Genomic DNA, 57470 nt, shown 5'->3' on the forward strand with positions numbered 1-57470 from the left:
GGAAGCGCAACGGCTGGCGCACCGCCGACAAGAAGCCGGTGAAGAATGTCGAGCTATGGCAGCGCCTCGACGCAGCGCTGAAGCAGCACGAGGTCCGCTGGCACTGGGTCAAGGGCCACGCCGGCCACCCCGAGAACGAGCGCGCCGACCAGCTGGCGCGCGATGGCATCGTGAAGGCGCGGTTGCAGCAGCGGGTGAGGGAGTAGGGGCGCCATCGTCGCCTCATTCACCACTGTCATCGCCCGGCTTGACCGGGCGATCCAGTACTCCGATACGTTTCTGTTTCAACCGAGAAGCCTCGGCGTACTGGATGCCCCGCCTTCGCGGGGCATGACAGCGTCATGTGTGGCTAAGACCGGTGGCGCCTCACAGCTGCCCGAGCAGCGTATCGCCGCCGGAGACCTCGACCTTGCCGGGCATCGCCTCGAGGTTCAGCTTCTTGACCACGCCGTCCTCGATCAGCATCGAATAGCGCTTGGAGCGGATGCCGAGGCCGTTGGCGGAGGCGTCCAGCTCCATGCCGATCGCCTTGGTGAAGTCGGCATTGCCGTCGGCGAGGAAGACGGCCTCGTCGCGCTGGTCGGTGTCGCGCTTCCAGGCGTTCATGACGAAGGCGTCGTTGACGGAGACGATGGCGATGGTGTCGACACCCTTGTCCTTCATGGCATAGGCGTTGAGGAAGATGCTCGGCAGATGCATCTTGTGGCAGGTGCCGGTATAGGCGCCGGGGACCGCGAACAGCGCCACCTTCTTGCCCTTGAAGATGTCGTCGGTGGTCTTCACCTGCGGGCCTTCCGCCGTCATCACGCGGAATTTCGCCTCGGGCAGCTTGTCGCCAATCTGGATCGCCATCGTCACTCTCCCTGAAAATCGGTCCCGCTTTTTAGACCGGGCGGCGGGCCTGCACAATATTGCCAGTGGCGGAAGCGGCGAGGATGGCGGCCGTTCACCGTGATGTCATCAGCCGGCAAAACCGCCGCCGTCGAGGAAGGCCTGCTCCTCCTCGGTGGTGTCGCGGCCGAGGAGACGGTTGCGGTGGGGAAAGCGGCCGAACCGCGCGATGATATCGGCGTGGTCGCGCGCGTATTTCAGGCTTTCGGTATTGTCGGTGTTTCGAAACAGCGCGACGCAATGCAACTGGTCGGCCAGGTGCTCGGAATGCATGAAGGGCAAATAGAGGAATTCCAGCAGGAGGGGATCGACCCTGCGATCGACGCCGCGCGCGATGGCGCGGCGGGCGACGTCGCGCGCCTGTGCGTCGCTGGCAAAGGCCTGCGGCGTGCCGCGAAACATGTCGCGGGGAAACTGGTCGAGCACGATGACGAGTGCCAGCACGCCGTCGTCGCTTGTCTCCCATGAGGCAAGCTCGCCGGCGGCTGCCTTCTGCCACAGCGAGAGAAAGCGGCGTCGTATCTCCGCATCGAAATCATCGCTGCGCTCGTACCAGCGTTGGCGCCCGGCCTCTCGCCAGAAGGCGAGAACGCCTGATGGCGTGATGTCGCGGGCGTCAGCCATGAATGGAGGCGCGCCTTACGCCGCCTCCGCCTTCTTCTCGTCGCGCAGCTGCCGACGCAGGATCTTGCCGACATTGGTCTTCGGCAGGTCATTGCGGAATTCGACGTGCTTGGGCACCTTGTAGCCGGTGAGCTGGTCGTGACAGAACTTGATCACGGCATCCGCCGTGAGGTTCGGATCCTTCTTCACCACGAAGGCCTTCACCGCTTCGCCCGACTTGGAATCGGGGATGCCGATCACGGCGCATTCGAGCACGCCTGGATGGCTCGCGATGACTTCCTCGACCTCGTTCGGATAGACGTTGAAGCCGGAGACCAGGATCATGTCCTTCTTGCGGTCGACGATCTTGATATAGCCCCTCTCGTCCATCACGCCGATGTCGCCGGTGCGGAAATAGCCGTCCGCGGTCATCACCTTGGCGGTCTCTTCCGGCCTGTTCCAGTAGCCGGACATCACCTGCGGGCCCTTGGCGCAGATCTCGCCCGCCTGGCCGAGCGGGACCTCGTTGCCCTCGTCGTCCCGGATCGAGATGTAAGTCGACGGCACGGGGATGCCGATCGAGCCGGCGAACTCGGTCGCCGTGGGCGGATTGCAGGTCAGGACAGGCGACGTCTCCGACAGGCCGTAGCCCTCGGCGATGCTGCAGCCTGTGATGTTCTTCCATTGCTCGGCAACGGGGCGCTGCACCGCCATGCCGCCGCCGTTCGAGATCTTCAGCTTGGAGAAGTCGAGCTTCTTGAAGTCGGGATGGTTCATCAAGGCGTTGTAGAGCGTGTTCACGGCCGGGAAGGTGTTGACCTGGTATTTCGCCAGCTCCTTGATAAAGCCGGGTATGTCGCGCGGGTTCGGGATCAGCAGGTTGCAGCCGCCGGCGCGCACAGCCAGCAGATAACAGGCCGTCAGCGCGAAGATGTGATAGAGCGGCAGCGCGCAGACGATCATGAGCTGCTCGACATGCGGCGGCGAAGCGAGCGCCGGCTGCAGCCAGGCATCGTTCTGCAAGACGTTGGCGACGATGTTGCGATGAAGCAACGTGGCGCCCTTGGAGACGCCGGTGGTGCCGCCGGTATATTGCAGGAAGGCGACGTCACCGGGCGACAGCTTCGGCTTGTTGAACGTCATGCCGCGGCCGGCGGACAGCGCGTCGTTGAAGGAGACCGAGCCCGGCAACGACCAGGCCGGTACCATCTTTTTGACCCGGCGGACGACGAGGTTGACGATCACGCCCTTGAAGCCGAGCAGGTCTCCCATGCTGGCGACGATGACGTGCTTCACCTGCGTCTTCGCGATCACCTGCTCGACGGTGTGGGCGAAGTTCTCCAGCACGATGATCGCTTCGGCGCCCGAATCCTTCAGCTGGTGCTCGAGCTCGCGCGGCGTATAGAGCGGGTTGACGTTGACCACCGCGAAACCGGCGCGCAGCACGGCGGCCGTCGCGACCGGGTATTGCAGCACGTTCGGCATCATGATGGCGATACGCGCGCCGCGCTGCAGCCCGCGGCCCTGCAAGTAAGCGGCAAGCGCGACCGACATCTGGTCGAGGTCGCGATAGCTGATCGACTTGTCCATGCAGATGAATGCCTTGCGGTCGGCGAACTTGGTGAAGCTCTCCTCCAGCAGGTCGACCAGCGATGCGTATTGCGTCGGCTCGATATCGGCAGGCACGCCGGGCGGATATTGCTTGAGCCAGATGCGCTCCATGGAAGACTCCCCTCATTGACCAGGGCCCGTTGTTCTCGGGCTTGCCTCGTTGTCGCCAGTATCCAGCTTGCCGGAACGGGTGGCAAGCCGTCGTGGCTTAGGGCAAAGGTCGGGCCGTCGCTACTGGAATCGTCGCAAAGCGGTGCTGCCGCAGGTGCGAAGCGGGGCTGCGGTTTAGTGCCGAGCGGCGTTAACTGTTGTTGGCCGGCTTGGCCGCGGCGGGAGGCTTCGTCGCGGCGGGGGTCGTCGCTGCCTTGGGCTTTGCGGGCTTCGCCGCCTGATCGCCGCCGGCCAAAGGCTTCTCGGCGGGCTTCGCCACCGCATCCGGCTTGGTCGCGGCATGCTTGGCGCCAGCCGGCTTGGTTGCGGCCGGTTGGGGCGTGGCCGGCTTGGCCGCCTTGCCGTCAGTCGGCTTGGCATCCGGCTTGGCCGCCGCGGTCTTGGTGTCCTTGGGCTTATCGGCCGGCTTGTCGGCGGCGTCTGGCTTCTTGGCGACGCGCGGCTTCTTGGCGCGCGGCTTGGACGCGGCCTGCTGGTCGGCATCGGCTGCCACAGCGGCAATCAGGGCGGTGCCGGTGCGGGTCGGGCCGGTATAGACCAGCACGGGCTCGGTCGGCGCCGCAGCCGAGGCCATCAGCTCGGAAGCTTTCATCAGCGGCGGCTGCAGGCCTGCCGTGAAGAAGGTGAACTGGGCCGCGCCGCCGGTGGCGGAGCCCGATCCGGTCGCGCCGCCACTGGCCGCAATCAGCGCATCGTCGTCGTCGCTGGCCGGCCGCTTGCGGTTGGGTCCGCACATCTCGTCGCGCAGGTTCGGCGGCGTGGCATCGACCGGCACGAGATTGTCGACCGTGCCGAGCGAGGGGCGCAGCCAGGTGAGGTTGTCCGGAGCGAAGCCACGCTCCAGCAGCTGCGCCGCCTTCACCGCGCGTGCCGTGCCGGAGTTTGCACCGAGCACCACCGCGATCAGCCGGCGGCCGTTGCGCGTGGCCGAGGCGACGAGGTTGTAGCCGGAGGCGCAAATGAAGCCGGTCTTGAACCCGTCGGCGCCGGGATAGCGGCCGATCAGCTTGTTGAAATTGCCGGTGACGCGCTTGCCGAAGCGGATCGCCGGGATATGCATGTAGTACTCGTATTCCGGCAGGTCGCGCAGGAAAGACCGCGCCAAGATGCCGAGGTCGCGCGCAGAGGTGATCTGGCCTTCGGCGGGCAGGCCGTTTGGATTGACATAGCTCGTCTGCGCCATGCCGAGCTTCCTCGCGGTGTCGTTCATCACCGCGGAGAAGCCGTCGACCGAGCCGCTGACGCCTTCGGCGAGCACCACGGCCATGTCGTTCGCCGACTTGACCATCATCATCTTCAGCGCGTTGTCGACGGTGACTTGGGTTCCCGGGCGGAACCCCATCTTCGATGGCGATTGCGAGGCCGCGGTCGGCGACACCGTGAGCAGCGTGTCGAGCGTCAGCCTGCCGTCCTTGACCGCCTTCAGCGTCACATAGGCGGTCATGATCTTGGTGACGGAGGCCGGGTACCAGGGAAGGGTCGCGTTTTCGGCCTGCAGCACCTTGCCGCTGTCGGCCTCGATCAGCAGGAGCGCTTCGGCGCTCGCCGTGCGCGGCGCGAGCATCGCGGCACAGGCGAGCGTCGCAGCGAACAGGTTGAACAGGGATTTGCGAAGCAGCGGGCGAAGGGCGTGCACTATCCGATTCCGGTCCTTGGAGATCCGCCTGATACGGCCGGTTCTCGTGATCTGATTGTCGGTTCTGAAATCCAGCGCCGCCGCTTGCGGCGTCGCAAACCTATACCGGCTGGTGCGTCGAGAATAGGGGGATCGGCGCGGTATTCCGCAACGAAGTAGGCCGAATTTCGACGGTCCTCTCGGGACTTGCTAGGGGGATTTGACAGCTGTCGCGGCAGCCTCGGCGGCCGTCACGCTGGCCCGTGCGTTCTCCTGCACCATGAACTGGGCCTTGGCCATCTCGGCAAAATGGCCGCCTTTGGCCACGAGTTCATCGAAAGTTCCGGTTTCGATCACCCGTCCATTCTCGAACACCAGGATCCGCGTGGCGTTGCGGATGGTGGAGAGGCGATGGGCGATCACGAAGGTGGTGCGGCCCCTCATCACTTCGTCGAGAGCGGCGTTCACCTTGACCTCGGTGACCGCGTCGAGCGCGGAGGTCGCCTCGTCCAGGATCAGGATCGGCGGGTCCTTCAGCAGGGCGCGGGCGATCGAGAGCCGCTGCCGTTCGCCGCCGGAGAGCATGCGGCCGCGCTCGCCGGCATTGGTCTCGAAACCGCCGCTGCGCTCGATGAATTCCAGCGCCTGCGCGCGCTCCGCCGCCTTACGTATCTCGGCCTCGGTCGCATCCGGCTTGCCGACGCGCAAGTTCTCCGCGATCGAGCGGTTGAACAGCAACGCTTCCTGGAACACGACACCGATGTTCCGCCGCAGCGAGGTCAGCGTGACGCCGCGCACGTCCATGCCGTCGATCTTGATGACGCCGGATTGCGGATCGAAGGCCCGGTGCAGGAGCGCAATCGCGGTGGACTTGCCGGCTCCGGTCGGGCCGACCAGCGCAATGGTCTGGCCCGGCAGCGCGGTGAAGGTGAGGTCCTCGATCGCCGGCCGCTTGCCGTCATAGGAGAACGTGACGTCGTTGAACTCGACGAGGCCCGACAGCCTGCCGGCATCGATTGCGTCGGGCCGGTCGTGCACCGCAGGCACGGCGTCGAGCACATTGAAGAACTCGCGCAGCCGCGGAGCTTCCATGAACACGTTGTTGATGAAGCTGACCACCTGCTCGAGCTTCTGGATCAGCAGCGTCGCGAAGCTCACGAACATCACGATCTCGCCGACCGAGGTCAGGCCCTGGTCGTGCAACGCGATGCCGAGGGTGAAGATCGCGAGCACCGTGATGGTGGTGGAGGCGCGCGTGATCACAGTGACCAGCGCCCACCACGACAACACCGGCATCTGCGCGGCCAGCAGCTCGTCGGCGACCGAGCGCAGCCCTTTGACCTCGGATTCGACGCGCACGAAGCTCTGCACCAGCGCGACGTTGCCGAGCGCATCAGACGCGCGCGCGGAGAGCTCGCTGTAGTGCTCCTCGACCGCCATCTGCATGCCGAAGGTCCTGCGCACCACGAAGGTGGTCAGCGCCGTGAAGACGATGCAGAGCACGAACAGGAGGATCGCCAGCCGCCAGTTCAGGTAGAGCGACAATGGCAGCAGCACCAGGACCGAAAGGATCGCGGCAAAATGCTCGCGGAAAAAGCCGAGCCACAGCCGCCACAGCGCGTCCGTGCCGTTGAGCATGACCTTCATCAGCCGGCCGGAATGGGTGCCGGAGTGGAAGGTCAAGGGCAGCTGCAGGATGTGCTCGAAATAGTCGGTCAGCACCGCCTGGCGCTGACGATGCGAGAGCCGGTCGGCCTGCAAGGCCACCAGCGCGCTGCAGACGATGGTGAACAGTCCGAACGCGACCCAGGCGACCAGGAACGGCCAGGCCGAGCTCGAGCCGGCCACGGTCTTGCCCGAGAGCACGTCGACGATCCGGCCGAACAGCACGGGCTCGGCGAACTGGGATCCCGCCAGCAGGAGGTTGGCGACCGCGAGCAGCCAGCCCAGCCGCGCCTCCTTGCCGAGCAACTCGAGAACGCGGGTGTAGAGTCGGAGAATGGACATGCGGGCGGGGGACTCGGTGACGACGGAGCTCACATTCTAAGCAGGGACCGCCGCGAGATACAGCGCAAGCTTTCAGTTTTGCTCAGTTGATCAGCCGCTCTGCCAGCGGCGGCAGGAACTGGCCGTCGAAGACGTCGCGAGCCGTCGGCCGTTTGCGGAATTTGAAGTCCCGCGCGATCTGATCGATCGAACGTTCCAGGCGCGCCGGCTCGACGCCGCCGAGGCCGTTGCGCTTGACCTCGTCGGTCAGGATATTGTCGGCAAGGACCGCGTGCAGGCGCTTCAGCTCCAAATTGCGGTCGCCGTCCTCGATGCGGCTCGCGGCCTCCTCCGCCGCACGCGCCGGCTCCCTGGCCGTCGCGGTGATGCCCGCGATCAAGGCGCGGACGAAGCCTTTCACGGCATCCGGCTTCGCTGCGGCGAAGGCGGTGTTGGCGACCACGGCAAAGCCGTAGGCCTCACAGCCGTAGTCCGCATAGCGCAGCACGACGAGATCGGCTTCGGGTACGCCGCGATCACGCAGGTTCACCGCCGAGAGATAGCTGAAGCCGGCGACGGCATCGACCTGTCCTGCGGACAGGATCGGCTCGCGCACCGCGGCACTGATCTTGTGGAATTTGACGTGCGATGCCTTGATGCCGTTCTGCTGCGCCAGCGCCGGCCACAGCCGCATCGACAGATCGCCGTCGGCAACGCCGACGGTCTTGCCGTCGAGGTCGGGCAGGAGACGGATGCCGCGGCTTTTGCGCGCGACGATCGCGTAAGGCGCGCGGTCGAACAGCACGAACACGGCCTTGACCGGCGCCGCGTCGTCCTTGTCACGAAAGCGTATCAGCTCGTTGATGTCGACGAGCGCGAGCTCGCTGTCGCCTTTGGCGAGCCGTGCGAGCGCCTCTGGCGATCCGCTCGCGCTGTTGAAGGACACGTTGAGATGCTCGGCGCCGAACCTGCCGTCCTTCGCCGCAAGGAAGAATGGCGCCATGCTCGCATCGATGGGACGGTCGAAGGTGAAATGGATGGCGGTCGAGGGAGTGCCGCTCTCGGCCGCAATTGCTTCGCGCACGGTCCATGCGGCGAACGAGATTGCAAGGGCCAGCAGGCACTGAACGGCGATCGTCTTGAATCCGGACATCGGTCGCGCCGGCCCCGCATTGTTATGGTTTCGTGACGCTTGGCAAGCGCCGGCCCGCGACGAACGTGCGCGCGCGAACATGAACGGCGGATGAGCGGGCTTGCGGCATCGTTACGCAACCCCGTTCAGCTTGTGTTGGGATTGGGGAACCTACTTAGGTGGTGAGTGTTTGACAGACATCAGCCTGTCGTCAGGCACAATCCGAGGTCCCAAGGAGGGTCCAGATCATGTTTGACAGCCTTTCGAAGTTCGTCGGCCGCAAGGCCGTTCTGGCCACGGTCGCCGTGATGGCCCTGACTGCCGCTGCACCCAGCGCCTCTTACGCGGGCGGTCGTCATTGGCATGGCGGTGGCGGCGGCGCCGCTGCTGCCGCGATGTTCGGCCTCGCCGCGACCGGCCTCGCGATCGCAGCCAGCCGCAATGCCTACGCCTATGATCCGGGTCCGGTTTACTATTACGAGGGCGGCCCGGCCTATTACGGCGGCCCCGGCTATGGTTCTTATTATTACGACTCGGGCCGCCGCTACACCTATGGCGGCTACAAGAACCCCTGCGCCCACGGCTATTCCGGCTACAGCTGCTATTGACGGATCGGCCATTCTGATCGACGAACAGGCCGTCGCGCTTGCCGCGGCGGCCTGTTTTTTGCTTACAATGCCGCGTGTTAACACGCCGGCCATTTGTTTCGAGTAGTTTTGCGTACCATGAGTGATTCGCTTGAGCGGCTATATCTGGCTGTGCTCGCGGCCAGAGACCTTGATCCGGCAACATCGCGCACGGCCCGGCTGTTTCAGCGTGGGCCCTCAAAAATGGCAAAGAAGCTCGCCGAAGAGGCCATCGAAGTCGTCATCGATGCGGTCAATGGCGATAGCGAGGCCGTGATCCGGGAAAGCGCCGACCTGCTCTACAATCTCACCGTGCTGTGGGCTTCGGCCGGAGTGCGCCCCGAGGACGTCTGGCGGGAAATGACGCGGCGGGAGGACATGCTCGGAATTGCCGAGAAACTGCCGAAGTCGCCGCCGAAATTGCCCAAAGTCGCGTCACCGCGCATAGCCTCGCGGCGGCCTATTGTCGCGCTCGACGGCCGTGCCGCGCGCAAGCGCCACTAGAAACGTCACAAATCGCTCAAAAACTGGCGATGGACAAATCCGTCCCATGGTGCTTCATCGCGGCGCCATGCTGAAACGAATGTACGACTGGTGCATCGACGCCGCCCACAAGCCCTATGCGCTCTGGATCATGGGCATCGTGTCCTTCGCCGAAAGCTCCTTCTTTCCGGTCCCGCCGGATGTGATGCTGATTCCGATGTCCCTGGCGCGGCCGCAGCGCGCTTGGTTCTATGCCGCGATCTGTACCGTGACCTCGGTGCTCGGCGGCGTCGTCGGCTACGCCATCGGCGCGCTGCTCTTCGACTCGGTCGGCCAGTGGCTGATCCAGGTCTACGGCCTCGCCGACAAGGTTGACGCCTTCCGCGCCTCCTATGCGGAATGGGGTGCGGTCATCATCCTGCTCAAAGGACTGACGCCGATCCCCTACAAGCTCGTCACCATCACCTCGGGCTTTGCCGGCTACAACATCCTCCTGTTCGTCCTGTGCTCGATCGTCGCGCGCGGCGGACGCTTCTTCGTCGTCGCGATCCTGCTCAACCGCTACGGTGACTGGATCCGGGTCAGGATCGAGCGGCATCTCGGATTGTGGGTCGCGCTCGGCGCGATCGTGCTGGTGCTCGGCTTCGTTATCGCCATCAAGCTGATCTAGAGCCGCGGCGCTTTGCCGCCGCGCCGGCTTCGGCTACGGTTGTCGTCATGATGGTTCGATCCGGCAATCCGGCGGCACGGCATGGGACGCTGATGTCGACAGCGCTGCTGCTGCTGCTGCTCGCTGCAGGGACGGCCCGGCCGCAATCCGCCCCGCCGGCGCTCGGCCTTCAGCAGCAGGGAGCGCAGGCCGGCCCGTCGCCATCGACGCCCGCTCCCTCGGCGCCGCCGGCGCGCGAGGAGAATCCCGGGCTGATCAACGAAATGGGCAAGCTGTTCGACAAGCTGCCTTCGATCCTGCCGCCGATCAAAAGCCCCAGTGAAACCATGGACGACCTGTCGCGGCTGGCCAAGCCTTCGACCATGGTGTCGGGGCGCGTGATCTGCCCGGTCTCTGCGAACGGCGCGCCCGACTGCAAGCAGGCGGCCGACCAGCTCTGCCAGGGCAAGGGCTACAAGGAAGGCAAGAGCCTGAACGCCGACTCCGCGGAAAAATGCTCGGCCAAGGTCCTGATCCCGGGCCGGCAACGTAAACCGGACGACTGCCGCACCGACACTTTCGTGACCAGCGCGCTGTGCCAGAACTGAAGGCCGGCGCGCGAGAACCAAGGAGCGCCCATGAGCCGCACGGAGCAGGACTTCCTCGGACAGCGTGAGATCGCCGACGACATCTATTACGGCGTCCAGACCATCCGGGGTAAGGAGAACTTCCACATCACCGGCATTCCGATGAACCAGGAGCCTTACTTCGTGAAGGCGCTCGGTTACGTCAAGAAGGCCGCCGCGATGGCCAATCGCGACCTCGGCGCGATCGACGCCAAGGTCGCGGACGCCATCATCCTCGGCTGCGACCGCGTCATCGCGGGCGACATGATGGATCAGTTCGTCACCGATTTCATCCAGGGCGGTGCCGGCACGTCGACCAACATGAACGCCAACGAGGTGATCGCGAACCTCGCGCTGGAATCGCTCGGCTTTGCCAAGGGTGACTACCAGCACGTCAGTCCGAACGATCACGTCAATTACGGCCAGTCCACCAACGACACCTATCCGACCGCCTTTCGGCTGGCCCTGATCCTGCGGCTCGAGAGCTACATGACGGCGTTGCGTCAGCTCCAGGAAGCCTTCTTCGCCAAGGGACGCGAGTTCGAGCGGGTGCTGAAGATGGGCCGCACGCATCTGCAGGACGCGGTGCCGATGTCGCTCGGCGCGGAATTCCGGGGCTGGGGCACCACGATCGGCGAGGAGGTCGACCGCATCTCGGAAGCGCGCGCGCTGCTGCGCGAGATCAATCTCGGCGCCACCGCGATCGGCACCTCCGTCACGGCGGCGGTCGGTTATCCCAAGCTCGCCGTCCGGCACCTCAGCGCGCTCACAGGCGTCGATTTCATCCTCGCCGGCGATCTCGTCGAGGCGACCTCGGACACCGGCGCCTATGTGCAGCTCTCCGGCGTTCTCAAGCGCACGGCCAGCAAGCTGACGAAAATCTGCAACGACATCCGTCTGCTCGCTTCCGGTCCGCGCGCGGGCTTGAACGAGATCAACCTGCCGCAGCTTCAGCCGGGCTCCTCGATCATGCCCGGCAAAGTCAATCCGGTCATTCCCGAAGTCGTCAACCAGACCAGCTTCCTCGTCATCGGCCTCGATACCACGGTGACGCTGGCGGCAAGCGCCGGCCAGCTCCAGCTCAACGTGATGGAGCCGGTGATCTCGTTCGCGCTGTTCTTCTCGATCCGCACCATGGAGCGCGCGGTCAACAGCCTGCGCGAGAATTGCGTCGTCGGCATCACCGCCAACGAGGAGCACACCCGCAACATGGTGCTGAACTCGCTCGGCATCGTCACGGTGCTGAAGCCGCTGCTCGGCTACAAGCAATGCGCCGAGATCGCGCGCGAAGGCTACAAGACCGGCAAGTCGCTGCACCAGATCGTCGTGACCGAACGCAAGCTGCTGACGCAGGAGAAGTGGGACGAGATGTTCTCGTTCGAGCGGCTGATCAACCCGGATTTGATCGGGTAGGCGGTCGCTGTCATTCCGGGCGCGCGAAGCGCGAGCCCGGAATCCATTTCGCCACGCGTGCTGACGCCCGATGGATTCTCTGATGCGCAATCGCGCATCATAGCTCGACGCTCCGTCTCGCCCCGGAATGACGGGTGAAGGAATTCCGCTGCTTGGAATTGCGGCAATGGCCTCCGCTGCGGCGCCAAAACGCAATACTTGACAGTGGAAAGATTGCCTTGTTGGTATGGCTCCCAACTTCAATTTGACCGGCTGAGAGGATCGTACCGCAATGTCCATGCCTGCCTTGTTCAAGGGCCGCCTGTCGATCCCCGTGATCGGCTCGCCGCTCTTCATCATCTCGGTGCCCGATCTCGTGATCGCGCAGTGCAAGGCGGGTGTGGTCGGCTCGTTTCCGGCGCTGAATGCGCGGCCGCCGGAGCTGCTGGACGAATGGCTGGCGCGGATCACCGAAGAGCTCGCGGCCTATGACCGCGCCCATCCCGACAGGCCGTCGGCGCCGTTCGCGGTCAACCAGATCGTGCACAAGTCGAACAACCGGCTCGACCACGACATGCAGCTCTGCGCCAAGTATAAGGTGCCGATGATCATCTCCTCGCTCGGCGCCCGCGAGGAGCTGAACCAGGCCGTGCACGGCTGGGGCGGCATCGTCTTCCACGACGTGATCAACCAGAAATTCGCGCACAAGGCGATCGAGAAGGGCGCCGACGGCCTGATCCTGGTCGCGGCCGGCGCCGGCGGCCATGCCGGCACCATCTCGCCGCTGGCCTTCGTGGCCGAGACACGAAAATGGTTCGACGGTCCGATCGCGCTGTCGGGTGCGATCGGCAACGGCAAGGCGATCCGCGCCGCGCGCATCCTGGGGGCCGACTTCGCCTATATCGGTTCGGCCTTCATCGCGACCAAGGAGGCCAATGCGGTCGAGAAGTACAAGGAGATGATCGCGGGCTCGAGCGCCGACGACATCGTCTATTCCAATCTCTTCACCGGCGTGCACGGCAATTATCTGAAGCCCTCGATCCTGGCGGCGGGCATGGACCCCGAAAATCTGCCGACGTCCGATCCCTCCAAGATGAACTTCGGCACCGACGCCTCCGGCGAGCGCGCCAAGCCGAAGGCCTGGAAGGAGATCTGGGGAAGCGGCCAGGGCATCGGCAGCATCGACAAGGTCGTGCCGGCGGCCGAGCTGATCGCGCGCTTCAAGAAGGAATACGACGAAGCGATCGATCCGCCGTTGTGATCGCACCCAGATCGAGTGCTGCATGCCCCCCATTTACCGCGTCGACGGCAACGACGTCGTCACCAGCCCCGATGCAGCCGGCCCCTGGGACCGGCGCATGCAGCACGGCTCGGCACCGGCATCGCTGGTGACATGGGCGGCTGAGCGCATCCCTGCGGCGGTGCCGATGGATGTCGCGCGCGTGACCATCGATCTGATGCGCCCGGTACCGGTGGCGCCGCTCACGATCGCCACCGAAATCTTGCGCGAGGGCCGCAAGATCCAGCTCTGCGGGATCAAGCTGCTCGCCGACGGCGTGCAGGTGGTCGGCGCCACCGTGCTCAAGATCAGGCGCCAGGCGCTAACGCTGCCCGACGAGGTCGAGGAACTTCCGGTCACGTTGCCGTCGCCGGAGGATTCATTGGTCGAGGACGGTCACGCCGCCACCAGCCCGTTCGTGCGATCGGTCTCGATGCGCGCCGCGCGCGGCCGCTTCGGCCAGGCCGGCGCCGGCGCGATCTGGTTTCGTGTCGACCATCCGCTGATCGAAGGCGAGGCCGTCTCGCAGGCGATGCGCGCCGTGGTCGCCGCCGACTTCTCCAACGGCACCGCCTCGACGCTCGATTTCCGCGCCTGGACCTACATCAACGCCGACCTCACCGTGAGCTTTGCGCGCCAGCCGGTCGGCGAGTGGATTTTGCTCGACGGCGATTCCTGGATCGGCCCCGACGGCGCGGGCCTTGCGATGTCACGCCTCGCCGACCGCCAGGGCTATTTCGGCCGCGCGGTGCAGAGCCTCGTGATCGAGAAGCGGTGAGAGGCGCTATGTGCGATCAGCCGGGCGATGACACCGATCGTGTGAGAGCTATCTCGCGCATCGCGGGATTGAACGGCAGACTTCCGCCGCCGCGGAAGGGATGCAAGGTCGTGTTCGACCAGGGCATCCTGCCAGTTCACACACCGTAGAAGATCTTGATCCCCCACAGCACCACGATGATGGCCGTGATCAACGTGATCGCGGCGACTGCACTTTCCAGGGAAGCGACTCTCATTTCACTCTCCGCTTCCCAGCCCCGTCAGCGGTCTAGTTGATTCCCTGATTCGCCGGCAATTGCGCGGGCATCGCCGTCGCAGACTCCGTTGCGGGCTGTGGTGCCGAAGCAACAACGACACCGTAGAATTCCGGAGTATTTACCCCACCATCCGGTCTCGCCCGCTCCAAAAGCCCGCGCGCAGCACCTTCTTGTCGACCTTGCCGACGCCGGTCATCGGCAATTGCTTGACGAACTGGATCTGCTTGGGCGCATGCGCCGAGCCCTTTCGCGTCTTGACCAGGTTGATCAGCTCGTCCGGATTGGGGTTCGTCCCTTCGCGCGGGACGACGATGGCGGTGACGGCTTCGCCCCATTTCTCGTCGGGAATGCCGACGACCGCGACCATCGCCACGTCCGCGTGCTGCGACAGGACGTCCTCGACCTCGCGGGGGAAGATGTTGAAGCCGCCTGTGACGATCATGTCCTTCTTGCGGTCGAGGATGAACATGTAGCCGCGCTCGTCCTGACGTGCGATGTCGCCGGTGTGGACCCAGCCGTTCTTCAGCGTCTCGGCGGTGATATCGGGCCGCTTCCAGTACGCCGCCATCACATGCGGCGCGCGCACGCAGATCTCGCCGGCCTCGCCCGTCTTCACCTCCTGGTCGTTGTCGTCGAGGATCTTGACCTCGCAGGCCGCGATCGGGAAGCCGCAGGACAGGAACAGCTCCGGCCGCTGGGGATCGTGGTCGGCCTTGCGCAGCACCGAGACGGGATAGCATTCGGTCTGCCCGTAGAGCTGCGAGAACACAGGGCCGATGCGTTCGATGCCCTCCAGCAGTCGGCTCGGCGACATCGCGGAGGCGCCATAGAGCACGAGCTCGAGCGAGGAGAGGTCGGTCTTGCCGAGCGCGGGCTGATCGAGCAGCACATAGATCATGGTCGGAACGAACAGCGTGAAGTTGATGCGCTCGCGTGCGATCGTTGACAGCACGGCTTCGGGATCGAAGCCTTTCAGCATGTGCACGGTGCCGCCGCGCATCAGGGTCGGCAGCACCTTCGTGCCCGCGACATGGCTGATCGGCGCGACCGTGAGGTAGCGCGCAGCCTCGGGGATCTCGAAGTCGGCCAGGATCGCGCCGGCGGCGCCGGCATTTTCGCGGTGATAGCGCAGCGCGCCCTTGGATTTTCCGGTGGTGCCGCCGGTGTAGTTCAGTGTGGCGAGATCGTCGGAGCTGGCGAGGCACTGTGCGCTGGCGTGCCCCGCACTCTCGACCGCCGCCAGCAGATCGACGCCGTAGCCGGCCGGTCCCATGTTGAAGACCGCCTTGAGCCGGCCGGCCTTCGCGGCGAGCTCGCCGCCGCGGTCGCGGAAGGCGGCCGCATCCACCACCAGCATCTCGGCTTCGGAATCCTCGAGCTGAAACAGCTGGTCCTCCAGCGAGCCCAGAGGGTGGAGCCAGGTGATGCAGAGGCGGGCCAATTGGGCGGCGACGCCGGCGCACCAGCTGTCGGCGCGGTTCGCGGTGAGGAAGGCTACGCGGGCGCCGGGCTCCAAGCCGAGCCGCATGAACACGCCCTGGATCCGTCCGATCAGGTCGATGGCACCCCGATAGCTCAGCGATCCCTCGGGCCAGGCGAAAGCAATGCGGTCGGGATAGCGCGACAGCGCCCGTAGCGTCTGCGCACAAGCCGGGGATGATGCGTGGAGCGGATCAGGCATATGTTTCCTCGTTGCTTTGTCACCGGCTTATGGCGTGCCAATGTTGCTGACGACGCTAGCACAGAGACTGCGGGAGGAAACCACAAAGCCCGCGCGAGGGAGGCATGCATGCCATCAGATCGACTGCAACGCTTCCGCGATCGTCTTGCTCTGCCGCTGATCGCGGCGCCGATGTTTCTGGTATCGGGCGTCGAGCTCATGATCGCAGCCTGCCGCAACGGGGTGATCGGCAGCTTTCCCACCGCGAATTGCCGTGGCGCGGAACAGCTCGATGAATGGCTGACCGAAATCAAGCTGCGGCTGCGGCAGCATGAAGATCAAACCGGGCGAAAGGCAGCGCCACTTTGCCCGAACTTGATCGTCCACCGCTCCAATGCGCGGCTGGAGCAGGATCTCGCCGTGCTGCTGCGGCACAAGCCGGAGATCGTCATTACGTCGGTCGGCTCGCCGGCGCCAGTCTTGAAGCCGCTGCACGACGCCGGCGCGCTGGTGCTGGCGGACGTGGCCTCGATCCGCCATGCCGAACGCGCCGCGGAAGCGGGGGCGGACGGGCTGGTCCTGCTCACTGCCGGTGCTGGCGGCCAGACCGGCTGGCTCAACCCGTTCGCCTTCGTCCGTGCGGTGCGCGCATTCTACGACGGCATCATCGTGCTCGCGGGCGGAATTAGCGACGGTCGCGCGCTGCGTGCCGCCGAAGTGCTCGGCTGCGATCTCGCCTATATGGGCACGAAGTTCATCGCGACGCGTGAGAGCATGGCGGACGAGCGTCACAAGCAGATGCTGGTCGAGAGCAGCGCCGACGACATCTTGCTCACCACCGCGTTCACGGGCTTGCAGACCAGCATGCTGAGGCCATCGATCGCGGCCGCCGGGCTCGATCCCGACAATCTGCCGGCGCGCGGCGCGATCAATATCACTGAGGATATCGACGTCGCCGCCCGCGACAGCCGCCCCAAGCGCTGGCGCGATATCTGGAGCGGCGGGCATTCGACCTCGGGTGTCACCGATGTGCTCGCGGTCGAGGATCTCGTTGCGCAGACCATCGCCGAATATCGGGAAGCGGGTGGGCGGTAGCGTCGTCGCCTCTCCCACAGGGGATCGGGCAGGGTTAATCCCGCATGCCTCCGGCCCATCCCACTTAACGGCGGATTAACCATCGCCAGCCAAGAATCCCTCTTGTGGCCGCCAATCAGGACGAGAGGGACAGGCGATGGACTTCAATTATCTCAACGGCAAAACGGCTGCGACCCTGGACGAGATCCGCGTCCGCGTCGCCCATGCGCTGGCCCGCCACCCGCTGTGTCGCAACGTCCGGTTTGACATCGTCAGCGTCCCCCAGACCCGCCGCGGCGGCAATTGGACGGTGACGCTGCAATCGGTCGAGCCGCGCGCGGTCTGGGAAGCCTCGGAGATCGTCGCCGACATCCAGGATGCCTATGACCTTGCGGCAGCAGCCTGATTTCGTTGGGGGTTTCCGGGCGATGTCGCCTTAGTCCGCGCGATTGCCGCCGCAATAGCACGGTTCAGCCTTAATTATCGCCCAGTTTCCGGGCAGTGATCACGTGGACTTGAAGTCGGACGCGGAGAGACGTTTGTCCAAAGCCATCACCATCGTCGCGCTGACCTGTTTCCTCGTCCTCGGCGCCGCCACCACCGCCATCCTCGGCCGCGACAGCGTTCCCAGCGTCAGCGCCGCGATGATCGCCGAGACGCCCCCAGCCAAGCCGCTCGCAACCAACCGCGCCGCCAAGGCCGACCGTCTGGTTCCGACGCTCGCGCTGGCCTCGGCCGCGATTGAGCCGGTCCAGGTTGCCGCCGACAAGCTGGCGCAGGCACCGGTCCTGACCGAGCCGCTGCGTCAGGCCTTCGCCGCCGCCACCCCCTCCGATTTTCCGATGCCGAAGCCGAGCGCGCACGAGGCGCCCGCCGCGACCGAGGTTCCGGCCGTCGAAGTTCCGGCCAAGCCGAAAGTCGTCGCCAAGCCGCAGCCGCAAAAATCCTACTCGCTGCTGTCCGACGTGCAGATCGCAGGCATCAGGGATCGCCTGAAACTCTCCTCGTCTCAGGAATATTACTGGCCCTCGGTCGAGACCGCGCTGCGCAACGTCGCGCGCAAGATCCAGGCGAACAGGCTGTCGAATCCGAATGCACCGCCCAGCGCACAGATCGATCCGAATTGCGACGAGGTGCAGCAGCTGAAGTCGGCCGCGATGCCGCTGTTGTTCCAGCTTCGCGACGACCAGAAGGAAGAAGTGCGCAAGCTCGCTCGCCTCATCGGGCTTGAGAAGGTCGCGCAGCAGATCTGACGCACGCGGTTCCTCGTCGAGGAGCCGCGGCTTATCAGGAACATCTGGCAATCCCCACGCGTTGCCCGCTCCGAAAGAGGGAGTGGACAAATGCGCGCCACGACAGCCTATTTTGTCGGTGCCGGAACCATCGTCGCGGCCATCGCCATTGGTCTCGGTGGCGGCATCGTCGCCGGCAACATCATGAATCCGGTTGCGTCAAAACAGGGGCCGGACACCAGCAAGATGGCGCAGCGCGCGGCAAGTCCCACGCCGGTCAGCACCAACGCTCCCTCCGAGCGCGTGAACTATCTCACCGGCTCGCAAGCCTTCGGTGCGATGATCGCCGCGCCCGCACAGGCCGAAGCAAAGTCTGAACCCGCAAAACCCGACACGCCAACCACGCAGGCGAATGTCGCACCGGCGCCGCAACCCTCGCAAGCCGCTGCAGTCGAGCCGCCGAAGCCCGCCGCTGCGCCACAGGCCGCAAGGCCTGCCGAGCAGCAGGCCTCGACCGAGCCGTCGTCCTTACCGAATAACGCCTATGCCAAGGCAAGGGATTCCGATGTGAAGCGCGCCGCGTCCGAACGGCGCCGAGCCGAGCGTCGCGAGCGCTGGGCCGAGCGCCGCTATTATTACGAGTCCCGCGAGCCGCGCGGCCTGCGCGACCGCACCGATTGGGATGACGTCGCGCGCAACATCCGCGAGGATTCCGATGCGCGCGATTACGCGGGGCGGTCGCGCAGCGGCTTCCCGCAGATCAGGCTGTTCGGGCCTGACGACGATTAGCACCTGACACGGGGATCAAGCGGAGCGGTCGCGCCAGCGACCGTCACGTCATTCCGGCGCGCCGCAATCCCTCGAGATAGTGCGTACGATCCTCTTCCCGCAGCATCGGCAGCTCGCGCGTGATCCAGGCCAGCGAGACCTCGGGCTGGGTGCGGCGCAGGCCTTCCAGGGCGGATGCCGCGAGGGCGGGATCGCCGAGCATGCCGGCGGCGGCCGTCAGCACGCGGTGGGCGCCGACGAAATCCCCGCGCTGGCGCATCGATTCCCGAGCCATCTGCACGGCGCCCGCGTAGTCGCGGCCGACGAACCGGGCATAGGCCGCAACCCCGCAATAGATCGCCGCGAGCGGGTCGCGCGGGCTCAGCCGCAGCGCGCGGCGGGCGGCGGCATCGCCGTCCTGCCAACGTCCGGCATAGCACAGCGTCACGCCGTGGAAGGCATGCGCCATCGCGAAATTCGGATTGAGCCGCAAGGCCAGCTCGAATTCAGCCAGCGCGTCGTCGAAGCGGCGGCGGAACAGGTAGGTGTAAGCAAGGCCGTGATGGGCCCAGGCATCCTCGCGGTCGGCCTCCACCGCCGCGAGCGCCGCACGCTCGGCGACCGGCACGGTGGCAGCCATGTCGGCCCAGCCCATATGCGCGCCGAAGATATAGCTGGTCGCGAGCAGGCCGAGCGCCTTGCCATAGGCGGGATCGACCGCCACCGCTTCTTCCAGCAGCTTCTGCGCGGCGGCATTGTCCTCGCGGGTGATGCGCCAATAATGCGACAGCGCGCGCATCACGAGGTCCCATGCATCCAGGCTGCCCGGCGGCTTCTGCTGGGCCCGGAAGCTTTCGGCAGCATAGAGCTGCGGCTCGATGGCGGCGACGATCGCTTCCGTGATCTCGTCCTGCACGGCGAAGATGTCGGCGAGCTCCCGGTCGTAGCGTTCGGCCCAGAGATGGCTGCCGGTCGAGACGTCGTTGAGCTGGGCCGAGATGCGCACCCGTTCGCCGCTCCGCCGCACGCTGCCCTCGACCACGTAGCGCACCCCGAGCTCCCGCGCGACCTCGTGGATGTGCACGGCGCGGCCCTTGTAGACGAAGGAGGAGTTGCGCGCGATGACGAAGAACCAGCGCAGCTTCGACAGCGCCGTGATGATGTCCTCGCTGATACCGTCGGAGAAATAATCCTGCTGGACCTCGCCGCTCATATTGGTGAAGGGCAGCACAGCGATCGCGGGCCGCTCCGGCAGCGCGAAGGTGGCCTGGGACGGGGCGATCCGGACCGGCTCCGGCGCGACCGCGCCGATTTGTGTCTGGACGTCGCCGACGAAGCGAAAACCCTTGCGGGTGATGGTACGGATCAGCGACTGGCTCGCGCCATCGTCGCCGATCGCCTTGCGCGCCGCGTTGATCCGGCTGGTCAGGGTGGATTCGGAGACGCTGCGCCCGTGCCAGATCTTGTCGATCAGCTCGTCCTTGCTGACGACCCGGTCGCGGTTCTGCATGAGGTGGACGACGAGGTCGAAAACCTGCGGCTCCACGGCAATGGGAACCTGCTCGCGGCTCAGCTCGCGCCGGTCGGTATCGAGAAGGTGGTCCCGGAACAGAAACTGCACGTCGAAAACTCGGGCCTCATTGCGAAATCGGGCAAACAAACAAAATGAAATTTGGGTCGAAAGATCGTGTGTCTGCCGAAGGGGGCGTTTGGTTCATCGCAATCGCGTGATGGCAGCCATGTGGTTTTCCGGGGGAATACATCCGCGACTAGAATGTTGCGGTCGGGGCCGCCGAGATCCCCCACCGCAATCATCCCGTCATGTTGAGGTGCGGGACGCAGGCTGTGAAGCAGCCTCCGAGGCCTCCGCTTCGCTCCGGCACCCAAGATAACGGGCAATGGGCGCGCGCTTGCCGGGCAGGACGAATGTGTGGCGAAACTGCGAATGTCCATTGCCGAGCTGCGCAGCCTGCGTAAGCTGTCGCCCACACAAAACACCAATCATAAAGAATCGCCCATGCCTGCTTTCCCTGCCGCCAGCACTGTGATCGACTCCCTGCTGTTTCGCGACGCCTTCGGTACGCCTGAGATGCGCGAGGTGTTCTCGGACGTCGCGACGGTCGCACGCTATGCCGAGGTCGAGGTGGCGCTGGCGAAGGCGGAGGCGAAGTGCGGTGTGATCCCACACGAGGCGGCCGCAGCGATCGCGGCGCGGACCGACATCGGCGCGCTCGACTTCGATCTGCTCAGGCAGGAGACCGATGTCGTCGGCTACCCGATCCTGCCTTTGGTGCATCAAATGGTGAAGCAATGCGGCGAGGCGGGCCGCTACGTGCATTGGGGCGCCACCACGCAGGACATTATGGACACCGCCGTGGTGCTGCAACTGCGCGCCGCGCTCGAGATCGTCGAACGTGACATCGCCGAGCTGCGCAAGATCCTCGCCGATCTGTCGAAGCGCCATCGCGACACGGCGATGGCGGGCCGCACCCATCTGCAACAGGCGCTGCCGGTGACCTTCGGCTACAAGAGCGCGATCTGGCTCGCGATGTTCGACCGCCACGCCGAGCGGCTGGCGCAGCTGAAGCCGCGCGTGCTGGTCGGTCAGTTCGCCGGCGCGGCCGGTACGCTGGCTTCGCTCGGCGACAGGGGGTTCGAGGTGCAGGAGGCGCTCTGCAACGAGCTGAAGCTCGGCGTTCCCGCCTCGACCTGGCACGTCGCGCGCGACGGCTTCGCCGAAGCCGTGAACTTCCTTGCTCTCGTCACCGGCTCTCTCGGCAAGATCGCGCTCGACATCATGATCATGGCCTCGACCGAGTTCGCCGAGGTCTACGAGCCCTTCGTCAAGGGGCGCGGCGCCTCCTCGACCATGCCGCAGAAGCGCAACCCGATCTCCTCGGAGCTGATGCTTGCGGCCTCCAAGGCGGTGCGCCAGCACGCCGGCCTGATGCTCGACGCCATGGTGCAGGATTTCGAGCGTGCCACCGGCCCCTGGCACGCGGAATGGATGGCGATTCCCGAAAGCTTCGTGCTGGCCGCCGGCGCGCTGCACCAGGCGAAGTTCGCGCTTGCGGGCCTCATCGTGGACGAGGCGAAGATGAACGACAATCTTGCCATCAGCCGCGGCCTGATTGTGGCCGAAGCGGTCATGATGGGCCTCGCCCCGCAGATCGGCCGGCAGGAGGCGCACGACGTCGTCTATGACGCCTGCCGTCAGGCCAACGAGAAGGGAATGACCCTTGCTGACGCGCTATCCGCAGATTCACGGATATCGAGCCACATCGATCGTGCCACAATCGAGGCGCTCACTTCACCGAAAAATTACCTCGGCCTTGCGCCCGCCATGGTCGACCGGGTGCTGGCATCGGCAACGCGTTGAAAACCAAAATGCGTGAAACTGCGTATCTTTCCAAGGGCGCAAGACGCTCGCATACTTGTGCCCCGCGATGCTAGACTTAAATTGTGTGAGCGACTTTCGGCAGAGGGCCCGGCATGACTGATCAACGCAATCCTTCCACTCCCATCGATCCGGCGAAGCTCGACCGACTGGCCGAGGTGGCGGTGAAAGTGGGCCTGGGCTTGCGGCCGGGACAGGATCTGCTTCTGACGGCGCCCGCGATCGCGCTGCCGCTGGTGCGGCGGATCGCCGTGCATGCCTACAAGGCCGGCGCCGGCCTCGTGACGCCGATCCTGTCGGACGAGGAGATGACGCTGGCGCGCTACCGCCACGGCCACGACAACAGTTTCGATCGTGCCGCCGGCTGGCTCTACGAGGGCATGGCCAAGGCGTTCTCCGACAACACTGCACGGCTTGCCATCGTCGGCGACAACCCGATGTTGCTGTCCGGCGAGGATCCTTCCAAGGTGGCGCGCGCCAGCAAGGCCAATTCGATGGCCTATCAGCCTGCGCTGGAGAAGATCGTCAATTTCGACACCAACTGGAATATCATCGCCTATCCGAGCGCGTCCTGGGCGAAGCTGGTGTTCCCGAACGATCCCGAGGACGTTGCGGTCGGCAAGCTCGCAGACGCGATTTTCGCCGCGTCCCGTGTCGATCGCGAGGACGCGATTAGCAATTGGGCGAGCCACAATGCGGTGCTGCGCGAGCGCACCAACTGGCTCAACGGCCAGCGTTTCCGCGCGCTTCAGTACTCGGGTCCCGGCACCGATCTCACCATCGGCCTTGCCGACGGCCACGAATGGGAAGGCGGCGCCTCGCTGTCCAAGAACGGCATCAGCTGCAACGCCAATATCCCGACCGAAGAGGTCTTCACCACGCCGCATTGCCGCCGCGTCTACGGCCACGTCGTGAGCTCGAAGCCGCTGTCCTATCAGGGCACGCTGATCGACAACATCGCGGTGCGGTTCGAGGACGGCAAGATCGTCGACGCCAAGGCCTCGCGCGGCGCCGAGGTGCTGAACAAGGTGCTCGATACCGACGAGGGCGCGCGGCGCCTCGGCGAGGTGGCCTTGGTGCCGCATTCCTCGCCGATCTCGCAGAGCGGGCTGTTGTTCTACAACACGCTGTTCGACGAGAACGCGGCCTCGCACATCGCGCTCGGCCAGTGCTATTCGAAATGCTTCGTCAACGGTGCCCAGCTCACGCCGCAGCAGATCGCGGCGCAAGGCGGCAACCAGAGCCTGATCCATATTGATTGGATGATCGGCTCGGCCGAGACCGACATCGACGGCATCTTGGCCGACGGCAGCAAGGTGCCCGTCTTCCGCAAGGGCGAATGGGCGAAGTCGTAATCTAGATTTTGGTCCAAATAGGCAGCCCAGGACGTGGTCAACCTCTCCCCGCTGGGGAGAGGTGAACGTCCTCGCGTCAGTCTTCCCCCTCACGCCGCCGCGTTGCGCAGGGTCGGGCTGTTGTCGATGCTGAAGCGGTTGAACAGCGTCGTGAACGGGCTGCCGTGGGTGGCCCGCACGATCGCGTCGGACGCCGCCACCGCCTCGTAGAGCGCGCCAACCGGATCGTCCGCGTCCGCCAGCGCGAGCGCGCCGCGGATCTGTTCGCGGGCCTCGCTGACGTCATCCTCGTCTTGGAGCCTTGCCTCCAGCGCATCCGCCGCGCGGCGCATCTCTGCAAGGTCGCCGCCCCCGGAGAATTTGAGGATGTCGCGCCAGTAGGGACGGGCAACGACAAGCTGGATCAATGCATCGAAACTTTCCGCGATGATGCCCGCGCGGCCCTCTGACGAGACATAGAGCACATTCTGCGACGGCAGCAGCACGAACGCGCTGCCGGAGCCGTCACTGCCGATGTGCCGCGGGCTTTCGACGCCGTCGATGGTGAACCAGGGCTCCTCGTCCGGTTCGAAGGAGACGTCGAGACTGCGGAGCCTGACGACCTCGCTGTTGGCTGTCAGAATCTCCGGCGTGAGGGGCATCGGTGCGGCTCCTTCCCAAGACTTCGCGCACTTTGTCGCACCCCGGACAAGCTAGGTTCATATGTGCGAATTCGCAGAGGAAATCGTGACGTTAACCGTATCGCACCCGCAACTCGGGGCTGATTGTCGAGTGCCATGTAAGAAAGAATTAAAAACAGCCTACTAGCGTCCCAACTTCTTTCGAAGCAATCCGGGCCGAGACCCGGCCATTCATATTTATATCTTCTGGGGAAGCAGATGTCGCGCACATTGATTGAAATCGGTAGTTGCAATGTGGATCTCGAGCTGCGGCCGATCGAGCCGTCCTGGATCATCGAGGGCAATCCGGTATCCCGCTCCCGCGTCTTGTCGACCAGCGCCGACGGCACCGCGCAGACGATCATCTGGCACTGCACCGAAGGCCGCTTCAACTGGTACTACGACATCGACGAGACGATCATGATCATGGAAGGGTCGATCGTGCTCGAGAGCGACGGCATGCCGCCCAAGCGCTACGGCCCCGGCGACGTCATTTTCTTCCGCGACGGCGCGCATGCCAAATGGCATGTCGAAGGCCACGTCAAGAAGATCGCCTTCTGCCGCAAGACCAATCCGGTGATGATCGGTTTCCTGATCCGCGTCGTCAACAAGCTGAAGAAGATGTTCGCCTCCACCGGCGAGCGCCGTCCGGCCTCGCTGATGGGCGCCGGCTAAGCGGACACCAGGGTTTCAAGGACGCTTCCCAGCGGCCACGACGAAGAGGGGTCGGGATCAAGGTCCCGGCCCCTCTTTTCATCATGACGGCAGCTCGAGCCGGTAGACGTCGATCGCGGTCTGCGAGAACAACGCCGTCTTGTCGGCCTCGCTCAGCTTTGAGGTAATACGCTTGAAGGCGTTGAAGATCACCTGGTAGCTGCACTGGCCCTTGTCCGGTGGGAAATTGCTTTCGAACATCGCGCGGTTCGGGCCGAACGCTTCGATGCAGCTTTCGACATAGGGCCGCCAGGCCGCGGCAAGCTCCTCGGATGTCGGCGGCCTCTCGCGCAAATGGAAGTCGTAGCCAAGCAGGCACATCGCGAGACCACCGAGCTTCACCACCACATTTTCGCATGTCGCGATCTCCCGGATCGAGGCGCGCCATTGCGCAAACACCTCCTCGCGCCGACCCGCGAAGCGGCCGGTTCCGACGGGGCCGCCGCAATGGTCGAGCACAATCCTGGTGTCGGGGAAGGCGCGCGCCAGCGCCGTGAGCTCGCCGATCTGCGGATGGAACAGCCAGGCATCGAAGCTGAGCTTGAGGGGGGCGAGGCAGGCAAAGCCTTTGCGGAAGGTCGGGTCCTGCAACAATCCCTTCGGCCTGTTCGCATACATGCCGGCGACGACAGGATCTTCATCCCAGGCCGAGGAATGCCTGATGCCGCGAAAGCGGCCGTTGCCTGCGGCGATCTCGGCTTCCAGCACGCCCTTTGCAGCGTCGCCGAGCAGCAGATTGGCATGGCTGACAATGCCGGCGCAGATCGCGGCCTTGCCGTAGCCACCGCTCGCACTCATGGCGGCGACGCCGTTGGCAAACTCGACCTCGCCAACGGGCCGGAACGCCTCGGGTCCATGCGCGCGGTACATCGAACGGCAATCGACATAGACGGTGGCGACGACGTTGTGACCGGAGGCGATGTCGGCGGCCATCTCCTCGATCAGATAGCGGTGCCCGCGATTCCACAGATGGTGATGGGGATCGACGATCGGCCGCAAGGGATCGATGGTCTCCTCCCGATGCAGCGCGAGCCAGTCCTCACGCGGATCGACGAACAGCCCGCTCGTGTTGGCGGGCACACCGCTTGCTGCCATCGGTCTTCGCTCCCTGATGTTTTGTGTCGGGAGCCTAGCACCTCATTTCCGCATGCAGCAGCGCGCCTTGCGCAACCGCACCCATCATCACGAGCAATGCGGTATGCTCGTCAGCCCGTCCGCCGTCTTGCTCTTACTTCGACCATCAGCCGCCAGTCCACTGCCGTGGCCGGCTTGACCTCCCCACGCCAACGGAAGGAGTCCCCGGTAATCTCAGTAAAGCTCCAGCGCGTCAGCTCGCCGGATTCGGTCGTGCCTTCCTGCACGATGTCCTCGCCGCGGGGACGGCCGATCTGCTGCCGGAACACGCGGCGGCCCGGATCGAACCAGGAAATCCGCCACGCATCCATGGCCGGATCGTAGACGCGCAGCGTGGTGCCGTACCAATTGCCGGCGATCGGAAAGGCTGCGCTGCCCGCTGGCCGGGGAATGATCCAGACGTCCTGCACCGCACGGCCTTCCAGCACCCAGCCGAAATGGATTTCGCCCGGCGCGGTGTGGCTTCTGCCGTCCGGTCCAAAGGCGGCGATCTCAGCGTCCCAGTCGCCGACGAAACGGCCGTAGAGCTGAAGCGCGGCCGCGTGCTCGGGATGCGGTGCGCTGGCGTGAAGAAGTCTCGCAAAGTCGTTCATGTTGCTCTCCTGCTGCGGAGGATTCAGCACGGATGAGCCGCGGGCGACTTGGAGAAAATTGCCGTCGGTCGTCAGGTCTTGCGCAGCGACAGATGTCTCATGGGACGATCGGCCTCCGCCTGCGTCGACCGATTGCTCGAGCTCTCAGCACGCCAGATGGCGACAACGGCGACAATGACGAGACTCGCGCCCACGAGCATCATGCGAGAGAACGGCTCTCCGAGCACGAGGGTGCCGAGCAGCACCGCGATGACCGGATTGACGAATGTGTAGGTCGAGACCAGGGAGGTCGAGACATTCTCGAGCAGCCAATTGTAGGCGGCGAAGCCGATCACGCTGCCGGAGACGATCAGCCAAAGTGCTGCTGCAACGGACGTCGTCGAGACCTCGCTCGGTCTAAAGCTCTCCAGTTCGCCCGTGAGCCAGCTGATCGCGAACAACACGGCGCCCCCAATCGATAGCTGCATGCCAGACAGCGCGATCGCGGATGCTTGATGCGACATGCTGCGCGACAGCACGGTGCCGATCGACCACGACAGCGCCGCCGCGAGCAGCCAGACGATCGGAAGCATGCTGATGCCGGCCTGCTGGGCGTTTTGCCATGCCACGAGCCCGACGCCCACGAAGCCGGGGATGAGCGCGAGCAGCGCGATCGGCCGCGGGTGCTGATCGCCCGGAAGAAGCGTGTCCGCCAGAAGGATCCAGAACGGAATCGTGGCGAGCACGATGGCGGCCACGCCGGACGGAACCGATTGTTGTGCGAAGGCGAGAACGCCGTGGCAGCCGACGAAGAAAAGCAGCCCGCAAAGGCCTGCCTGCAACCATGTTCGGCCCTGGGTATTCGCGACATGCCTGCCGCTGAAGGCGAGCAAGATCATGCCGCCGCATAACGATCGAACTGCCATCAGCAGAAACGGCGGTATCGATTGCAAGCCAAGCGTGATGGCGAAATAGGTGGAACCCCACAGGAGATAGATGGCCGCAAACGAGCCGATGACCAGGAACCGTCTGCTCATGATTGCTCCGACTGAGGTGGGTCTTGGAGCAACCAAGTCGTTGACGGGTGATGCGTTCTGGTTCTGAGTCAGACCCCGTCGAGGATGATCACCGTCGGCTTCGTCGGCAGCGTATCCCGTGACATCCGGAACGAGCGCTCGGCGCGCCGGTCGATCTCGAACTGCTGGCCGATCCGGCGCATGAAGTCGTCGAGCGGGGTGGCGAAGCGGTGCATCGGCAGCACCACCGAGGCGCGCAGCCGCTTGGTGATCTCGGAGATGCCGTCGAGCGTCATGGTATAGGTGCCGTCGATCGGCACCATCACGATGTCGAGCCGTCCGATCTGGGCGAAATGGCTGTCGTCGAGCTTGTGATGGAGGTGGCCGAGATGGCCGATGCAGAGGCCGGCTGCCTCGAAGATGAAGATGGAATTGCCGTCGCGGATCATGTCGCTGCCGGCATCGTCGCCGTAATAGCGGCGGATGTCGGTGGTGACGTTGCGGATGAAGGTGTCGCTGATGCGCTGCGACACGATCGCCGGCTTGCCGTCCTCGCTCCAGCCATGCAGCACGTGGGGAATGCGCTTGTCCGGAAAGAGAGTGTAATGGGTGCTGTGCGCCCGGTTCATGGTGACGACATCGGGCAGTCGCCCGACCTGGTAGGCGCCGCTATAATCGGTGGCGATGCGCAAGCCGGCGGGCGTGTCGATGAAATAGGTGGAATGGCCGGCATAGGTGATCTCGACCTCGGGCGCAGCTGCAGCCTGCCTGAAGACGACCGGCATGATCCGCGGCGCCGCGTTGGCCATCGCCAGGCATTCGCTGCGCAGTGGTTGCTGGGCCAGGGCAGGGGTCAGGTATGCGCTGAACAGCGCGATAGCCGCCAAAACCAGTCGTCGCATGGATCCGTCCCCGATGACTTCACAGCGAAGTCTAGCGTGCAATGCGGAGCATCGCCAATGGGCTGCGATCAACAGCGCGTCAGTGTCGCACCTATTGCTCGCGCTTCGGGCTGAACTTCCAGGTGACCGCGACGAGGCCTGCGGTAATCAGGCCGCTGATGAGGCCGGCCAGGGGAAGGGCGAGCAGCAGTGCGGCGGTGGCGGCCCAGCCGATCGAGGAAAAGGCCTCGGCGAAGGTTGCAAGCCGCGAAGACGTCTGACGGCGCCGGAATTGGCTGCGCCTTGCCTGCACCCGGAACCAGAGCTGGATCGCGGTCGCCGAGGCCGCGCTGATGATGATCGCACCCGCGCTGATTGCGGCCTGGGATGGCGAGGCAAAGGCCAGCGCCGCGAGCAGCGGAGCGAAGATTGCGGCAATCGCGATCAGCACCACCTCGATCTTGGCACGGATGATGCCGGACGGCATCAAGGGCGCGGTCGCGACCAAGTCAGGCGCGTCCTCGCCCGAGATCGTCAGCCAGGCGAGCCCGCCGGCGAGCTGTCCGGCCGCCATCACGATGACGGGTGTGATCAGTGTCAGCGCCGCGGAGCTGTCGGCGAAATTACGCCAGAGCAGCAGCGCCGGCGGTACCAGATAGAGCAGCTGCATCAAGGTCTGCGAGATCAGCCATGGATCGCGCCACAGCAGCATGAATTCCTTGCGACGCAGCGCCTGCTGGCGCGATCCGCCGCGGAACGGGCGCTCCTTGGCACGGACGCGGCCGGACGTGGCGTAGGCCGCCGCATCGATCGCGGTGTCGGCAAAGCGGTGCGAGAAGATCGCCATCACGCCGCCGAGCATGACCAGAGCGAGCGCGAGAAGCAGCGCCAGCGCCTCGCTGTCGCCCATCGCTGCCCGCGCCGGCCACCACCAGATGCTGTCGACGTCGGGGGCGTAGGCGGCAACGCTGCCCGAGGTCAGGATAGTGAAGCGCGACAGCGTGCCGTAGGACATGATCGCGGCGACCTGAAGCGCGATCACGAAACCCGCACCGATGATGGCGGCGAGGATCTGTGCGATCAGGCGCGTCCGCGCCGGGCCGATCAACCGGAACAGGAGAATGGTGATGGCGATCGCGATCGCCGCCGCGGACAGGCCCATCGCAATGACGACGCCGAAGGCCGCCAGCCAGCGCGCGCCGCCGCCGATCACCAGAACGTCGATGAAGGGCGTCGAGAACAGCAGCGCCAGCACGGTGACGGTCAGCGCGATCGCGGCGATGCGGACCGAGAACAGATTGGCCAGCCGCGCCGGCGAGGACATGATCAGGTCGAGATCGGCGCGGGCGTAGAATACCCGCGTCACGGATTCGATCGCCTGCGACAGCATCAAGGTCCAGGCGAGAAAGATCGTCGCCGAAATCACGATCAGAGAGGATTTGTCGAGCGGCAACTGCAGGTCGGCGAAACGGCCGATCACCGCCCAGGCCGGCAGGTGGAGCAGCGCGGCGAAGCACATGAGGCCGATCATTGCCGCGCGCGCCCGTTTGCGCCGCCCGCCCGTCATCATGGCGAGCCATTCGCGCCAGGCGAGCCGCAGCTCGTGGCGGGCAAACCAGGACAGCGCGGTGGCCGAGCTCATGCCGCTTCCTGAAGCGTCACCAGCGCGATGAAGAGGTCTTCCAGGCTGGTGTCGGCATGGCCGTTCTGGTGGCGCAGCTCGGTGAGCGTGCCTTCCGCGACCAGGCGGCCGGAGGCGATCACGCCGATGCGGTCGGCCATGCGCTCGGCGACTTCGAGGATATGCGTGGTCATGATGACGGTGCAGCCGGCGCGGACACGCGCGCTGAGCAGGCCCTTCACATGGCGGGCGGAAACCGCATCGAGCCCCGTCAAGGGTTCATCGAGAATGATGAGGCGGGGATCGTGCACCAGCGCCCCTGCGAGAGCGACCTTCTGGCGCATGCCCTTGGAAAAGCCCTCGCAGCGCTCGTGGCGGTGCGCCTCGAGGCCGAGCGAATCGAGCAGTTCCTCGGCGGCCGGTTGCGAGATCGACGGCACGATGCCCCAGAGGCCGGCGACGAATTCGAGATATTCGAGCGGGGTGAGCTTGTCGTAGATCATGGGCTCGTCGGAGACCCAGGCCATCACCTGCTTGGCGGCGACGGGGTCTTGGAGCGCATCGATGCCGAAGATCGAGACGGCGCCGGCATCGGGCCTGAGCAGGCCCGCAACCATGCGTAAAGTGGTGGTCTTGCCGGCGCCATTGGGGCCGACCAGCGCGTAGAATTCGCCGGCGTGAATGGTGAGATCGAGGCCGTCGACCGCCAGACGTCCAAAACGCTTCGTTAACCCTCGGACTTCCAGGGCCGAGTTGTCCGGCTTCATGACGGCCACACCATCCGGTTTGCATCGCCCGCGACCATGACCCGAAGATGTTTCGGCACCGTGAATCGCACTGCCGCAAATTCCGCCAACCGGATTGGACTAAAGGCAAGGCATCCCGACAAGTCACCGTTTGTTGACAGCGCGCGGGCGTTCAGGCTGAATTGATTCCGGACAAATGGCGCTAACGCGGCGAAACGACTGCGTAGCGACTGGACACAAGATGCGGCAAGGCGGCCTCGAAGAACGCCGGTTGCATCGGGGAGGACGCGCGTCAATGCTGGATTTCGTTCAGCAGCTGGTCAGCGGTGTTGCGCTCGGCTGCGTCTACGGCCTGATCGCGCTCGGCTTCGTGCTCGTCTACAAGGCCACCGAAGTCGTCAATTTTGCCCAGGGCGATCTGATGATGCTGGGCGGTTTCTTCGCCTTCACCTTCATCGGCATGATGGGCCTGAACTACTGGATCGGCTTCGCCGGTGCGGTCGCCGCCATGGCGCTGTTCGGCATGCTGGCCGAGCGCGTGGTCGTGCGGCCGATCCTCGGCTATCCCCAGTTCTCCATCATCATGGTCACGATCGGTCTCGGCTATTTTCTGCGTTCGGTCGCCGGGATGATCTGGGGCACCGACGACCTGAAGATCGAGACGCCGTTCAGCCAGGGCGTGCTGCGCATGGGCTCGCTGGTGCTCGCCTACGACAAGCTCTCGGTGATCGCAGCGACGATGATCCTGTGCACCCTGCTGTGGCTGTTCTTCAACAAGACCACGCTCGGCACCGCCATGCGCGCCAGCTCCGAGAACATGCTGGCGGCCTATTACATGGGCATTCCGGTCAAGCGCGTGGTGGCGGTGGTCTGGGCGATCAGCGCGGCGGTCGCGACCTGCGCCGGCGTGCTGCTGGCGCCTATCACCTTCATCCACTCCAATGTCGGCCTCGTGCTCGGCCTGAAGGCGTTTCCCGCCGCCGTGCTCGGCGGTTTCGGCTCGATCCCGGGCGCGGTGGTCGGCGGCGTCCTGATCGGCGTGATCGAGAGCATGGCCGGCTTTTACCTGCCTGAGGGCTGGAAGGACGCCGCGCCTTACATCGTGCTGCTCACCGTGCTTCTGCTGAAGCCCGAGGGCCTGTTCGGCCTCCACGTCCGCAAGAAGGTCTGAACGCCATGCGCTTCCTGTTCAAGACCGACTACGAGGACGACATCAAGCTGTTCCCGCATTCGGGCTACGTCGTCACCTACGGCGTCCTGCTCGCGCTGCTGCTGATCGCGCCTCACGTGCTCTCCAGCTATCTGATGAGCCAGCTCGTCTTCGTCTGCATCTATGCGATCGTCGGCGTGGCGCTGCTGATTCTGACCGGCTTCACCGGCCAGGCCTCGCTTGGGCACGCGGCGTTCCTCGCCATCGGCGCCTACACGGCGGCGTACTTGCAGAAATACAACGTGCCGTTCCCCGTCTACTTCCTCGCCGCCGGGCTGTTGACCGGCATCATCGGCGCGATGGTCGGCTTTCCGGCGCTGCGCCTCACCGGCATCTATCTCGTCATCGCCACCATCTCGTTTGCCCTGATCGTGGAGGAGATCCTGGCGCGATGGGAAAGCGTTACCCACGGTAACGAGGGCATGCGGGTCAAGACGCTGTCGCTGCTCGGCGTCGCCGTGCCGCGCGACAGCCCGACCTTCTATTACCTCTGCCTTGCCGTGCTGGTGCTGACCATCGTCGGCACGCTCAATCTGCTGCGTTCGCCGACGGGCCGCGCCTTCGTCGCGATCCGCGATTCCGAGACGGCGGCGCGCAGCATGGGCGTCAATGTCGCGCTCTACAAGGTGAAGTCGTTCGCGATCTCGGCCGCGATCACCGGCTTTGCCGGCGTCCTGTTCGCGCACAAGCTCTCCTTCATCTCGCCGGAGATGTTCACGCTTCAGCTCTCGATCGAGTTCATCATCGTGATCCTGATCGGCGGCACCTTCAGCCTGCACGGCGCCGTGCTCGGCGCGATCTTCATCGTGATGATCGACCCGTTCCTCACCTATCTCAAGGACGACATGCCCGGCATCATCGCTGGCATTGCCGCGACATTCGGCGCCGGCACGGCGACTGCGGGCAATATCCAGGCGAAGGTCGCGGCCTTCGCCTCGCTCAACGGCCTGAAGGGCGCGATCTACGGCATCATCATCGTGCTGTTCGTGCTGTTCGAGCCGCTCGGGCTCTACGGCCGCTGGCTCAAGATCAAGCTCTTCTTCCAGCTGTTCCCTCTCTACAAGCGCGCCACCTTCAAGCGGCAGAAGATCTACGTGAAGTCGGAGCGCAATCGATGAGCTATTTCCGCGCCGAGAACCTGTCGCTGCATTTCGGCGGCCTCAAGGCGGTCGATGCGGTCTCGTTCGCGGTGGAGAAGGGCGAGATCCTCTCGATCATCGGGCCGAACGGAGCCGGCAAGAGCTCGATCTTCAACCTGATCTCGCGGATCTACCGGCCGACCTCGGGCCGTATCTTCTTCGAGGACCAGGACATCACCGAGCAGCCGCCCTACGACATCGCCAAGCTCGGCATCGCCCGTACCTTCCAGAACATTGAGCTGTTCGAGAACGCGACCGTGCTGTCGAACCTTCTGGTCGGCCGCCACCGCCATTCGACCACGCAGCTGTGGCAGGAGCTCTTGTTCCTGCCGAGCGTGCGGGCCAACGAAAAGGTTCACCGCCGCCGGGTCGAGCAGGTCATCGAATTCCTCGACCTCGAACCCTATCGCGACAAGCTGATCTCGGGCCTGCCTTACGGCGTGCGCAAGGTGATCGAGCTGGCGCGCGCGCTGTGCTCGGAGCCGAAGCTGATCCTGCTGGACGAGCCGTCCTCGGGTCTCAACGTGGAGGAGACCGGCGATATGTCGTTCTGGATTCGGGACATGAGAACCGAGCTCGGCATCACGGTGCTGATGGTCGAGCACGACATGTCGCTGGTCAACCGGGTCTCCGATCGCGTCATCGCACTGAACTACGGAAGGGTGCTGGCGATGGGCTCGCCCGCTGAAGTGCAGCAGCACCCCGACGTCGTTGCCGCGTATCTGGGAGCCTGATCGATGGATGCCGCTGCGCCCCAGGATATCATCCTCAAGCTCTCCAACATCGAGAGCTATTACGGGCCGATCATGGCGATCCGCGGCATCTCGCTGGAGGTGCCGCGCGGGCGCATCGTCACGCTGCTCGGGGCCAACGGGGCCGGCAAGACCACGGTGCTGAAGACCATCTCCGGCATCCTCGATCCGCAGAAGGGCGCGATCGAGTTCATGGGCAAGCCGATCCAGCGCATGGAGGCCGACCGCATCGTGCGGCTCGGCCTCAGCCACGTGCCGGAGGGGCGCGAGGTGTTCCCGTTCCTTTCGGTGCGCGAGAACCTGATGATGGGTGCCTATCCGCGCAAGGACCGGGACGGCGTCGCGGAGGACATGGAGCGCGTCTACGGCTATTTCCCGCGCCTGAAGGAGCGCATCAACCAGCCGGCGGGCCAGCTCTCCGGCGGCGAGCAGCAGATGCTCGCGATCGGGCGCGCGCTGATGAACCGGCCGACGCTGCTCTTGCTCGACGAGCCCTCGCTCGGCCTGTCGCCGCTGCTGGTGAAGGAGATATTCACCATCATCCGCCGGGTCAACGAGGAGCAGGGCATGTCGATCCTGCTGGTCGAGCAGAACGCCAAGGTGGCGCTGGAAACCGCCCATTACGGCTATGTGCTGGAGATCGGCCGTATCGTGATGAACGATACCTGCGACCGCTTGATGCATTCCCAGGACATCCAGGAATTCTACCTTGGCGCCAAGGAAGCCGGCGCGCGCGGCGAGCGGCGCTGGAAAAAGAAGAAGACGTGGCGGTGAGGACGAGCTGGCAGTAAGATGAGCTTGCCCAACGTTGAGCAAAGACCGGCCGGCAAGGCAGGCAGCGGAGGGAAGGCGATAAGGAGGAGAGGTGCATGGCCCGACCGGCGGTGCTGACGGTCGCTGATACGATCGCGAAGAGCTTCTTGCGCGCCGCCGAGACGCGGGGCGACAGGCCGGCGATCCGCGAGAAGAAGTTCGGCATCTGGCAGCCGACGAGCTGGCGAGAATGGCTGGAGATCTCCAAAGAGATCGCCTACGCGCTCCGCGCCGTCGGCTTCATGCCCGGCGAGGTCGCCTCCATCATCGCCAATGCCGTGCCCGAATGGGTTTATGCCGACATGGGCATATTGTGCGCCGGCGGCGTCTCTAGCGGAATCTATCCGACCGATTCTTCGTCCCAGGTCGAGTACCTCGTCAACGACTCCGCCACGAAGGTGATCTTCGCCGAGGACGAGGAGCAGCTCGACAAGATTCTCACCTGCCGCGCGCGATGCCCCAGCTTGCAGAAGATCATCGTGTTCGACATGGAAGGCCTCAGCGGCTTCTCGGATGACATGGTGATGTCGCTGGACGAGTTTCGCGCGCTCGGCCGCAACCACATGGTCGGCCGCGAAGCGCTGTGGCAGGAGATGATCGACAGCCGCAGTGCCGGCGATCTCGCGGTCCTCGTCTATACGTCCGGCACGACCGGCCCGCCGAAAGGCGCGATGCACGCCAATCGCAGCGTCACCCACCAGATGCGGCACGCCAACGACTTCATACCTGCGCGAGAGGACGAGAACCGGCTGGTCTTCCTGCCGCTCTGCCACGTCGCAGAGCGTATCGGCGGCTATTACATCTCGGTCGCGCTCGGCTCGGTGATGAATTTTGCCGAGAGCCCAGAAACCGTGCCTGACAATCTGCGCGAGGTGCAGCCGACCGCCTTTCTGGCCGTGCCGCGCGTCTGGGAGAAGTTCTATTCCGCCATCACCATCGCGCTGAAGGATGCAACGCCGCTGCAGCAATGGGTCTATCGCCGCGCCATCGGCATCGGCTACCGCATGGTCGATTGCCGGCTCGAGGGCAGGGCGCCGCCGCTATCGCTGCGCATCGCCAACCGCATCGCCTACCTGGTCGCGTTCCGCAACATCCGCCGCATGATCGGACTCGACCGCTGCCGCATCGCGTTCACCGGCGCAGCCCCGATCGCACCGGAGCTGATCCGCTGGTATCTGGCGCTCGGCATCGACATGCACGAGGTCTACGGTCAGACCGAGAATTGCGGGGTCGCAACCATGATGCCCGCGGACAAGATCAAGCTCGGATCGGTCGGCACCGCGGTGCCCTGGGGCGAGGTCGCGCTGTCGCCCGCCGGCGAGATCCTGATCAAGGGCGACTTCCTGTTCATGGGCTATCTGAACCAGCCGGAGAAGACCGCAGAGACGATCGATTCCCGCGGCTGGCTGCACACCGGCGACGTCGGCACCATCGACAATGAGGGCTTCGTTCGCATCACCGACCGGATGAAGGACATCATCATCACCTCGGGCGGCAAGAACATCACGCCGTCCGAGATCGAGAACCAGCTCAAGTTCTCGCCCTACATTTCCGACGCGGTCGTGATCGGCGACAAGCGGCCCTATCTCACCTGCCTCGTGATGATCGACCAGGAGAATGTTGAGAAGTTCGCCCAGGATCACGACATCCCCTTCACCAATTATGCCAGCCTGTGCCGGGCGAGGGAGATCCAGGACCTGATCGGGCGCGAGATCGAGCAGGTCAACGGCAATTTTGCCCGCGTCGAGACCATCAAGAGGTTCTACCTGATCGAGCGCCAGCTCACGCCCGAGGACGAGGAGCTGACGCCGACCATGAAGCTGAAGCGCGGCTTCGTGAACAAGCGCTACGCCGCCGAGATCGAGGCGATGTATCGCGAGCGTGCGGTGGCGTGACGAGTCGGTCCATTTCGAGAAAGCGAAGGAGCTGTGGCCCCGCCCTTCGTGCAATACGGGCCTTTAGGAGAGGAGACGTCAATGTCGAAATCGTTCAGCGCATTCGGCCTTGCTGTGGGTGCCGTGGTGCTCACCTGTCTGCCGGCCGCAGCGCAAACCAAGGTCACCAACGAGGGCATCTCGGCAACCGAGATCGTCATCGGCACTCACCAGGACCTGTCAGGCCCGATCAAGGGGTGGGGCGTTCCGGTCGCGAACGGCATGAAGATGGCGGCCGAGGAGATCAATGCGGCCGGCGGAATTCACGGCCGCAAGATCCGGCTGGTCGTCGAGGACAGCGGTTACGATCCGAAGAAGGCCGTGCTGGCGTCGCAAAAGCTGATCGAGCGCGACAAGATCTTCGCGATGGTGGGGCCGATGGGATCACCGACGGTGCTCGCCGCGCAAGACATCCTGTTCGATGCCGGTGTCCTGCAGCTGTTTCCGCTGACGGCGGCCGAATTCACCTTCAAGTTCGATCCGGCCAAGCCGCAGGAGCGCCTGAAGTTCAACAATTTGCTGCCCTATGTCGAGAGCACGCGGGCTGCGGTGAAATACATGATCGAGTGGAAGGGCTTCAAGAAGCCCTGCATCATGCATCAGGACGACGAGTACGGTAAGAACGTGCTCGATGGCTTCAATCAGCAGCTCACTGCCATGAAGGCGCAGCCGGCCTCGATCACGAGCTACAAGCGCGGCGCCTCCGATTTCAGCGCGCAGATCGCCAAGATGAAGTCAGATGGCTGCGACCTCGTCGTGCTCGGCACCGTGCTGCGCGAGACCATTGGGGCGATGACCGAAGCCAAGAAGCTCGGCTGGGACGTCACCTTCCTCGGGGCCACCCCCACGAACGTGATGGAGGTTCCTGCGCTGGGTAAGGACGCCGTCGAGGGTCTCTATGCTGCCAGCGGCTTCGAGATTCCTTATGAGGACACCGCCAAGGGCAAGGTGAAGGATTGGCTCGTCAACTACAAGAAGATGTTCAACGCCGACGCCAACACGCAAGCCATCATCGGCTACAATGCCATGATGACTTTTGCGTTCTATGCCAACAAGGCCGGCAAGGATCTCACCGGGCAGAAGATGCTCGATGCGCTCGAGTCGGGCGAGAAATTCCTCGACATCTTCAACTCGCCGCCCACCAAGTTCTCCAAGACCGACCACCTCGCCAACACCATCACCCAGGTGCAGCAGGTCAAGGGCGGCCGCTGGGTGCTGGTGAAGGACAATCTGATGTTCTGATGCGGGCTCTCTTGCGTCGAGCTCAGTGTACCCTCTCCCCTTGTGGGAGAGGGTGGATCGCCGCGAAGCGGCGAGCCGGGTGAGGGGTCTCTATCCTTCACGCACGGTCTTGCGTGCGGAGAGAACCCCTCATCCCGCGCGCTTGCGCGCGCGACCTTCTCCCACAAGGGGAGAAGGAAGAGAGAACCCTACGATCCTCCGCCCGCGGTGCCCGAATTCACCGGGGCGAGCTCGTCTTCCCGGCAGCGCCAGCCGTCGGCGGCTTTGACGAAGGCGAAGGTTCGCTGGACCCTCAGCCGGCGCGTGACGTTGAAGACGTCTGCTGGGCGCGTCTTGTTGCCGGCTCCCTGCTGCGGCCGACCCGTCGTGGCGTCCCAGCAGGTGCCGGTGCAGATGGAGGCGATCCTGCTGCACACGGTGAAGGGAGCGAGCACGGCCATTTCGATTTCGCCCGTGACCTGTGCCTCCTGGTCGGTCACCTGGCTGTCGAGCGCATAGACGCGGTTGATGCGCAGGAAGTTGCCGCAGGAATTGGCCGCATGAATCCGCGCGGCGCAGAAATCGACGGCGTCGGCGTCGGGAATGCGGGCCGCGACCTGCCGGCCGAACACTTTTTTGGGATCGCCCTTCGCGGCGCGGATTTCATCTGTCTTGCGCTTCAAATGGTCGGCGAGACAGTCCTCCGCGGATTCCAGCTCCTGCAGCGGCACGTTCTCCTTGCCGACCAGATTGCATTTGCGGTCGCGCTCGCGCGTCCACCGTCCATATTCGGCGAAGGCAAAGCGTGCCGCAGTCGGGTCCAATTTGCCGATCAGGCCGAGCACCTGGCCGTTGAGCTCGGTTTCGGCAAGCGTCAGCGAGGGGTCTGCGCAGATCACCGCGCCCGCAGCAGTGTTGGCCGCAAGGCAGTCGAAATCCGGATCGCGAACGATCGCGGCGCGCTCCTCGGTGACCTTGAGCAGGCACGCCTTGACGGTCTCGAATTGGTCGGGGCGGATCGCGGTCTGGCCGACGATGCCGCAGCTGAGGTTGCGTTGGCGGACCCAGATCGCATTCTCCTCGATAGCGGGCAGGCGATCCGGCAGGCGGGCGAGCCGCTCCTCGATCGCGATGCTCAGCTTCTCGGCGGCGGCGGCAAGCGCGGCATCACCGCAGAACAATTGGTTGCCGGGGTCGCGAATCGGCTGGCAGTTGTTCCTGGCAAACAGCGGCAGCCTGTCGGCGATCGCGCGGTCGGATTGCGCGGACGCGGGCACCGCCGGCAATGCCAGCAGCGCAAGCACAGACAGCACGATGAATCGCATTCCAAGTCGCCCCCGCACGGAAGGCGCCATGCTAGCGTCTGGTCTTGCGCGGTGAAATGGGTTTGTGGGGACGAGCAGTGGAAGGTCTGTAGCCCGGATGGAGTGCAAGCTTAATCCGGGGCCGGTGCGAGTGGTAAGAGTCCCGGATTTTGCTGCGCTCTATCCAGCTACGAACAATCAACGTGCCTCGGCGGCCGCCATCGAGACCTGCACCGGCTCGTCGACATATTTCAGCACGGCCGACTGGTGGAGCACGAACAGTGGCTGATAGCTCCGCGTCGCGTCATCCTTGACCATCGCCATGCGGCGATTGTCCAGCATCAGCCATTGCCCGTCGAGCTTTGCCGCGGCAATTGCGTGCGCCTCGCCGGCCCTGACGTCTCGCACCACAACGATGCGGAGGTCCTCAGAGGCAATTCCCGCCAGCCGCAACGCGGCCAGCTTGGCGATGGCATAGTCCTCGCAATCGCCGGTCCCGCGCGCGAAGGTCGAAAGCGGCGAGCTCCAGACGTCGTCGGTGCCATCATTGGCGGCATGGATGGCGAGATTGATGGCGCGGTTGACCTCGCCGAGCCGCGCGCGACCGTCGCGGGCGCGGGCGTGGTCGACGATGGCGAGCAGCTCGAGCGCTGCCGGTGAAGCGCAATTGTCCCGGTCGCCGTCGCACAGCGCGAGCTGCACCATGTCGTCGTCGAGCTTGTCCTTCAGCACGGACCATCTCTGCTGCAGGCTACCGGACGAGATGGCGAAGGCGAACACGCCGAACGGTTCGGCGGATTTGCGCACGAGGACGCCGGCGCCGGGCGACAGCAGCGTGCCGGCGCGAAGCTCGGCGGCCGATCCGAGCAGGATCAAGCCGCACATGACAAGGATTGCGCGCCAGGCGCGCGAGCGAGCAGCGGTCTCCATCTGACATCCCCTTCCCAGGCTTCACGAGATCCCCCTCGATCTCGACGTGCCGGGCTTTGTTGCTTTCGCGGAGATAGTGCGAGACGGGCCGTTTTGTTCTGCTTAACGCGCCCGGCAGGGGTTCCAAAACCGGGTGACAGGCTGAAATGGGCCTACCCAAATTGCGTAAAATTTTACGATTCGCCGGCTAGGAGGTGTCGCGTTGCCGCGAAATGGAGCCAATTGCAGACACAGGTTGTGGCAGTGCCGAATCTGGGTCCTGTGGCTAACAACCCCCATTTCATGGGGTTCTGTTAGATAGGTCACAGATTTAACTCCGTATTTGCCGCAGGATGCTGCGGGAGCTCGCGAAGGAAAGATGATGAAAGTATCTGCTTCGTAACTATACAGCAGGTTACTTTGGATGGCTGGAAATGCGTGGAAAAAGGCTGAGTTCGACATACGAATATTTGAGGAATTACTTTCACTCCTCTGTCGCGGCGCCACGCCGTGGGGCCTCCTGGGGCCAAGTGATGCGAAATCACACAAGCAATAGATGGTATCGCTAAGGACTTGCTAATGCTATGCAAGCTTAGGCGGTCGATACTTACTTAAATTTTAACCCTTTATACGGTGCCCGGTTGAATTACGCTGGCCAATTTGACGGCGCGATTTCTTTGGACGGCCAGGGTTCCCGCTCGCCCGTCGGGGCAAATATCGATTCTTTTACCGCAAAGGCGAACGGTCACGTGCCCGACGGCGCGGTCGTCGTTCCCGACCCCAATCTGATCTTCAACGGCGAGTTCAAGCGTGCCGGGCTCGACCTTGTGCTGTCCCACGACGGTCATGAGTTCGTCGTTCACGATTATTTCAGGGGCGACAAGCGCGCCGCGCTCGCTTCGCCCGACGGCGCCCACCTCAGCGGCGACGTCGTCAACGCCCTCACCGGCCATGTCCAGGTTGCCCAGGCCGCGCCCGGTGCCGGTGCGGGCCAGGTCATCGGTCACGTCACCAAGCTCGTGGGAAGCGCGACCGCGATCCGCAACGGCGTCTCGGTCATCCTGAACAATGGCGACAACGTCGAGAAGGGCGACGTGGTCTCGACCGGGGCCGACTCGACGCTCGGCATCACCTTCATTGACGGCACCGTGTTCGGCCTGTCCTCCAACGCGCGGATGGTGCTGAACGAGATGGTCTACGACCCCAACGGGTCGAACAATTCCTCGCTGCTCAGCCTGGTCGCGGGCACCATCACCTTCGTCGCCGGCGAAACCGCCAAGCGCGGCGACATGAAGGTCGACACGCCGGTCGCCACCATGGGCATCCGCGGCACGGCGGTGCTGACCCAGATCAACTTCGTCGTTCCCGCCGGCGGCGGCGATCCGCAGCCGCAGGCGAGCTTCCAGGTGCTGGTCGAGCCGAACGGCACGACCGGCTCCTACATCCTGTTCGACAAGGTCACGCTGCTGCCGATCGCGACGGTCAACCAGGCCGGCCAGATGATCCAGATCAGCGGCGGCAACGTCTCGATCACCAATGCACTGATGTCGCCGGAGGTGCAGAAGCTGATCACGGACGTGTTCACGCTGAAGTTCACCGACAACAACACCAACACCAAGCTGACCACGAACTACACCGATACGATCACGCCGTTCGGCTATGAGGTGTTGCTCAAATCGTCGTCCGGCCCTAGCGCCACCGCAACATTCGTCAATCTCAATCCGCAGGGATCGGAGACGCCCACCACCTCCACGCCGCTCATCGTACGCATTCCCGGCCAGCCGATCGCGCAGAGCTTCGACGCGAGCGGCAACGTGAAGACGGCGTTCGCGTTGACGGAGCGTGCGGACACGACCGGCGACACGCGCGCCGACACGATTTCCGGCGTGATCAGGTTCGTCGATCAGAACCTCGGCGACCGGCCGACGGTGAGCATCAGCCTCGCCGAGGCGCCGAACTACGTCTACAAAACCGCGGGCCAGAACGACGTCACCGGCTCCCTCTCGGAGCTCCAGAAGCAGGGCATCGCGGCGACGCAGATCCAGATCAGCGTCGTCCCCGACCCCGCCAACAACAACAACGGCTCGGCGGTCTGGACCTACACGATCCCCGACCACGTTTTCGACTTCCTCGCGGCCGGCGAAACCCTGACGCTGACCTACATGGTCCGCGTCGACACCAATTTCACGGTGAACCCCGAGTCCAGGTTCATCCCGATCACCATCACGATCACGGGAACGAACGACAAGCCTACCGTTGCGACGTCAGGCGGCACCGTCGTCGAACAGGTCGGGACCGGCAACGAGGCGCTGGACATCATCACGGGCACGGTCACCTTCACCGACGTCGATCTGACGGACCGGCCGATCGTGAGCGCGGCGCTCTCGTCCGTCGAGCCGTTCAAATATCTCGATGCCGAAGGCAACGATATCACTGCGTCCCTGACGCCGGAGCAACTCGCGGCGATCGCTGCCGTCAAAGTGCCGCTGACCGTGGTTCAGGGTGCCGGAAACAGCAACAACGGCACGGCCACCTGGACCTACAGCGTTCCCGACCATCTCTTCGACTTCCTGGCCGAGGACGAGAAGCTGATCCTCAACTACGTGGTGCAGGTCGATGACGGGCACGGCGGCGTCGTCAGCACGCCGATCACCGTGTCCATCGACGGTGCGGACGTCAATGTCGAGGGCACCAACGACGTGCCGACGATCGTCGAGGACTCGACGACGCCCACCGGAGAAGTGACAGAGGATACGGCGGCAACCCTGACGGCGAACGGCACCGTCGCCTTCAACGACCCCGATCTCACGGATACGCACACTGCCAGTTACGTCCTGAAGTCGACGACGTCGAACGCGCATCTGCCCGGCTTCGGCAGCGGCACCTCGCATATCGGGACCTTCGCGCTGACCGCGGTGAGCGAGAGTCCGGGTGTCAGCACGCGCGGATCAGTGGGTTGGACCTTCACGCTCAACGACAACGATCCGGTGCTGCAGTCGCTGGCCGAAGGCCAGACCATCACCCAAGTCTACACCGTGACCGTCGACGACCATCACGGTGGCACCGTCACCCGGGACGTCACGGTCACCATCACCGGCACCAATGACACGCCGACCATCACGAGTGATGCAGACGCTGCAAAGGGCAGCGTCACCGAGGATGCCTGCGCGACGCTGTCGATCGAGGGCACGCTCGCGATTCAGGATCTCGATCTGATCGACACCCACACCGCGCAGGCCGCATTCAAGTCGGCGACGTCGAACGCGCATCTGCCGGGCTTCGATGGTAATGCGCCGCTCGGCACCTTCACGATCGATTGCGAGGTCGCGGAGTTCAACACCGATACCGACAACAGCGCGACGCTGGGCTGGCACTTCAGCCTCGACAACGACAATGCGGTGCTGCAATCGCTGGCGCATGGCCAGACCATCACCCAGGTCTACACCGTCACCTTTACTGACGATCACGGTGCGCAGGTCTCCCAGGACGTCACTGTCACGATCAACGGCGCCAACGACGCGCCGACGATCACGAGCGATCCCGAGGCGGCAACGGGTGCGGTTACCGAGGATGACGGCGCCTCGCTGACGACCAGCGGTACGCTGGCGATCCAGGACGTTGACCTGATCGACACCCATACGGCGCAGGTGCAGTTCAAGTCATCGTCCGTCAGTTCGGCTCTGCCGGGATTCGAGGACGACAGCACGAATATCGGCACCTTCTCCATCGGCGCGGTGTCCGAATCCAACGCCGACACCAGCACCGGCGCGACGTTCGACTGGCACTTCACGCTCGACAACAACGATCCCGTGCTGCAGTCGCTGGCGGAAGGGCAGACCATAACTCAGGTCTACACCGTCACCTTCAAGGACAATCACAACGCGACTGTCACGCAAGACGTCACTGTCACCATCACCGGCACCAACGATGCGCCGACCGTCTCCTATGTAACGTCGGACTACATGAACTTCGACGGTGCGACCATCGCGGTCGGCGACGTACCGACGGTCGCCACCGACGACGTGACGCTGGACGGCTGGGTGAACTGGAACGGAGACGCTGCCTCCGCCAGCCAGGTCTTGTTCTACAATGGCAATACCTCGACCACCGGTTTCGGCCTCATGGGCACTGTCATCAGCGGCAAGCTGGAGATCGCGATTCTCGAGGGCGGCGTCGAGATCCAGGATACCGGCTTCGCGCTTACTGCGGGGCAATGGCATAACCTCGCCTTGACGCGTGACGACGGCATCTTCACGCTTTATGTCGATGGCAACGCCGTCTATTCCCACAGTGGCGGCGTCAACGCGATCGCTGGCGCTCAGGAGCCGTCCTACATGATGATCGGAGCGGCGAGCGGCAGGTACGCTCCGGGCTTGGGTACGCAAGGCTTCACCGGCTCGATCGCCGATGTCAGCGTCTGGACCACCGCACTCACGCAGGCGCAAATCCAGTCGTACGACTTCACCGCGCTCACCGGCAACGAGGCCAATCTGGCCGCCTATTATACGCTTGGCGACGGCAGCGGGAGCACGGCCTCCAACACGGTCAACCCAACCAAGAGCCTCGCCATTGAAGGTGATGCGGATTGGGCCAGCGGGACCTCCGGGCCGGGCGGCGCATTTGCCGATCTGACGGAGACCAATGGCGGCCAGCTCTCGCATGGCGTGCTGGCGGTCTCCGACGTCGACGCGACCGATCACGTCACGGTATCGGTCGATGCGGTGCAGGTTAAGCTCGACAACGTGTTGCAAACGGGCAGCGTCGGCGGGCTGTCGCATGCCGATCTCCTGAACTATCTGACCGTGCCGTCCGGCGACATTCTCAACGGCACGGCGACCCACGCCCAGTTTACCTGGCAATTCAACTCGGCCGGCCAGGCCTTCGACTTCCTCGCCGCCGGTCAGACGCTATCGCTGCAATACACCATCGTTCCGTCGGATGCTCAGGGCTTTGGAACTAGCGCGGTCGTGACCATCAACATCACCGGCACGAACGACGCACCGACGCTGTCCGATCTCCACATCGGCCCGCTCACGGACACCGCTGACGACGACACCTTCTCCAATCTCACCGGGCAACTGGCGGGGACCGACGCCGACAGCGGTGAGACGGCGACGCTGACCTATGCCGTCCTCAATTCAGATCACCAGGCGGCCACGACGGTCGCGGGACTCTACGGCTCGCTGACGGTCAATTCCAACGGCAGCTACAGCTACGTTCCGAATGATGCTGCGATCAATGCGTTGGCGGACGGATCGTATGTCGATACGTTCACGGTCCAGACCACGGATATCCATGGTGCGACCGACACGGCAACGCTCAAGGTGAACGTGACCGGTGCGGACGACGGTGCGGGCCCGGTCATCAACACCGAGAGCTTCCAGGTCGAGCACATCACCGAGAACAGCAACGAGATCATTACCGACCTCGTCGTCATGGACGCCGATCCCGGCGCTGCGACGGACACTTTCACGGTCACGCTGTCGACCGCGAATCCGGACGTCAGCCTCGCAAGTGTTTATCCGACGACCGGCACGCTCGAGCAGATCAACACCGCCCTCGCGCAAGGCGCGGGCATCGTCTACGAGCCGACCGGCGCTGATCCCGAGGCGGGACTGCCAGCCACCGATCAGATCACGCTGACCGTTGCCGATTCGGCGGGCCGCTCGGACACGGTGAACTTCATCTTCGTCGAAGGAGCCGAGAGCCAGGGCATGACCCTGCAAGGTACCGCCGGCAAGGACGTCATTTTCGCGACCGAGTCGAGTGATACGCTGATCGGCGGCAGTGCCAAGGATCAGTTCGTATTCGCACCGGCCTCGTCGCAGGATTCGGTTCAGCACACCGTGAATGATTTCGAGTACGGCCTCGACAAGCTCGACCTGCGGCAGTTCAGCGGCATCAGCTCCTTGAACGACCTTGCCCCGACCGCCGCGCAGGATGGCGGCACGTTGCTTACGCTGGATAGCCACGAGACGATCCTGCTCAAGGGTGTCGCCGTCGCGAATCTCCAGTCCAGCGATTTCATCTTCGGCACTCACGTCGGCTAGTGGAAGCAGGCGGCGCTTCCGGTTTGCACCTCGACCGCGGCAAAAAAACCATAATCCTCAGCACTCGGGGAATAGCCAATCGCACGCCGACGCTTCATGATCGGTGCGCCCGGCATGATCTGGGTCAGGAAGTCTGACTGGCATGAAGCGTTTCAAAATCCTGCGGCGGTGGTTTGCGCAGAAGTTCGGCCTTGCGCGACTGATCTGCCTTGCGCTGCTGGTCTTGTTCGCGGGCGCGCGCCTGTGGGATCCGCCGCCGATCCAGGAATTGCGGCTGCGCACCTTCGACATGTTTCAATTGATCGATCCGCGCGAGAAGGCGGCGCGGCCGGTCGTCATCGTCGATATCGACGACAAGAGCCTCACCAGACTCGGACAGTGGCCGTGGCCGCGCACGCGCATCGCCGACATGGTCCAGAACCTCACCAAGAACGGCGCGGTGGCGATCGGCTTCGACATGGTCTTCTCCGAAGCCGACCGGCTCAACCCGGAGCAGGTCGCGAGCCAGATGCGCTATCTCGACGACGCGACCCGCGCCAAGCTGCGTGAGCTGCCGAGCAACGATCAGATCCTCGCCGACGCGATCAAGCGCTCGCACGTCGTGCTGGGCGAGACCGGGCTTCCGGAGGTCTTGTCCGAGCTCGACAAGTCGCTGCCGTTCACGGGGGTTGCAACGGTGGGGGAGGACGGGGCCGAGCGTTTCCTGTTCGAATTCCCCGGCTTGCTCCGCAACGTGCCGGTCATCGAGAGGGCCGCGGCCGGCCGCGGCCTGTTCTCGATCCGGACCGAGCGTGACGGATTGATCCGCCGCGTGCCGATGATCATGCGCGCCCAGGGCAACATCATGCCCTCACTCAGCCTCGAGATCCTGCGCGTCGTCACGGGCACGCCGACCCTGCTGGTCCGTACCGATAAGACGGGCATCAAGTCGATCCGCCTCAAGGGTTTGGAGGTTCCGACCGACAAGAACGGTCAGCTCTGGGTGCACTATGCCCGCCGGGATCCTTCGATCTACGTCTCCGCGGTCGACGTGCTCGACAATGCGGTGCCGCCCACGAGGTTTGCCGGCAAGCTGGTGCTGGTCGGCACTTCCGCGGGCGGCTTGAACGACATCAAGACCACGCCGGTGTCCCGGGCCATGCCGGGTGTCGAGATCCATGCCCAGGTGCTGGAGGGCGTGCTGAGCCGCGCGGTGATCTCGCAGCCGAACTATGCCCTGGGCGTCGAGCTGATCGCGGCGCTGATCATCGGCCTGCTCGTCATCATCTTCACGCCGAATCTCGGCCCCGTCCGCCTCGTGCTGGTGGGCGCGGCCTTCGCGGCCATCCTGATCGGCGTGTCCTGGTTCTCCTACACGCAGCACCGTTATCTCATCGACTTCACCTATCCGCTGCTGTCGACGACCGCAGTCTACCTGACGCTGATCTTTGCGAGCTTCGTGCGCGAGCAGCGCCAGCGCGTGCAGATCCGCGGGCAATTCGCGCAATATATGTCGCCTGTGCTGGTCGAGCAGCTGGCGCAGTCGCCGGAAAAGCTCGTGCTCGGCGGCGAGGAACGCGAGATGACGATCATGTTCTCCGACGTGCGCGGCTTCACCACGATCTCCGAGAGCTACAAGCACGATCCGCAGGGGCTGATCGAGCTGATGAACCGCTTCCTGACGCCGCTGACCGACGTCATCATCGACCGCAAGGGCTATATCGACAAGTACATGGGCGACGCCATCATGGCGTTCTGGAACGCGCCGCTCGACGACGCCGAGCACGAGATCAACGCCTGCGAAGCCGCGATCCAGATGCTCGAGCAGATCGACGAGGTCAACAAGGAGCGCGAGCAGGAGGCCGCCGACGGCGGTCACGTCTATATCCCGCTCAATGTCGGCATCGGTCTCAACACCGGCATCGGCGTGGTCGGCAACATGGGGTCCGACCTGAAGAAGAACTATTCGGTGCTCGGCGACAGCGTGAACCTGGCCTCGCGCCTCGAGGGCCAGTCGAAGGCATACGGATTTCCGATCATCGTGGGCTCGCGCACGGCACTCGCCGCCAAGGAGAAATTCGCGATCCTCGAGCTCGACTTCATCATGGTTAAGGGCAAGACCGAGCCGGAAGTGATCTACGCCATCGCCGGCCGCGAGGACGTGATGCATTCGGCCGCGTTCCAGCGCCTGCGCAACATCACCATCGAGATGCTCGGCTGCTACCGCAGCCGCGACTGGCAGGGCGCCCTGGATGCCATCGAGCGCGGCCGCAAGAGCGAGGACGCCGACACGCTGGAGAAGCTGTTCAGGCTTTACGAGGCGCGGATCAAGGATTTCCAGATCGATCCGCCGCCGGAGGGCTGGACCGGCGCCTATGCCCTGCTGACCAAGTAGTCGTCACGGTCACCGCTCGTGCAGGGTGGGCAAAACATTGCATGCCTACCATATGCAGGTGCATCGAGGTAAGTATGGTGGTGGGACGGCGCTTGGCGCCTCTGCCCAACCAAAAGAAAAAAGGGCGAGCTGAGTGATGGACGCACAAGTCAGACAGAACGACCGCATCGGGGTGCTCGAAGAGCTCCTCAACGAGCGCTACTCCGTTCGCGCATTTCTCCCCAAGGAGGTCGATCGCGCCACCATCGAGCATGTGCTGGCGACCGCGCAGCGCACGGCGTCCTGGTGCAACAGCCAGCCCTGGCAGGTTATCATCGCCAGCGGCGAGGCCAAGGAGCGCTTTCGCAAGGCGATCTACGCGGAGGCCTCGAAGGGCCTCGGCGATGACTACGACTTCACGCCACCGCGCGAATATGTCGGGGTCTATCTCGATCGCCGCCGCGAGAGCGGCTTCCAGCTCTACAACACGCTCGGCATCGCCCGCGGCGACAAGGCGGCCTATGCCAAGCAGGCGCTGGAGAACTACAATTTCTTCGGCGCACCGCATGTCGCCATCATCCACACCAACGAGCCGCTCGGCATCTACGGTGCGATCGATTGCGGCGCCTATGTCTCCAACTTCGTGCTGGCGGCGCAGGCGCTCGGGCTCGGCACCATTCCGCAGGCCGCGCTGGCGCGGCATTCCGGCCTGATCCGCCGCCACTTCGATCTGCCCGATGATCGCCGCGTTGTCTGCGGCATCTCGTTCGGCTATGCGGACCATGCGCACAAGGTCAACAGCTACCGCACCTCGCGGGCGAGCGTGGCCGAGACCGCAACCTTCGTGGATGTGTGATCGTGACGTGAGCCGGACGCATCGGTGTCAGACGCGCGCGCGAAGACAGCCGTGGAAGCGGCCGTCTTCGTCTCGTTCCGGTGCGATTGACGGCGGCGGTCAGCCGCCGCTGCCGCCGATCACGGCCCGCACAGTCTCGTCAGGCCCAAAATCCTCGGCGCCGTCGACATAGAGCAGCGCGGCGAGCTTCGAGCGGGCGCGGTTCACGCGGCTCTTGATGGTGCCGACTGCGCAGCCGCAGATCGAGGCAGCGTCCTCATAGGAGAAGCCGGACGCGCCGACCAGGATCAAGGCTTCACGCTGATCCTGCGGAAGCTTGTCGAGCGCGGTGCGAAACTCCTCGAATTCGAGGTGCGCATTCTGCGAGGGCTGGGTCTTCAGCGTCTTGGCGTAATTGCCCTCGGCATCTTCGACCTCGCGCCGCCGCTTGCGATAGTCCGACCGGAACAAATTGCGCAGGATCGTGAATAGCCAGGCCGGCAGGTTGGAGCCGGGCTGGAACGAGTCGATGTTGGCTAGCGCACGCAGCAGCGTCTCCTGGACCAAATCGTCGGCGCGGTCCGCATTGCCGCTGAGCGAGATGGCGAAGGCGCGCAGACTGGGCACGGCCGCCAAGATGTCGTTACGCAGGGAGTCCGTGAGAGGCATTAATCCCTCCCATTGTTGTTGTCGTTGGATCCGCCCTCATTTTCTACGTGGGGTGACGCTCCCGGCGCATCAAGCTTCTTGATCAGTTCTGCGAACCGATCCGGAACCCCCTGTCGCACGACATCGTCGTACATGGCGCGCAACTGGTGCCCGATCCGGGATTGAATCTCCGGAGTCAGGCCTCCCTTGCCGGGGGTCGTGCTTCTGCTGGCTTGAGACTTGAGATCTTTCATGACCTGTTCCACGTTTCCCCGAGTTAAGTGACTGTAAAATCGAGAAGTTTTCTCAACCGGGAGCCGTTCCCTGGATAGGCACAATTCCAGCTGCGCCAAAAAGTTCCCAGCTTGGCGGAACTTTTGTTGTCGTGAGGCGTAGACAGCCCAGCAGGGGAACCTGGGCCCCCCGCGTGATGCCTGACCTCAGGATTGGACCTCAAGGTTGGCCCAAAGACGAATGGAGTGGGGATGTCCCGTTCACAGGTAGTTGCTGAACACTTGCCGTTGTTGCGCAGGTACGCGCGGGCTCTGACAGGCAGCCAGGCCTCCGGTGACGCCTATGTCGCCGCCATGTTGGAAGCCATGCTGGGCGATCCGTCGGTGCTCGACGAGAACCATGGGCCCCGGGCCGGCCTGTTCCGGCTCTTCACCCAGATCTGGAATTCAGTCTCGATCAACGACGATGCCGAGGTGACGACCTTGCCGATGCCGCCGGAACGGCGGCTGTCGAACATCACCCCGCTGCCGCGCCAAGCCTTCCTGCTGCTCTCGCTCGAGGGCTTTTCGGAAGAGGAAGTCGCCTTCATTCTCGGCACCGATGTTGCCGAGACGCGCCGTCTTGCAGACGCAGCCGGACGCGAGATGGCCGCCGAGATCGCCACCGACGTGCTGATCATCGAGGACGAGACCTTCATCGCCATGGACCTCGAAAGCCTGGTGAAGAATCTCGGCCACAACGTCGTCGGCGTCGCGCGCACCCATGCCGATGCGGTGGCGCTGGCCAAGAACAAGCGGCCCGGCCTGATCCTTGCCGATATCCAGCTTGCCGACGGCTCGTCCGGCCTGGACGCCGTCAACGAGCTCCTGCGCACCTTCGAGGTGCCGGTGGTGTTCATCACCGCCTATCCGGAGCGCTTCCTCACCGGCGAGCGTCCCGAGCCGGCGTTCCTGATCTCAAAGCCGTTCCAGCCCGCGATGGTATCGGCGGTGGCGAGCCAGGCCCTGTTCTTCCAGCGCAACTCGCGCAATCGCACGCCCAAAGCGCCTGCGGCGTAACAAGGCGCCTGCGGCCGTCCCAATAGCGAAGTCCGGCGTGCCCAAGGCACGCCGGATTTTTTTCATGCCGCCGGCCCGCTTGACGGGCGCTGAATTCGCCGCCCATAGCTCATGTAGCAGCTGCGCGTGCGACCACGCCAATCGGAGACGTGCCCATGGACCAGCAACTCCTCGATCGTCTCGCCATCCGCGATCTCGTCGAAAACTGGGCGGTGTGGCGCGATGCCGGCGACTGGGAGCGCTTTGCCACGGTTTGGCACGAAGAAGGCTGGATGTCCGCGACCTGGTTTCAGGGGCCGGCCCGGGATTTCATGCGGGTCAGCCAGGAGGGTTTTGCCAGGGGCGTGCGCATCCTGCATTTCCTCGGCGGCACCAGCATCGATCTTGCGGGTGCGCGAGCGATCGCGCAGACCAAGATGACCATCTCGCAGCGCGGCCTCGTGCACGACGTGCTCTGCGACGTCGTCTGCACCGGACGCTTCTATGATTTCCTGGAGAAGCGGGACGACCCATCAGGTATCGGCAAATGGGGCATCGTCCGCCGCCAGCCCATCTACGAGAAGGACCGCATCGACCCGGTCGATCCCGCCGCGACGCTTCGGCTCGACCAGGATGCGCTGGCTGCACTCCCCGAGGGCTACCGCCACCTCGCCTACATGCAGGAGCTGATCGGCTACAAGGTGAAGCGCGACATGCCGGGCCTGATCGGCCCCGAGGTCGAGAAGCTCTATGGCGAGGGCCGGGAGTGGCTGGTAGGAAAGGCGAAGTAGGCCCCAGATAAAAGTAAGGCGCGACTGGCATCACCACAGTCGCGCCCTACGTCGCCGGCTTATGGGGCAGGGGGGAATAGCCGGCTGCTGAGACGACTCCTGTGCGCGAAAGTCGTTCCACGGCGCGCGAAATATTTTGCCGCCTGCTGCTTTTTTTCGCACACGGTTAAGTGATCGTAGCTGTCGAGAACCCCCGATCCTGCGGCGGCGTTGTTCCCGTGCCCGCCATGGGGCGAGGGATCGACAGCCATGTCACAGATTCAAAAGGTTTTTTTGAGCGCAATTGCGGTCGTCGCCACCCTCGGTGCCGTGCAACTGGCCTCCGGCCACGATCTTGCGGACCGCTGGCAGGCGGTCGCCGACATCCCCAGCCATAGCTCCACAGCCGCGGTGGGCCACAACGTCAACCGCGTCGCCAAGACAGACCGGCTCGCCGAGATCAAGCCGGCAGCCGTGCCCACCCGTACCGTCTCGATGCGGCTGAACGACCTCGCCGATACGTCGGTGCTGCTGCGGGTCCCCGCCGTGATCGAGACCGGCAATGCCAAGACACCGGTGCTGCTCCAGAACCAGAAGAAGCCTCGCAACAAGCCGACGATCGCCTGTGAGCCGATGGTCAGCTCCCTGACCGAGGTCGCAAGGCTGCTCCAGCCCGGCCGCTGCGTGACCTGACCCCCTCTCCGCGAGGGGGGTTGGCGGACCCAGACTTCACATCCTCTTGATCCGCCATTGCCTCGCGCTATATCCGGGTTCCCTCCCTTTTGTTTGACCGGGTAAGCGCATGACGACGTCAGATACGGCTGTGCATACGCAGCCTTTCCAGGCCGAAGTTTCCGAACTGCTGCACCTGATGGTGCACTCCGTCTATTCGGAAACCGACATCTTCCTCCGCGAGCTCATTTCCAACGCCTCCGATGCCTGCGACAAGCTGCGCTACGAGGCCATCGCCAGTCCCGCCCTGCTGGGCGAAGGCGACGCACTCAAGATCCGCATCATCCCGAACAAGACGGCCAAGACGCTCACGATCGCCGACAACGGCATCGGCATGGAGCGGCAGGAGCTGATCGACCATCTCGGCACCATCGCCCGCTCCGGCACCAAGGCGTTCGTATCCAAATTGAAAGAGGCCAAGGATGGGCTCGGCCTGATCGGCCAGTTCGGCGTCGGTTTCTATTCCGCCTTCATGGTCGCAGAGAAGATCGTCGTGATCAGCCGCCGCGCCGGCGAGAGCGATGTGTGGACCTGGACGTCCTCCGGCGGCTCCGGCTTCGAGATCGCCCGTGCCAGCGACGAGGAAGCGGCGCGCCTGACGCGCGGCACCGAGATCGTCCTGCACCTGAAGGACGATTCCAAGAAATATCTCGAGACCTACGAGATCGAGCGTATCGTCACCGCCTATTCCGACAACATCCTGTTTCCGATTGAGCTCGTGCCCGAAGACGGCGAGCCGCGCCAGATCAATTCGGCGAGCGCGTTGTGGCAGCGCTCCAAATCCGAGCTCACGGCTGACGATTACAAGAAGGCCTATCAGCAGATCGCCTCTGCCTTCGACGATCCCGCGATGACGCTGCACTACCGCGCGGAAGGACGTTACTCCTACGCCGTGCTGCTGTTCGCGCCCTCGACCAAGCCGTTCGACCTGTTCGAGCCGAACCGCAAGGGCCGCGTGAAGCTCTACGTCCGGCGCGTCTTCATCACCGACGATGCCGACCTCTTGCCGGGGTACCTGCGCTTCATCCGCGGCGTGGTCGACAGCGAGGATCTTCCGCTCAACATTTCGCGCGAGATGCTCCAGAACAATCCGCAGCTGGCGCAGATCCGCAAGGCGGTGGCGACGCGTGTGGTGTCCGAGCTCGAAAGCCTTGCCGACAAGGACCCCGAGAATTTTGCCAAGATCTGGGACGCCTTCGGCGCGGTGCTGAAGGAAGGCATCTACGAGGATTTCGAGCGGCGCGAAAAGCTGCTCGCACTGTCGCGCTTCACCACTACGTCGGGCGAGAAGCGGTCGCTGAAGCAGGTCATCGCCGATTTCAAACCGAACCAGACCGAGATCTATTATCTCGTCGGCGACAGCATTGAGCGGCTGAAGTCCAATCCGCGGCTGGAAGCTGCGACCGCGCGCGGCATCGAGGTGCTGCTGCTGTCGGATCCCGTCGACGCGTTCTGGACCTCGATGCCCTCGGATTTCGAAGGCAAGCCGCTGAAGTCGCTGAGCCAGGGCGATCTCAATCTCGATTTGATTCCGCGTATCGACGATAAGGACGAGGCGAAGAAGGACGAGCCGGCTGCGGACGAAGCAGCCACCATCGCGGTGATCAAGGCCGCGCTGGGCGAGCGCGTCAGCGACGTCAAGGTCTCGACGCGCCTGACCAGCTCGGCCTCCTGCCTCGTCGCCGACAGCCAGGGTCCGAGCCGCGAGCTCGAGCGCATCTTGTCGCAGCAGAACCGCGGCATGAAGACCAAGCCGATCCTCGAGATCAATTTGCGCCATCCGCTGGTCACCGCGGTCACCAAGGCGCAGGCTGGCTCGACAGTCGTCGACGATATCAGCCTGCTTCTGCTCGAGCAGGCGCAGATCCTGGACGGCGAATTGCCGGAAGACCCGGCGGCGTTCGCGGCACGGCTGAACCGGCTGGTGTTGCAGGGGCTCGGCGGCTAGCGCTGCCTCGCAGCATCATTCGGACCGCCAGGTTGTCAGATCGCTCATCGCGCAACGCCTCTGGCGCTGCGCGTCTCACTCACCTTGACGTCATCAGGTCTCAGGAACAGTCGCGGACGGCGAGATGTTGTGTCATATGAAGCGACGTCACCAGTTCGAGGATTTCCCATGCGCTTGTCATTCCTCACTCTTACCGCGGTCTTCACGCTGCTGGGCGCAGCGGATGCCAGCGCGCAGCGATACGATCCGGCCTATCCCGTCTGCATGCACCGCTACGTCGGTGGCGGCCCTGGTGGCGGAGGCAGTGACTATTTCGACTGCTCGTTCACCTCGTTGGAGCAGTGCCGCGCCACGGCGTCGGGCCTTGCCGCGACCTGCGACCTCAATCCCTATTACGCCTTCAACGTATCGCCGCCGCCGCGCCGGCGTCCCAAGAAGGTGCACTGAGGCGAACGGGACCAAGGCCGGGAATTCTGCATTCATCGCTCTTTCGACCTGGTCACACCCGTCGGCGCGCTGCCGGCGGGTGCGACCTTGGCTGCGCGCTGCCGACCGTTAATCGCGCCCTAACCGGGTTTTACCTTGTCTCTTAACGCCTGGGTCAGGGCGCGCGGGCTATACTGCCGGAAACCGCAGATCGCCCGAAAGAGTGAACAATATGACCACCGGCGTCATCGAGAAGCCGAAAGCCGCGCGCGCACCGTCGGCTTCCAAGATCTGGTTGAGGGCGATCGAGCTCACCGCGCGGATCGAAACGCTGCCGGGCCGCCTGTTCGCCGACGTCGTCGACGATTGGGCGCAGCGCCAGCCTAACCGCGTTGCTCTGGTGGCGGACGAGGCAAGCCTCGATTACGAAGGCCTCTCGAAGAGGATCAATCGCTACGCCCGCTGGGCGCGCTCGCTCGGCCTGTCCAAGGGCGATACCGTTGCGCTGATCATGCCGAACGGCATCGATTATATCGCGGCCTGGCTCGGCACCAGCCGCGTCGGCGGCGTGGTCGCACTGATCAACACCAAGCTCGTCGGGCAATCGCTCGCGCACTGCCTTGATGTCGCGAAGCCGATGCATGTCATCGTTGCGCATGAGCTAGCGGGGATGCTGGACAGCGCGGCACCTCATCTGAAGACGGCGGCAAAAGTCTGGACGCATGGCGATAGCCGCAGCGAACGTGCGATCGACGTCGCGCTTGCCGTTCTCGACGACGGCCCGCTATCGCCGGAGGAGCATGGCGAGGTCACCATCGACGACCGTGCGCTGCTGATCTACACCTCCGGCACCACCGGCCTGCCGAAAGCGGCCAGCATCAGCCACCGCCGCATCCTGAATTGGGGGTTTTGGTTCGCTGGCCTCACCGGCGCGACGCCGCAGGATCGGCTCTACGATTGTCTGCCGCTGTTCCATTCGGTCGGCGGCATCGTCGCGCCGTGCAGCATTCTGGCCGCCGGCGGTTCGGTAGTGATCGCCGAGAAATTCTCGGCCTCGCATTTCTGGTCCGACATCGTCCGGCACGACTGCACGCTGTTTCAATATATCGGCGAGCTCTGCCGTTACCTGCTCAAGGCCGCACCCTCGGAATACGAGAATCGGCATCGCCTGCGGCTCGCCTGCGGCAACGGGCTGCGCGGCGATATCTGGGAGGATTTCCAGGCGCGCTTCGCCATTCCGCGCATCCTCGAATTCTACGCCGCGACCGAAGGCAATTTCTCGCTGTTCAACGTCGAGGGCCAGCCGGGTGCGATCGGCCGCGTCCCGGCGCTGCTCGCGCACCGCTTTCCTGCCAGGCTCGTCAAGCTTGACCCCGATAGCGGCGCGCCGCTGCGCAATGAAGAGGGCTTCTGCATCGCCTGCAGCCGCGGCGAGGCCGGCGAAGCGATCGGCCGCATCGGCACCGCGGACGAGGGCGGTGGGCGCTTCGAGGGCTACACCGATGCCGGTGAGACCGAGAAAAAAGTCTTGCGTGACGTCTTCGTCAAGGGCGATGCCTGGTTCCGCACCGGCGATCTGATGCGGATGGACGACAAGGGATTTTTCCATTTCGTCGACCGTATCGGCGACACGTTCCGCTGGAAGGGCGAGAATGTCGCGACCTCCGAGGTGAACGATGCCGTGCGCGATTTCATTGGCGTCGTCGATGCCGCCACCTATGGCGTCAGCATTCCCGGCGCCGACGGCCGGGCCGGGATGAGCGCGATCGTCGTGAACGAGGGCTTTGACATCAGCGCGCTGCCCGCCCATCTCGCGCAACGCCTGCCGGTCTACGCCCGCCCGCTCTTCATTCGTATCTCGCGCGAGCTCGACGCCACCGAGACCTTCAAGCAGAAGAAGGGCGAGCTCGCCCGCGAGGGATTTGACCCGGCCGCGGTCGCCGATCCGCTGTTCATGCTCGACCCGATATCCGGCCTCTACGTCGCGCTGGACGCGGAGACATATGCGGCCATCTCGGGCGGTACGATCAGGCTGTAGGGCAACCAAAATCGAGAGATAGGTCCAATTTTATCTGAATTGTCCAAGAAGCCATTTACTTCTGTCGGGTAAACAGACCGCGATGGGGAGGCGGTCAGCAAGAGCCGCCGCAACAACGAGATCGATAACAAAGCGAGCCAGCCATGTCGGTAAGGTCAAAGGTCATTGAAGCGATTCAGCAGATCGCCAA

General features: G+C 64.3%; 50 protein-coding genes (2 of these 50 running past the window's edge). 31 read left to right on the forward strand and 19 right to left on the reverse strand.

Features of this window, described 5'->3' with window-relative positions; translation table 11 throughout:
- Nucleotides 1-206: the 3' end of a ribonuclease HI gene (gene rnhA / locus I6F12_RS14370; RefSeq protein ID WP_225156679.1), read on the forward strand. Its footprint begins 259 nt before the window's first position; only the last 206 of its 465 coding nucleotides appear in the window; the start codon falls outside the window, past its left edge; the stop codon is at nucleotides 204-206.
- A 160-nt stretch (nucleotides 207-366) separates the two neighbouring features.
- On the opposite strand, the gene I6F12_RS14375 is transcribed toward rnhA, so the two are convergent.
- The 6 genes from I6F12_RS14375 to I6F12_RS14400 all read right to left on the reverse strand — a co-directional run bounded on the left by I6F12_RS14375 (nucleotide 367) and on the right by I6F12_RS14400 (nucleotide 8030).
- The gene (locus I6F12_RS14375; RefSeq protein ID WP_028180275.1) at nucleotides 367-852 is read right to left on the reverse strand and encodes a peroxiredoxin; all 486 of its coding nucleotides are present in this window, start codon (nucleotides 850-852) and stop codon (nucleotides 367-369) included.
- A 108-nt stretch (nucleotides 853-960) separates the two neighbouring features.
- Entirely contained in the window at nucleotides 961-1515 is a 555-nt protein-coding gene (locus tag I6F12_RS14380; RefSeq protein WP_225156680.1) for a DUF924 family protein, read from the reverse strand.
- A gap of 15 nt (nucleotides 1516-1530) precedes the next feature.
- Nucleotides 1531-3216, reverse strand: coding sequence for a long-chain fatty acid--CoA ligase (locus tag I6F12_RS14385; RefSeq protein WP_035997514.1), 1686 nt, complete (start codon nucleotides 3214-3216; stop codon nucleotides 1531-1533).
- 190 nt (nucleotides 3217-3406) lie between these two features.
- Complete coding sequence (locus I6F12_RS14390; protein WP_225156681.1) at nucleotides 3407-4912, reverse strand: D-alanyl-D-alanine carboxypeptidase family protein; 1506 nt, start codon at nucleotides 4910-4912, stop codon at nucleotides 3407-3409.
- 189 nt (nucleotides 4913-5101) lie between these two features.
- Nucleotides 5102-6898 carry a glucan ABC transporter ATP-binding protein/ permease gene (locus I6F12_RS14395; protein WP_225156682.1) on the reverse strand — a complete coding sequence of 599 codons (1797 nt, stop codon included), beginning with the start codon at nucleotides 6896-6898 and terminating at the stop codon, nucleotides 5102-5104.
- An 82-nt stretch (nucleotides 6899-6980) separates the two neighbouring features.
- On the reverse strand, nucleotides 6981-8030 hold the full coding sequence (locus I6F12_RS14400; RefSeq protein ID WP_225156683.1) for an ABC transporter substrate-binding protein: 1050 nt from the start codon (nucleotides 8028-8030) through the stop codon (nucleotides 6981-6983).
- Nucleotides 8031-8257: 227 nt separating this feature from the next.
- Between I6F12_RS14400 and I6F12_RS14405 the strand changes: the two genes are divergently transcribed.
- From I6F12_RS14405 to I6F12_RS14435, 7 genes are all read left to right on the forward strand, one after another.
- On the forward strand, nucleotides 8258-8617 hold the full coding sequence (locus I6F12_RS14405; protein WP_225156684.1) for a hypothetical protein: 360 nt from the start codon (nucleotides 8258-8260) through the stop codon (nucleotides 8615-8617).
- 117 nt (nucleotides 8618-8734) lie between these two features.
- A complete protein-coding gene (gene hisE / locus I6F12_RS14410; RefSeq protein WP_035997540.1) occupies nucleotides 8735-9139 on the forward strand; it encodes a phosphoribosyl-ATP diphosphatase in 405 nt (134 codons plus the stop codon).
- Between the two features lie 46 nt (nucleotides 9140-9185).
- Nucleotides 9186-9788 carry a YqaA family protein gene (locus I6F12_RS14415; RefSeq protein ID WP_081492862.1) on the forward strand — a complete coding sequence of 201 codons (603 nt, stop codon included), beginning with the start codon at nucleotides 9186-9188 and terminating at the stop codon, nucleotides 9786-9788.
- A 47-nt stretch (nucleotides 9789-9835) separates the two neighbouring features.
- Nucleotides 9836-10375, forward strand: a complete 540-nt coding sequence (locus I6F12_RS14420) for a hypothetical protein (protein ID WP_225156685.1) — start codon at nucleotides 9836-9838, stop codon at nucleotides 10373-10375.
- Between the two features lie 30 nt (nucleotides 10376-10405).
- Nucleotides 10406-11806: an aspartate ammonia-lyase gene (locus I6F12_RS14425; protein WP_035997546.1), complete on the forward strand. Its 1401-nt coding sequence runs from the start codon at nucleotides 10406-10408 to the stop codon at nucleotides 11804-11806.
- 271 nt (nucleotides 11807-12077) lie between these two features.
- Nucleotides 12078-13046, forward strand: coding sequence for a nitronate monooxygenase family protein (locus I6F12_RS14430; RefSeq protein WP_036021244.1), 969 nt, complete (start codon nucleotides 12078-12080; stop codon nucleotides 13044-13046).
- A gap of 22 nt (nucleotides 13047-13068) precedes the next feature.
- Complete coding sequence (locus tag I6F12_RS14435) at nucleotides 13069-13842, forward strand: thioesterase family protein (protein ID WP_035997551.1); 774 nt, start codon at nucleotides 13069-13071, stop codon at nucleotides 13840-13842.
- Nucleotides 13843-14216: 374 nt separating this feature from the next.
- On the opposite strand, the gene I6F12_RS14440 is transcribed toward I6F12_RS14435, so the two are convergent.
- Nucleotides 14217-15779 (reverse strand): AMP-binding protein, encoded by a 1563-nt coding sequence (locus I6F12_RS14440; RefSeq protein ID WP_225156686.1) that lies wholly within the window; start codon nucleotides 15777-15779, stop codon nucleotides 14217-14219.
- Nucleotides 15780-15887: 108 nt separating this feature from the next.
- Here I6F12_RS14440 and I6F12_RS14445 point away from each other — a divergent pair, with 108 nt between their 5' ends.
- From I6F12_RS14445 to I6F12_RS14460, 4 genes are all read left to right on the forward strand, one after another.
- The gene (locus tag I6F12_RS14445) at nucleotides 15888-16853 is read left to right on the forward strand and encodes a nitronate monooxygenase (RefSeq protein WP_225156687.1); all 966 of its coding nucleotides are present in this window, start codon (nucleotides 15888-15890) and stop codon (nucleotides 16851-16853) included.
- A 136-nt stretch (nucleotides 16854-16989) separates the two neighbouring features.
- Nucleotides 16990-17238 (forward strand): hypothetical protein, encoded by a 249-nt coding sequence (locus tag I6F12_RS14450; RefSeq protein WP_225156688.1) that lies wholly within the window; start codon nucleotides 16990-16992, stop codon nucleotides 17236-17238.
- Between the two features lie 133 nt (nucleotides 17239-17371).
- Nucleotides 17372-18085 (forward strand): hypothetical protein, encoded by a 714-nt coding sequence (locus tag I6F12_RS14455; RefSeq protein ID WP_192893067.1) that lies wholly within the window; start codon nucleotides 17372-17374, stop codon nucleotides 18083-18085.
- 90 nt (nucleotides 18086-18175) lie between these two features.
- The gene (locus I6F12_RS14460) at nucleotides 18176-18853 is read left to right on the forward strand and encodes a hypothetical protein (RefSeq protein WP_225156689.1); all 678 of its coding nucleotides are present in this window, start codon (nucleotides 18176-18178) and stop codon (nucleotides 18851-18853) included.
- Nucleotides 18854-18896: 43 nt separating this feature from the next.
- Here I6F12_RS14460 and I6F12_RS14465 read toward each other — a convergent pair whose 3' ends face one another.
- Nucleotides 18897-20453, reverse strand: coding sequence for a winged helix-turn-helix domain-containing protein (locus I6F12_RS14465; protein WP_225156690.1), 1557 nt, complete (start codon nucleotides 20451-20453; stop codon nucleotides 18897-18899).
- A 396-nt stretch (nucleotides 20454-20849) separates the two neighbouring features.
- Between I6F12_RS14465 and pcaB the strand changes: the two genes are divergently transcribed.
- On the forward strand, nucleotides 20850-22211 hold the full coding sequence (gene pcaB / locus I6F12_RS14470; protein ID WP_074447728.1) for a 3-carboxy-cis,cis-muconate cycloisomerase: 1362 nt from the start codon (nucleotides 20850-20852) through the stop codon (nucleotides 22209-22211).
- Nucleotides 22212-22324: 113 nt separating this feature from the next.
- Entirely contained in the window at nucleotides 22325-23584 is a 1260-nt protein-coding gene (locus tag I6F12_RS14475; protein WP_035997576.1) for an aminopeptidase, read from the forward strand.
- A gap of 89 nt (nucleotides 23585-23673) precedes the next feature.
- Here I6F12_RS14475 and I6F12_RS14480 read toward each other — a convergent pair whose 3' ends face one another.
- Nucleotides 23674-24225: a hypothetical protein gene (locus tag I6F12_RS14480; RefSeq protein ID WP_225156691.1), complete on the reverse strand. Its 552-nt coding sequence runs from the start codon at nucleotides 24223-24225 to the stop codon at nucleotides 23674-23676.
- Nucleotides 24226-24462: 237 nt separating this feature from the next.
- Here I6F12_RS14480 and I6F12_RS14485 point away from each other — a divergent pair, with 237 nt between their 5' ends.
- Nucleotides 24463-24918 (forward strand): cupin domain-containing protein, encoded by a 456-nt coding sequence (locus tag I6F12_RS14485; RefSeq protein ID WP_036036523.1) that lies wholly within the window; start codon nucleotides 24463-24465, stop codon nucleotides 24916-24918.
- Nucleotides 24919-24999: 81 nt separating this feature from the next.
- Here I6F12_RS14485 and I6F12_RS14490 read toward each other — a convergent pair whose 3' ends face one another.
- The 6 genes from I6F12_RS14490 to I6F12_RS14515 form a co-directional block, all read right to left on the reverse strand.
- Nucleotides 25000-26052 carry an amidohydrolase family protein gene (locus tag I6F12_RS14490; RefSeq protein ID WP_225156692.1) on the reverse strand — a complete coding sequence of 351 codons (1053 nt, stop codon included), beginning with the start codon at nucleotides 26050-26052 and terminating at the stop codon, nucleotides 25000-25002.
- Between the two features lie 110 nt (nucleotides 26053-26162).
- On the reverse strand, nucleotides 26163-26684 hold the full coding sequence (locus I6F12_RS14495; RefSeq protein ID WP_225156693.1) for a hypothetical protein: 522 nt from the start codon (nucleotides 26682-26684) through the stop codon (nucleotides 26163-26165).
- A 71-nt stretch (nucleotides 26685-26755) separates the two neighbouring features.
- A complete protein-coding gene (locus tag I6F12_RS14500) occupies nucleotides 26756-27700 on the reverse strand; it encodes an EamA family transporter (protein ID WP_225156694.1) in 945 nt (314 codons plus the stop codon).
- 68 nt (nucleotides 27701-27768) lie between these two features.
- Nucleotides 27769-28581 (reverse strand): MBL fold metallo-hydrolase, encoded by an 813-nt coding sequence (locus I6F12_RS14505; protein WP_225111608.1) that lies wholly within the window; start codon nucleotides 28579-28581, stop codon nucleotides 27769-27771.
- A gap of 91 nt (nucleotides 28582-28672) precedes the next feature.
- Nucleotides 28673-30202, reverse strand: coding sequence for a permease (locus I6F12_RS14510; RefSeq protein ID WP_225146327.1), 1530 nt, complete (start codon nucleotides 30200-30202; stop codon nucleotides 28673-28675).
- Nucleotides 30199-30948 (reverse strand): ABC transporter ATP-binding protein, encoded by a 750-nt coding sequence (locus tag I6F12_RS14515; RefSeq protein ID WP_225156695.1) that lies wholly within the window; start codon nucleotides 30946-30948, stop codon nucleotides 30199-30201. Before I6F12_RS14515 ends, I6F12_RS14510 begins: the two co-directional genes overlap by 4 nt.
- Nucleotides 30949-31222: 274 nt before the next feature.
- Here I6F12_RS14515 and I6F12_RS14520 point away from each other — a divergent pair, with 274 nt between their 5' ends.
- The 6 genes from I6F12_RS14520 (at nucleotide 31223) to I6F12_RS14545 (ending at nucleotide 38017) form a co-directional block, all read left to right on the forward strand.
- Complete coding sequence (locus tag I6F12_RS14520; RefSeq protein ID WP_036021277.1) at nucleotides 31223-32098, forward strand: branched-chain amino acid ABC transporter permease; 876 nt, start codon at nucleotides 31223-31225, stop codon at nucleotides 32096-32098.
- Between the two features lie 5 nt (nucleotides 32099-32103).
- Nucleotides 32104-33255, forward strand: a complete 1152-nt coding sequence (locus I6F12_RS14525) for a branched-chain amino acid ABC transporter permease (protein WP_225152904.1) — start codon at nucleotides 32104-32106, stop codon at nucleotides 33253-33255.
- Nucleotides 33252-34010 (forward strand): ABC transporter ATP-binding protein, encoded by a 759-nt coding sequence (locus I6F12_RS14530; protein WP_035997604.1) that lies wholly within the window; start codon nucleotides 33252-33254, stop codon nucleotides 34008-34010. The genes I6F12_RS14525 and I6F12_RS14530 overlap by 4 nt, the downstream gene beginning before the upstream one ends.
- 3 nt (nucleotides 34011-34013) lie before the next feature.
- On the forward strand, nucleotides 34014-34802 hold the full coding sequence (locus I6F12_RS14535; protein ID WP_035997607.1) for an ABC transporter ATP-binding protein: 789 nt from the start codon (nucleotides 34014-34016) through the stop codon (nucleotides 34800-34802).
- A 95-nt stretch (nucleotides 34803-34897) separates the two neighbouring features.
- Nucleotides 34898-36736: an AMP-dependent synthetase/ligase gene (locus I6F12_RS14540; protein WP_225156696.1), complete on the forward strand. Its 1839-nt coding sequence runs from the start codon at nucleotides 34898-34900 to the stop codon at nucleotides 36734-36736.
- A gap of 81 nt (nucleotides 36737-36817) precedes the next feature.
- On the forward strand, nucleotides 36818-38017 hold the full coding sequence (locus I6F12_RS14545; protein WP_035997612.1) for an ABC transporter substrate-binding protein: 1200 nt from the start codon (nucleotides 36818-36820) through the stop codon (nucleotides 38015-38017).
- A 188-nt stretch (nucleotides 38018-38205) separates the two neighbouring features.
- Here the strand turns inward: I6F12_RS14545 and I6F12_RS14550 are convergent, their stop codons facing one another.
- Together I6F12_RS14550 and I6F12_RS14555 are read right to left on the reverse strand one after the other, a co-directional pair.
- Entirely contained in the window at nucleotides 38206-39321 is a 1116-nt protein-coding gene (locus I6F12_RS14550; RefSeq protein WP_035997615.1) for a lysozyme inhibitor LprI family protein, read from the reverse strand.
- A gap of 177 nt (nucleotides 39322-39498) precedes the next feature.
- Nucleotides 39499-40230, reverse strand: a complete 732-nt coding sequence (locus tag I6F12_RS14555) for a transglutaminase-like cysteine peptidase (RefSeq protein ID WP_036021290.1) — start codon at nucleotides 40228-40230, stop codon at nucleotides 39499-39501.
- 728 nt (nucleotides 40231-40958) lie between these two features.
- Here I6F12_RS14555 and I6F12_RS14560 point away from each other — a divergent pair.
- The 3 genes from I6F12_RS14560 (at nucleotide 40959) to I6F12_RS14570 (ending at nucleotide 49468) form a co-directional block, all read left to right on the forward strand.
- Nucleotides 40959-46259, forward strand: a complete 5301-nt coding sequence (locus I6F12_RS14560) for a VCBS domain-containing protein (RefSeq protein WP_225156697.1) — start codon at nucleotides 40959-40961, stop codon at nucleotides 46257-46259.
- Nucleotides 46260-46401: 142 nt separating this feature from the next.
- On the forward strand, nucleotides 46402-48633 hold the full coding sequence (locus I6F12_RS14565; protein ID WP_225140965.1) for an adenylate/guanylate cyclase domain-containing protein: 2232 nt from the start codon (nucleotides 46402-46404) through the stop codon (nucleotides 48631-48633).
- Between the two features lie 136 nt (nucleotides 48634-48769).
- Complete coding sequence (locus tag I6F12_RS14570) at nucleotides 48770-49468, forward strand: nitroreductase (RefSeq protein WP_035997645.1); 699 nt, start codon at nucleotides 48770-48772, stop codon at nucleotides 49466-49468.
- 99 nt (nucleotides 49469-49567) lie between these two features.
- Here the strand turns inward: I6F12_RS14570 and I6F12_RS14575 are convergent, their stop codons facing one another.
- Both I6F12_RS14575 and I6F12_RS14580 read right to left on the reverse strand, forming a co-directional pair.
- Complete coding sequence (locus I6F12_RS14575) at nucleotides 49568-50116, reverse strand: sigma-70 family RNA polymerase sigma factor (protein WP_018316216.1); 549 nt, start codon at nucleotides 50114-50116, stop codon at nucleotides 49568-49570.
- A complete protein-coding gene (locus tag I6F12_RS14580) occupies nucleotides 50116-50349 on the reverse strand; it encodes a NepR family anti-sigma factor (protein WP_025032292.1) in 234 nt (77 codons plus the stop codon). Before I6F12_RS14580 ends, I6F12_RS14575 begins: the two co-directional genes overlap by 1 nt.
- A gap of 231 nt (nucleotides 50350-50580) precedes the next feature.
- Between I6F12_RS14580 and I6F12_RS14585 the strand changes: the two genes are divergently transcribed.
- The 7 genes from I6F12_RS14585 to I6F12_RS14615 all read left to right on the forward strand — a co-directional run.
- The gene (locus I6F12_RS14585) at nucleotides 50581-51387 is read left to right on the forward strand and encodes a response regulator (protein WP_035997648.1); all 807 of its coding nucleotides are present in this window, start codon (nucleotides 50581-50583) and stop codon (nucleotides 51385-51387) included.
- Between the two features lie 155 nt (nucleotides 51388-51542).
- A complete protein-coding gene (locus I6F12_RS14590; RefSeq protein WP_225156698.1) occupies nucleotides 51543-52157 on the forward strand; it encodes a nuclear transport factor 2 family protein in 615 nt (204 codons plus the stop codon).
- Between the two features lie 249 nt (nucleotides 52158-52406).
- Complete coding sequence (locus I6F12_RS14595; RefSeq protein WP_109142370.1) at nucleotides 52407-52829, forward strand: hypothetical protein; 423 nt, start codon at nucleotides 52407-52409, stop codon at nucleotides 52827-52829.
- A gap of 109 nt (nucleotides 52830-52938) precedes the next feature.
- Nucleotides 52939-54816 (forward strand): molecular chaperone HtpG, encoded by a 1878-nt coding sequence (gene htpG, locus I6F12_RS14600; protein ID WP_057028230.1) that lies wholly within the window; start codon nucleotides 52939-52941, stop codon nucleotides 54814-54816.
- Between the two features lie 168 nt (nucleotides 54817-54984).
- Entirely contained in the window at nucleotides 54985-55263 is a 279-nt protein-coding gene (locus I6F12_RS14605) for a DUF3551 domain-containing protein (RefSeq protein ID WP_225156699.1), read from the forward strand.
- A gap of 202 nt (nucleotides 55264-55465) precedes the next feature.
- On the forward strand, nucleotides 55466-57280 hold the full coding sequence (locus tag I6F12_RS14610; RefSeq protein WP_225156700.1) for a long-chain-acyl-CoA synthetase: 1815 nt from the start codon (nucleotides 55466-55468) through the stop codon (nucleotides 57278-57280).
- Between the two features lie 143 nt (nucleotides 57281-57423).
- Nucleotides 57424-57470, forward strand: the beginning of a protein-coding gene (locus I6F12_RS14615; protein ID WP_015688794.1) for an acyl carrier protein. 199 nt of this gene lie beyond the right edge of the window; only the first 47 of its 246 coding nucleotides appear in the window; the start codon lies at nucleotides 57424-57426; the stop codon falls past the right edge of the window.

Origin of the sequence: Bradyrhizobium sp. IC4059, from assembly GCF_020193615.1 — a bacterium.
Lineage (GTDB): Bacteria > Pseudomonadota > Alphaproteobacteria > Rhizobiales > Xanthobacteraceae > Bradyrhizobium > Bradyrhizobium yuanmingense.

Excerpts from the sequence above, each read along its gene's own strand:
- I6F12_RS14395 (WP_225156682.1), bottom strand. The coding sequence starts at position 6,898 with ATGTCCATTCTCCGACTCTACACCCGCGTTCTCGAGTTGCTCGGCAAG.
- I6F12_RS14460 (WP_225156689.1), top strand. The coding sequence starts at position 18,176 with ATGCGCGCCACGACAGCCTATTTTGTCGGTGCCGGAACCATCGTCGCG.
- I6F12_RS14490 (WP_225156692.1), bottom strand. The coding sequence starts at position 26,052 with ATGGCAGCAAGCGGTGTGCCCGCCAACACGAGCGGGCTGTTCGTCGAT.
- I6F12_RS14400 (WP_225156683.1), bottom strand. The coding sequence starts at position 8,030 with ATGTCCGGATTCAAGACGATCGCCGTTCAGTGCCTGCTGGCCCTTGCA.
- I6F12_RS14430 (WP_036021244.1), top strand. The coding sequence starts at position 12,078 with ATGTCCATGCCTGCCTTGTTCAAGGGCCGCCTGTCGATCCCCGTGATC.
- I6F12_RS14585 (WP_035997648.1), top strand. The coding sequence starts at position 50,581 with ATGTCCCGTTCACAGGTAGTTGCTGAACACTTGCCGTTGTTGCGCAGG.
- I6F12_RS14445 (WP_225156687.1), top strand. The coding sequence starts at position 15,888 with ATGCCATCAGATCGACTGCAACGCTTCCGCGATCGTCTTGCTCTGCCG.
- I6F12_RS14550 (WP_035997615.1), bottom strand. The coding sequence starts at position 39,321 with ATGCGATTCATCGTGCTGTCTGTGCTTGCGCTGCTGGCATTGCCGGCG.
- htpG (WP_057028230.1), top strand. The coding sequence starts at position 52,939 with ATGACGACGTCAGATACGGCTGTGCATACGCAGCCTTTCCAGGCCGAA.
- I6F12_RS14515 (WP_225156695.1), bottom strand. The coding sequence starts at position 30,948 with ATGAAGCCGGACAACTCGGCCCTGGAAGTCCGAGGGTTAACGAAGCGT.
- I6F12_RS14425 (WP_035997546.1), top strand. The coding sequence starts at position 10,406 with ATGAGCCGCACGGAGCAGGACTTCCTCGGACAGCGTGAGATCGCCGAC.
- hisE (WP_035997540.1), top strand. The coding sequence starts at position 8,735 with ATGAGTGATTCGCTTGAGCGGCTATATCTGGCTGTGCTCGCGGCCAGA.
- I6F12_RS14375 (WP_028180275.1), bottom strand. The coding sequence starts at position 852 with ATGGCGATCCAGATTGGCGACAAGCTGCCCGAGGCGAAATTCCGCGTG.
- I6F12_RS14440 (WP_225156686.1), bottom strand. The coding sequence starts at position 15,779 with ATGCCTGATCCGCTCCACGCATCATCCCCGGCTTGTGCGCAGACGCTA.
- I6F12_RS14505 (WP_225111608.1), bottom strand. The coding sequence starts at position 28,581 with ATGCGACGACTGGTTTTGGCGGCTATCGCGCTGTTCAGCGCATACCTG.
- I6F12_RS14475 (WP_035997576.1), top strand. The coding sequence starts at position 22,325 with ATGACTGATCAACGCAATCCTTCCACTCCCATCGATCCGGCGAAGCTC.
- I6F12_RS14530 (WP_035997604.1), top strand. The coding sequence starts at position 33,252 with ATGAGCTATTTCCGCGCCGAGAACCTGTCGCTGCATTTCGGCGGCCTC.
- I6F12_RS14415 (WP_081492862.1), top strand. The coding sequence starts at position 9,186 with ATGGTGCTTCATCGCGGCGCCATGCTGAAACGAATGTACGACTGGTGC.
- I6F12_RS14595 (WP_109142370.1), top strand. The coding sequence starts at position 52,407 with ATGTCACAGATTCAAAAGGTTTTTTTGAGCGCAATTGCGGTCGTCGCC.
- I6F12_RS14525 (WP_225152904.1), top strand. The coding sequence starts at position 32,104 with ATGCGCTTCCTGTTCAAGACCGACTACGAGGACGACATCAAGCTGTTC.
- I6F12_RS14545 (WP_035997612.1), top strand. The coding sequence starts at position 36,818 with ATGTCGAAATCGTTCAGCGCATTCGGCCTTGCTGTGGGTGCCGTGGTG.
- I6F12_RS14580 (WP_025032292.1), bottom strand. The coding sequence starts at position 50,349 with ATGAAAGATCTCAAGTCTCAAGCCAGCAGAAGCACGACCCCCGGCAAG.
- I6F12_RS14480 (WP_225156691.1), bottom strand. The coding sequence starts at position 24,225 with ATGCCCCTCACGCCGGAGATTCTGACAGCCAACAGCGAGGTCGTCAGG.
- I6F12_RS14555 (WP_036021290.1), bottom strand. The coding sequence starts at position 40,230 with ATGGAGACCGCTGCTCGCTCGCGCGCCTGGCGCGCAATCCTTGTCATG.
- I6F12_RS14565 (WP_225140965.1), top strand. The coding sequence starts at position 46,402 with ATGAAGCGTTTCAAAATCCTGCGGCGGTGGTTTGCGCAGAAGTTCGGC.
- I6F12_RS14575 (WP_018316216.1), bottom strand. The coding sequence starts at position 50,116 with ATGCCTCTCACGGACTCCCTGCGTAACGACATCTTGGCGGCCGTGCCC.
- I6F12_RS14500 (WP_225156694.1), bottom strand. The coding sequence starts at position 27,700 with ATGAGCAGACGGTTCCTGGTCATCGGCTCGTTTGCGGCCATCTATCTC.
- I6F12_RS14540 (WP_225156696.1), top strand. The coding sequence starts at position 34,898 with ATGGCCCGACCGGCGGTGCTGACGGTCGCTGATACGATCGCGAAGAGC.
- I6F12_RS14510 (WP_225146327.1), bottom strand. The coding sequence starts at position 30,202 with ATGAGCTCGGCCACCGCGCTGTCCTGGTTTGCCCGCCACGAGCTGCGG.
- I6F12_RS14570 (WP_035997645.1), top strand. The coding sequence starts at position 48,770 with ATGGACGCACAAGTCAGACAGAACGACCGCATCGGGGTGCTCGAAGAG.
- I6F12_RS14495 (WP_225156693.1), bottom strand. The coding sequence starts at position 26,684 with ATGAACGACTTTGCGAGACTTCTTCACGCCAGCGCACCGCATCCCGAG.
- I6F12_RS14535 (WP_035997607.1), top strand. The coding sequence starts at position 34,014 with ATGGATGCCGCTGCGCCCCAGGATATCATCCTCAAGCTCTCCAACATC.
- I6F12_RS14435 (WP_035997551.1), top strand. The coding sequence starts at position 13,069 with ATGCCCCCCATTTACCGCGTCGACGGCAACGACGTCGTCACCAGCCCC.
- pcaB (WP_074447728.1), top strand. The coding sequence starts at position 20,850 with ATGCCTGCTTTCCCTGCCGCCAGCACTGTGATCGACTCCCTGCTGTTT.
- I6F12_RS14380 (WP_225156680.1), bottom strand. The coding sequence starts at position 1,515 with ATGGCTGACGCCCGCGACATCACGCCATCAGGCGTTCTCGCCTTCTGG.
- I6F12_RS14385 (WP_035997514.1), bottom strand. The coding sequence starts at position 3,216 with ATGGAGCGCATCTGGCTCAAGCAATATCCGCCCGGCGTGCCTGCCGAT.
- I6F12_RS14520 (WP_036021277.1), top strand. The coding sequence starts at position 31,223 with ATGCTGGATTTCGTTCAGCAGCTGGTCAGCGGTGTTGCGCTCGGCTGC.
- I6F12_RS14405 (WP_225156684.1), top strand. The coding sequence starts at position 8,258 with ATGTTTGACAGCCTTTCGAAGTTCGTCGGCCGCAAGGCCGTTCTGGCC.
- I6F12_RS14590 (WP_225156698.1), top strand. The coding sequence starts at position 51,543 with ATGGACCAGCAACTCCTCGATCGTCTCGCCATCCGCGATCTCGTCGAA.
- I6F12_RS14450 (WP_225156688.1), top strand. The coding sequence starts at position 16,990 with ATGGACTTCAATTATCTCAACGGCAAAACGGCTGCGACCCTGGACGAG.
- I6F12_RS14485 (WP_036036523.1), top strand. The coding sequence starts at position 24,463 with ATGTCGCGCACATTGATTGAAATCGGTAGTTGCAATGTGGATCTCGAG.
- I6F12_RS14420 (WP_225156685.1), top strand. The coding sequence starts at position 9,836 with ATGATGGTTCGATCCGGCAATCCGGCGGCACGGCATGGGACGCTGATG.
- I6F12_RS14605 (WP_225156699.1), top strand. The coding sequence starts at position 54,985 with ATGCGCTTGTCATTCCTCACTCTTACCGCGGTCTTCACGCTGCTGGGC.